Raw genomic sequence first — 53,633 nt, forward strand, 5'->3', positions numbered from 1 at the left:
CCGGGGCGTCGGTGCGGGGGGAACGGGTCAGACGACGCGCGGGTCGGACTCCTGGGTGTCGTCCTCGGGGATGTGGACGTCCTGGACGGTCACGTTGATCTCGGCGACCTCCATGCCGGCGATGTGCTGGATGGCGTCGGCGACGGCGGAGCGCACGTTCTCGGCGACCTTCTGCAGCGGCGCGGGGTACTCGGCGACGATGGTGATGTCGGCGGCGACCTGGCGCTCGCCGACCTCGACCTTGACGCCCTGGCCGCGGTCGTCGTTGCCGATCGCACTGCGGATGGCGCCGATCGCTCGGGCCGCTCCTCCGCCGAGGGCGTGGACGCCCGGGACCTCGCGCGCGGCGATGCCGGCGACCTTGGCGATGACGCCGTCCTCGATCACGGTGCGTCCGGATCCGGTGCTGGTCTGACGGGTGGTGGTCGCGGTGGTCTCGGCCATGGTCTCCTCTTTCGCTCGGGGCCCGATCGCTCGATCAGGCGGGGTATGCAGGTAGGACGCTCCGTCGACGCCGAACGTCACGGTCGGATCCGGCCCGCCCAGGCAACTGCCAGAGAGGCGGGCCGGGCCGGGCCGGTCCTCTCAGGAACGCGGTCGACGCCCGTCGATTCGCCCTCGGCCCGGTGCTGTGGTGGCATGGAGCCGTGACCGACGCGACCGCCCCGCAGGCGCCCCTCCCCGATCGGACGGCCGCGCGCATGCGCCCGCGCGCCCTGCTCGTCCTGGCCCTGATCGGCGCGGTCGGCGGGACCCTGTCGGGCGCGTTCGGCGTCGGCGGCGGGATCGTGATGGTGCCGATGCTGATCGCGTGGGCCGGGATGGACCAGCGCCGCGCCTCCGCCACCTCGCTGCTCGCGATCGCTCCGACCTCGGTCGCCGGAGCGTTCGGCTACGCCCTCGCCGGCCAGGTCGCCTGGGTCCCGGCGGCGGTGATCGCGGCTGCGGCGATGCTCGGGGCGGTGGCCGGATCCTGGCTGCTCGCGCGGCTGCCTCTGGGGGTGCTGCGCTGGATGTTCGTGGCGCTGCTCGTGGCCGCGGCGGTGCGGATGGCCGTGTTCGGCTCGAACGACACCGGCGACGTCGCCGAGGGCTGGGGCGTGTGGCCCGGATTCGCGGGGCTCGGCATCGGGATGGGCGTCGCCTCCGGCCTCTTCGGCATCGGCGGCGGAGCGATCGCCGTGCCGGTCCTGGTCGGGGCCTTCGGGCTCGCGGACCTCCTGGCCAAGGGCACGTCGCTCGCCGCGATGATCCCCACGGCGGTCACCGGCTCGATCGCGAACGCCCGGCGCGGCCTGCTCGACGTGCGCGCGGGCCTCGTGGTCGGGCTCACCGCGACGGCGTTCTCCTTCGCCGGAGTGGCGCTCTCCTTCCTCCTGCCGGCGCGCGTGTCCGGGATCCTCTTCGCGGTCCTCCTCCTGCTCGCGGCGGTGCAGCTCGCCCTCCGCGGGCGGCGCCGCTGAGCCCTGCACGACGCGGACCCCCGCCGTCAACGCCCTGTCCGACCCGTCGCAGACGCTCGTAGCGTCGTCGCGATCGGGCGCGGGCCCGGAGGGGCGGGAGCACGATGGAGCAGCAGCAGCGCGAGCAGCAGGGCCGGCAGCAGCGGCGAGGGGGCGGCGCGAGCCTGCACCGGGACGTCGCACCCGGGGTGCACCGGCTCGAGCACGCCTGGACGAACCTCTACCTGATCGAGGAGGCGGGCCGGTTGACCGTCGTCGACGCAGGTCTCCCGAGGACGTGGCCGCACCTGGTCCGCGCGCTGGAGGTGCTCGGCCGCTCGCTCGGCGACATCGACGCCCTCGTGCTGACCCACGCGCACTTCGACCACCTCGGCGTCGCCCGCAGCCTCGTCCGGCGGGGCGTCCCCGTGCACCTGCACGCGGCCGACCAGCCGCTCGCCGCGCAGCCCTACTCCTACCGCCGCCAGCGCACGCCGTTCGTGTACCCGCTGCTGCACCCCTCCGCGATCCCGGTGCTCGGAGCGATGGCCCGTGCGGGCGCGCTCGCGGTGCCGCCCGTGCACGGGACCCTGCCGCTGACCGCCGGAGCGGTGCTCGACGTGCCCGGATCGCCCCGCGTGCTCGCGACTCCGGGGCACACCGACGGGCACGTCTCGCTGCACCTGCCCGAGCGCGACGCGGTGATCGGCGGAGACGCGCTGGTCACGCTCGACCCCTACTCCGCGCGCACCGGCCCGCACCTGGTCGCGCGCGCCGCCACCGCCGACACGGCGCAGTCCCTCGACTCGCTGCGGGTCCTCGCCGGGACCGGGGCGCGGACACTCCTGCCCGGCCACGGCGCGCCCTGGCGCCTGGGCGTCGCGGCGGCGGCCGAGCTCGCGGCGCGGACGCCGATCGCCTAGGGCGCGCCGCCGCAGGCCGCTCAGAGGCCGGTGGCCTGCCTCCCCGGCCGACCCGGCCCCGCAGCCGTGGCACCATCGGAGGTGATGTCGATCCCCGGTCCCGCATGAGCGCGGTCAGCTACCAGGCCGCGTCGATCCCCCTCCGCCTGGCCAGCGCCGGCATGGTCGTCGCCCTCCCCGTCCTCGCCGTCGAGCGTCTCGGCGACGTCGCGCTCGGCGGCGCCCTGACCGGAGCGGCGCTCTTCCCCGCCGTGATCGCCGCGCCGCTCGTCGGCACGGTGCTCGACCGGGTCCGCCGCCCCCGCCGGCTCCTGGTCGGCGCCGCGCTCACGACCGCCGTCGCCTTCGCGGTCGCCGCCTTCCTCGGCGAGGTGCCGACGCCGCTCATCGTGGTGCTGCTGCTCCTCGCGGGGCTCGCGACGCCCGTCTACATGGGCGGCATGTCGAGCTTCGTCACGAGCGCCATCCCGGAGCCGCGCCGCGCCTACGCGCAGGACTCGCTCTCGTACACGGTCGCCTCGATCAGCGGGCCGGCGATCGTGGGCCTCGCGGTCGGAGTCGGGGGAGCGCGGACCGCGATGCTCGCCATGGCGGTCCTCGCCCTCATCGGCGTCGTCGGGTCGCTCGGCCTGGCGATGGAGGCCCGTCCGGCGCCGACCGTCGGCGTGCTGCGGACGATCGTCGCGGGCGTCACCCACCTCGTGCGGCATCGTCCGATCGCGGTGGTCACCTCGGCGGGCACGCTCAGCCAGGTCGCGGGCGGAGCGGCGGGAGTCGCGGCGATCAGCCTCTCTGTGGAGCGGCTGGGCAGCACCGACGCCGCCGCGTGGATCCTGACCGCCTTCGCCGTGGGCGGCCTGCTCGGCGCCCTCGCCGTGGCCGCCCGCCGCTGGACCCGCCGTCCGCCGGCGTGGACCATGGGCGCCGCCTACATCGCGACCGGCGCCGTCCTCCTGGTCGCCGTTCCCGACCTGGGCGTCGTCGTGGCGATCGCCGCCTTCGCGGTCGCGGGCGTCTTCACGGCCCCCTCGAACGCGGCGATGCTGCTGCTGCGCGACCAGGAGAGCCCGGCCGCCGTCCGCTCGCAGGTGTTCACGATCGGCGCGGGGCTGCGCTCCGCCGCAGCGGCCGTCGGCGCTGTGCTGGCGGGAGCGGCGTCCGGCCTCGGAGCCTCCTGGCTCGTCGCGGGGATCGCCGTGGTCTGGATCGGCTCCGGCCTGCTGCTGCGCCTGTTCCCCGCGCGCGACCGCGACTGACCCCGGCCGCGCGCGGAGCGCTCGGCGGGACCGGCACCTCCGCGCGCGGGGATCGCGATCAGGCCGCGACGCCCGCCAGCGTGCCCGTGCTCGGCCCGTTCGGGTCGGTGATCATGCAGTTGATCGTGCGGTCGCCCGTGCCCCAGCTCTCGGCGGTCGGGTAGTAGTAGCTGAAGTCGTACGCCGAGTCCTGGTAGCCGATCCCGGTGAACGACTCGAACGCCGTGACGCAGTCGGTCTCGGCCTGCTCCGTCGCGACGGACTCGCCCGGGTACTCGTCGGCGTCGGCCATCGTCAGGTTCTGGAACACCTCGTAGACGTGCGGGTCGGTGCAGGGCACGGTCGGCACGTCGGTGACCTCGGTCGCCTCCTCGCTGAGCTCTCCGTTCAGGCAGTCGCCCACGCGCAGCTGGAAGACGTCGGTCGTCCCGCCCTCGGTGATCTCCCCGGTCTCGTCGTCGCGGGTCTCGCCTCCCATCAGGCCGTTCAGGCCCGAGCAGCCGGTCAGGCCGAGGGCGAGGGCCGCGCCGGCGGCCAGGACGAGGGCGGTTCTGCGGCGGTTCATGGCGACTCCCGGGATCTGCGGCACGGAGGTGTTCCTGTGACGGCTCCCAGGCTAGGGGTGCAGGGCATCCGTCCCGAGGGGGCTGCACTCGATCCGGATCTCCACTTTCCGGAGTAGCGGACGCTCAGCCCGGTCCGGTCGAATGGGGTCATGGCTCAGAAGACGGTCGCAGACCAGCTCATCGCTCAGCTCATCGACGCCGGCGTCTCCCGCATCTACGGGATCGTCGGCGACTCGCTGAATCCGATCGTCGACGCGGTGCGCCGCAGCGGCGGATCCGAGAAGGGAGGCATCGACTGGATCCACGTGCGCAACGAGGAGGCGGCCGCCTTCGCCGCCGGCGCGGAGGCGCAGCTCACCGGGCGCCTCGCCGTCTGCGCCGGCAGCTGCGGCCCCGGCAACCTGCACCTCATCAACGGCCTCTACGACGCGCACCGCTCCTCCGCCCCGGTGCTCGCCATCGCGAGCCACATCCCCAGCAACGAGATCGGCTCGTCCTACTTCCAGGAGACGCACCCGGACAGGCTCTTCGTCGAGTGCTCGAACTACCGCGAGCTGATCTCGACCGCCGCCCAGGCTCCGCGGGTCGTGAACGCCGCGATGCGCAGCGCGGTGGCGCTCCGCGGAGTCGCCGTGGTCACCCTCCCCGGCGACATCGCCGAGCTGGAGGCGGTCGACGGCTTCCCCGCGTTCGTGCTGCCGTCGACACCCGTCCTGGTCCCCGCCGACGCCGACGTCCGCGCCCTCGCGGCCGCGATCGACCAGGCGCGGACCGTCGCGATCTTCGCGGGCGCCGGAGTGCAGAACGCGCACGACGAGGTCGTCGCCTTCGCCGAGCTGGTGGGCGCGCCCGTCGGGCACAGCCTGCGCGGCAAGGAGTGGATCCAGTACGACAACCCCTACGACGTCGGCATGACGGGCCTCCTCGGCTACGGAGCGGCGCACGCCGGCATGCACGACGCCGACCTGCTCCTCCTCCTCGGCACCGACTTCCCCTACGAGCAGTTCCTCCCCGACGCCTCGAAGGTCGTGATCGCTCAGGTCGACAGCGACGCCTCGAAGCTCGGGCGCCGCGTCAGCGTCGCGCACCCCGTCCACGGCGACGTGGCGGCGACCCTCACCGCGCTGACCCCGCTCGTGCAGCGGAAGGACCACCGCTTCCTCGACAAGACGCTGAAGAAGCACGAGAAGCTGGTCACCGGAGTCGTCGGGAAGTACACCGAGGTCGGCACGCGCAGCCCGATCCACCCCGAGCTCGTCGCGTCCACGCTCGACGGCCTGCTCTCCGAGGACGCGATCGTCACCGCCGACACCGGCATGGGCAACGTCTGGCAGGCCCGCTACATCACCCCCAACGGGAAGCGGCGCCTGCTCGGCTCGTACATGCACGGCTCGATGGCGAACGCGCTGCCGCAGGCGGTCGGCGCGCAGCTCTCGCACCCGGGGCGCCAGGTCGTCTCGCTGAGCGGCGACGGCGGGCTCTCGATGCTGATGGGCGAGCTGGTCACGGTCGCCGCCTACCGGCTGCCCGTGACGATCGTCGTGTTCAACAACTCCACGCTCGGGCTGGTGAAGGTCGAGATGCTGGTCGACGGCTTCCCGGACTTCGCCGTCGACGTGCCGATGGTCGACTACGCGAAGGTGGCGGAGGCGATAGGAATCCGCGGAATCCGCGTCGAGGACCCGCGAGACGTGGAGGAGGCCCTCCGCTCGGCGCTCGCCGACGGCGGCCCGGTCCTCGTCGACGTGGTGACGGATCCGCTCGCCCTCTCGCTCCCGCCCACGATCACGGGCGCGCAGGTGAAGGGCTTCGCGCTGGCGGTCTCGAAGATCGTGATGAACGGAGGAGCGGGCGAGGCCGTCGCGCTGGCCCGCACCAACATCAAGCACGCCCTCCGATGATCGACGCCCGGGCGCTCGCGAGCGGCACCTGGTTCGTCCGGGGCTCCTCGCTGCCGCTCTGGCGCTCGCGGTCGGGGGTGGCGATCACGTACGCGCCGCTCCCGACCGGCGGGATCGGCGACGTCGTCAGCTGGCGCGGCCGCACGCGCTCGCACTACGTGGTCGGGATCGACACCCCCGACCCGCACGATCCGTCCGGCTTCCGCTGGCGCGGCGTCGAGCCGCTGACCCTCCTCGCCCGCAGCCGCTGGTCGTTCGTGGCCGCCGACGACGAGGCGGGCTGGGCGCTCACCCGCTTCGCCCGGACGCCGTTCACGCCAGCCGGCGTCGACGTGTACGTCCGCGAGCCGCACCCGGCCCGCGGCGTCCTCGCGGCGGCGCTCGCCGCCTGCGCCGCCGACCCGCGCACGTCCGCGCTGCGCCCGCGCCTCTTCGAGGTCGCCCCCTGACTCCTGAGCGCGCGCCCTCCAGTGAGGCGTCACGAACGGCCGCCATCCCGCTCGGATGACGACCGTTCGCGACCCCTCGGCGGTCGTCGATGCGGAGCCCGGTCGGCGAGTGCTCGTCGCAGGCGCTCGACGGAGCGCTCGGGGTGGGGGACGAACTCGGCGCCGACGATGCGGACGACGCGGACCCCGATCGAGGCGAGGTCGTCGTAGCGGCCGAGGTCGCGCGCGAAGCGCCGGTTGCTGGTGCGATGATCGTCGCCCTCGTACTCCCACGCGACCCGCTCCGCGGGGTACCAGCCGTCCGGCCGCCCGACGAAGACCCCGTCGGAGTCGAACAGCGGCTCCTGCAGCACCGGCTCCGGGAGCCCCGCCCGCATGGACGCGAGCCGGAACCGCGACTCCTGCCGCGACTCCGCCCCGTCGCGCACCAGAGCGAGCGCGGCGCGGAGTCGCACCGAGCCCCGACCGCGGAAGGCCGACACGCGCTCCCGCAGGTCGGGCAGCGGCACCCAGGGCCGTCGATCGGCCGGATCGCCGACGACCGGCGTGCGCACCAGCGCGTCGCCCACCGCGACGAGGTCGTCCGGCTCGAGGAGCGCGGAGAGATGGCAGAAGAGCGAGGCCGGATCGGTGAGGGGGAGTCCGCGGCGGAGGACACGGCGGACGTCGGGATCGGCGAGGGCGTGGCCGACGACGTTCCGGTGCCGGGGAGCGCGTCCCGGCCGGCGGACGCTGACGTGCACCGGCTCGTCCGCAGCGGCGGGCGGGAGGTCGAGCGGCCAGAGCCGCGCCGCCGTCACGTGGCTCAGGAGCGCCTCCGGACCGACCAGCGCGAGGAGCGCCTCCGCGCGCAGGCGCAGGTCGGGGTCGGGGTCGGCGGTGCGGACGCCGTGGAAGGGCCGGTGGAGGTCGGAGCTGCGGAGCCGCCCGCGGCTCAGACCGCTCGCGCGAGCGTCAGCGACGGTGAAGGCGCGGCCGCGGAGTCCGATCGGAAGCGGCGAGGGATCGTGCATCCGGCCACTGTCCCGCCTCCCGATCCTCGTGAACCGGTTCTCCACAGGTCGGATCCGCCGCCCACCCCGCTCGACCGCGTCCATGCGTCACGAACGGCCGCCATCCCGCTCGGATGACGACCGTTCGCGACCCCTCGGCGGGCCCCTGAAGCCCGCCGAGCGCGTCACTCGCCGAGCGTGATCGCCTGCGCCTCGACGAGCTCGGGCTCGGGCTCGTGGGCGTCGGCGCGGGCCAGGGTGCGGCGTCCGAGCAGCACGATCAGCGCGGCGACGGCGACCGCTCCGGCCGCGGCGTACATCGGGAAGGCCGGCGAGATCGCGGCGGCCAGGGCGGACGCGGCGGGCGGGGCGATCGCGCCGCCGAGGAAGCGGACGCCGGAGTAGGCGGACGAGGCGACGGAGCGGGGCAGGTCGGTCGCCTCCATCACGCACTCGGTGAGCACCGTGTTGACGACTCCGAGCAGCAGGCCGCCGACGATGATGCAGACGATCAGGCCGACGCGCGACGAGATCACGAAGCCGCCGGCGATCAGGTCGAGCGCGAGCAGCAGCAGCACCGAGCGCAGCACGACGGTGCGCGGGAGGCGCCGGGTGAGCAGCGGAGCGACGAACACGGAGGTGATCGCCACGCCCAGGCCCCAGCCGAAGAACGTGAAGCCGAGGCCCATCTCATCCAGCCCGAGCGGGTAGGGCGTGTAGGCGAGCAGCACGAAGAAGCCGATGTTGTAGAACAGGGCGGCACCCGCCAGCGTGCGGATGGCCGGGACCTTGAGGGCCGCGAAGGGCGCCGAGAGCGGAGTCGGAGCGGGCTTGGGGCCGTCCTCGCGCAGGAGCGTCGCGATGGCGATGAAGCCGACGGCCATCAGCACGGCGGTCCCGAAGAACGGACCGCGCCACGAGACGCTGCCGAGGAGCCCGCCGAGCAGCGGGCCGACGGCGATGCCGATGCCCAGTGCGGCCTCGTAGAGCACGATCGCCGCGGAGGAGCCTCCGCTCGCTGCGCCGACGATGGTCGACAGGGCGGTCGAGATGAACAGGGCGTTGCCGAAGCCCCAGCCCGCGCGGAAGCCGATGACGCCCTCGACGCTGCCCGCCGTGCCGGCGAGCGCGGCGAACACCACGATCAGCACCAGGCCGATCATGAGGGTCTTCTTGGCGCCGATGCGGCTGGAGAGCCAGCTGGTGAAGAACATCACGACGCCGGTGATGACGAGGTAGCTCGTGAAGAGCAGCGAGGTCTCGGTCGGAGTCGCCTGCAGGCTCTCGGCGATGGCCGGGAGGATCGGGTCGACCAGGCCGATCCCCATGAAGGCGATCACCGCGGCGAAGGCGACGGCCCAGACGGCCAGCGGCTGCTTCAGGATCGAGCCCTGGGCGGGCGAGTGGGGGGAGGTGGTCACGGCGTGGAGCCTTTCTCGGGGGAGGAGGGGACGGGGGTGCCGGCGATCCGGGCGACGCGGGCCTCGACGAGGGTCGCGGCGCGCTCGAGGGCGAGGCGGTCGTCCTCGTCGAGGTCCTCGAACAGCGGGGCCAGGGCGGCCTCGAGGCGGAGCCGGTGCTCGGCGAGGGCGTCGAAGCCGGCGGGAGTGCCCTCGATCAGCCAGGCGCGGCCGTCGCCGGCGTCGTGGACGCGGCGGATCCAGCCGGCCTCGTCGAGCCGGGCGATGATGCCGGTCATCGTCGGCTGGGTGACGCGGACCCGCTCGGCGAGCTCGCCGAGGCGGGAGGGGGAGGCGGTGCGCAGCTCGGCGAGCGTCGACCAGACGGCTCCGGACTGCGCGCCGAGCCCGGTCGCGCCGCTCGCCCGGCCCGCGAACCGCGTGAGGGCGGTGGCGGCGGAGGCGAGACGCACGGGGGCACTGGGATCGGGCACGAGAAACAATATAGCACGCCTATGTAGTTCGGTCGAGGGCGCTTCGAGTCCACCCTCCATCGGGCGCACTCACTGACGTTCTCCTCCGCTTCTGTGACAGGATCGTCCGTATTCGCGCGTCCACTCCCGCGATCACCGACGGAAAGAGAAGTCATGTCCCCCAGCGAGCACGACGTCGTCGTGATCGGAGCCGGTGCCACCGGACTCACCGCGGCGCTCCGGCTGCAGCAGCACGGCCTCGACGTCGTCGTCGTCGAGGCGCGCGAGCGGGTGGGCGGTCGGCTCGAGACCCGCGTGGTCGACGGGCAGCTCCTCGAGCTCGGCGGCCAGTGGGTCTCGCCGGACCAGACGGCGCTCCTCGAGACCCTCGACGAGCTCGGCCTCGGCACCTACTCCCGCTACCGCGAGGGCGAGAGCGTCTACATCGGCGCCGACGGCTCCGCCCGCCGCTTCACCGGCGACATCTTCCCGGGGAGCGAGCGCACCGAGTCCGAGATCTCCCGCCTGATCGAGGTGCTCGACCGCCTCGTCGCCGAGACGGATCCGGCGGCGCCGTGGACGCACCCGCTCGCCCGCGACTACGACCGCATCACCTTCGCCGCATGGCTGGAGCAGCAGAGCGACGACGAGGAGGCACGGGCCAACATCGCCCTCTTCCTCGCCGACGCCATGCTCACCAAGCCGGCGCACGCCTTCTCCCTCCTCCAGGCGCTCCTCATGGCCGCGAGCGCGGGGAGCTTCAGCAACCTGGTCGACGCCGACTTCATCCTCGACAAGCGCGTGATCGGCGGCCTCCAGCAGGTCCCGGAGCGGCTCGCCGAGCGCCTCGGCGCCGAGCGCGTCCTGCTCGGGTACCCGGTCCGCTCCGTCCGCCACGGTGACGACGGGGTCGAGGTGCGCGCCGACGGCGCCGTCCTCCGCGCCCGCCGCGCGATCGTCGCCGTGCCGCCGAACCTCGTCGGCCGCATCTCGTTCGACCCGCCGCTCCCGCGCCTGCGGCAGCAGGCCCTGCAGCACCAGTCGCTCGGCCTCGTGATCAAGGTGCACGCCACGTACGCCACGCCCTTCTGGCGCGCCGACGGCCTCTCCGGCACCGCGTTCAGCCCGCACTCGCTCGTCCACGAGGCCTACGACAACTCGAACCACGGGGAGGAGCGCGGCACCCTGGTCGGCTTCGTCTCGGACGAGAAGGCCGACCGCGTGCTCGCGCTCGACGAGGCGGAGCGGAAGGCCGCGATCCTCGACTCGCTCGCCGCCTACTTCGGCCCGGCCGCACTCGATCCGGTCGTCTACTACGAGAGCGACTGGGCGTCCGAGGAGTGGACGCAGGGCGCGTACGCCGCGAGCTTCGACCTGGGCGGGCTGACCCGGTACGGCGCGCTGCAGCTGGAGCCGGTGGGTCCGCTCCGCTTCGGCACGAGCGACCTCGCCGCCGAGGGCTACCAGCACGTCGATGGCGCCGTCCGCGTCGGCAGGCGCCTGGCACAGGAGATCATCGACGAGGACGGCGCGACCGCACCGGCCCCCCAGCGCGAAGGAGCACAGCCCGCATGAGCACCCACTACGCCGTGATCGACCCGGCCACGGGGGAGACCCTCCGCGAGTACCCGACCCTCGGCGATGCCGAGCTGACCGCGGCGATCGGCTCGGCGCAGGACGCCTACTCCTCGTGGTCGCGAACCGTGCCCGTCACGACCCGCGCGGCGCTGATCGCCCGCGTGGCAGAGCTGCACGTCGAGCGCGCCGACGAGCTCGCGGCGATCATCGTCCGCGAGATGGGCAAGCCGCTCGACCAGGCGCAGGGCGAGGTCGGCTTCGCCGCCGACATCTACCGCTACTACGCCGAGAACGGCGAGGCCTTCCTCGCCGACGAGCCGATCGAGCTCGCCGAGGGCACCGGCTCCGCGCTGATCCGCCGCGCCGGGCTGGGCGTGCTGCTGGGCATCATGCCGTGGAACTTCCCCTACTACCAGGTGGCCCGCTTCGCCGGCCCGAACGTGGTCGCGGGCAACACGATCCTGCTCAAGCACGCGCCGCAGTGCCCGGAGTCGGCCGCCGCCATCGCCGACATGTTCCGCACCGCGGCCGAGGAGCTGGGTGCGCCCGCCGGCGTCTACGTGAACCTCTACGCCACGAACGAGCAGACCGCGACCGTCATCGCCGACCCCCGGGTCCAGGGCGTCTCCGTCACCGGCTCCGAGCGGGCCGGCGCGGCCGTCGCGGAGCTCGCGGGCCGCCACCTGAAGAAGGTCGTGCTCGAGCTCGGCGGCTCCGACCCGTTCGTGCTCCTGTCGACCGACGACCTCGACAAGGCGGTCGAGGACGCGGTCGCCGCGCGCCTGGACAACAACGGCCAGTCCTGCAACGCCGCGAAGCGCTTCATCGTGATCGACGAGCTGTACGACGCGTTCGCCGAGAAGTTCACGGAGGCGTTCACCCGCGCCCAGCCGGCCGACCCGTTCGCGGAGGGCACCCTCCTCGGCCCGCTCTCCTCCTCCGCCGCGACGGAGCGCCTCGAGGCGCAGCTGGCGGCCGCGCGCGAGCAGGGGGCCACCGTCCGCGCCAGCGGCGAGGTGACCGGCAACTTCTTCCCGCCCGCCGTGCTCGAGGGCGTCACGCCCGAGATGGACGCCTACCGCGAGGAGTTCTTCGGCCCCGTCGCCGCGCTCTACCGCGTCCGCGACGAGGACGAGGCGATCGCCCTCGCGAACGACACCCCCTACGGCCTCGGCTCCTACCTCTACACGACCGACCAGGAGCAGGCGCTGCGCCTGGCGGACCGGATCGACGCCGGCATGGTCTGGATCAACCTCGTCCTCGGCGACGCGGCCGAGCTGCCCTTCGGCGGCGTGAAGCGCTCGGGCACCGGCCGCGAGATGGGCCGCCCCGCCCTCGAGGAGTTCGTGAACAAGAAGCTCATCCGCATCGCGTGAGACGGGCGCGGGCCGGGCCCCGGAGTCGATCCGGAGCCCGGCCCGCAGCCGCTCGGCCTGCGCCCGCTCACTTCTTCGTCAGCGACGACTCCTTGTGCGCGGCCTTCGCGTCGGTCTTGTCGCTCTGCACGATCCAGTAGGGCTCGTCGTCCGAGGCGTTGAACTTCTGCCCCTCGAACTGGAACTCCTTCGTCTTCTTCTCGACCAGCTCGCCGTGGGTCTCGCCCTGCGAGGTGTTCCAGCTGATCTTGTCGCCCTTCTTCACGAGGCGGCTCCTCTCTCTCGGTCGCGCCGGAGCGCGGTGGTCCCCTCGCGCGGGAGCGCGATGGTGGTGGTGACGTCGACGATCGCCGGAGCGGCGGGCGCCGACGAGAAGCCGAACCGCACGGGCGGCGAGAGCGGGCGCAACGGGCCGAGGTCCTCCTCCGCCAGCACCGCGTGGACGCCCTCGACGCGGCGGATCGCCCGCACGCCGTAGTACTCGCGGCGTCCGTGCCCGGCCGACCCGGCCGTACTGACCCCGCGGACGAGCAGGGAAGCGACCGGCGAGATCGCGGTCAGCCATGCCGGGTGCTCGGCGAGCGGTCGCGGAACGATCCGCAGCAGCCGGCCGAGCGCAGTGAGACCGCCGAGCTCCAGTCGCACCGCGAGCGGTCCGGCCGAGACGGACAGGCCGCCCGCGATCCTCCGCCACGACACCGGCGCGATCCGCACCTCGTCGAACGCGTACGTCGACCCGATGAAGTCCGCGACCTCGCGGGTCGGTGCGATCAGGAGGCGGTGGCCGTCGCCGTCCTCGACCATCGCGTCGGCGAACGGGCCGAAGGGGGTGTCCTCCCAGAGGCCCAGCACGATCCTCGTGCCCGAGGACGTGCCGAACCCCGCGATGCGCCCGCCGAAGCGGAGGAGCCGCGGGGTCCGGCCGGTCATCAGGAGGCCGAGCGCAGCAGCGTGAACGAGCCGTCGCGCACGATCAGCGTGGTGACCTCGCCCTCGACGACCTGCTCCGGGTCGCTCGAGGCGGCCAGCGTCCACTCGGCGCCGGGCGCCTCGGGAACGGTGAACTCGACGCCGTTCTCCGCCGCGTTCAGCAGCAGGGCGAAGCTCGCGCTGCCCTCGTGCTCGAACACGAAGGTGATCGAGCGGGCGTCGGGGTTGTCCCAGTCCTCGTCGGCGAAGCCCTGCGCGTCGGAGCGGAGGATGTCGACCGTGTCGGGGCCGCCGTCGCCGGGGGCGCGGCGGAACCACTTCGGGCGCAGCGCCGGCTCCGCGGCGCGGAGGGCGATCAGCTCCTGGGTGAAGGCGAGCAGCTCGCGGTCCGCGTTCTCCCAGTCGAACCACGAGATCTCGTCGTCCTGGCAGTAGGCGTTGTTGTTGCCGCCCTGGGTGCGGGCGATCTCGTCGCCGCCCAGGATCATCGGCACGCCGGCCGAGAGCAGCAGCGTCGCGAGGAAGTTGCGGCGCATGCGGTCGCGGCGCTCGTTGACCGCCTCGTTCTCGGTCGGGCCCTCGGCGCCGTTGTTGGAGGAGCGGTTGTCGCTCTCGCCGTCGTTGTTGTCCTCGCCGTTGGCCGCGTTGTGCTTGCGCGAGTAGGCGGTGAGGTCGGCGAGGGTGAAGCCGTCGTGCGCGGTGACGAAGTTGATGCTGGAGACCGGCGAGCGGCGGTCGGCCTCGTACACGTCGGGGGAGCCGAGGACGCGCTGCGCGGTCGTGCCGAGCACCGAGTCGGCGCCGTTCCAGAAGTCGCGCACGTCGTCGCGGAACTTCCCGTTCCACTCCGACCAGTCCGCGGGGAAGCCGCCGACCTGGTAGCCGGCGGTGTCCCACGGCTCGGCGATCATCTTGACGGGCGCGAGCACCGGGTCCTGCGCGATCAGGTCGAGGAAGGCGCTGTGCACCTCGGCCTCACCGGTCTGGCGGGTGAGGGTGGTGGCGAGGTCGAAGCGGAAGCCGTCGATGTGCATCTCGGTCACCCAGTAGCGCAGCGAGTCCATGATCAGGCCGAGCGCGGCCGGGTGCGCGACGTTGAGGCTGTTGCCGGTGCCGGTGGTGTCGAAGTAGTTCGCGCGGTCCTCCTCCACCAGTCGATAGTAGGAGCCGTTGTCGATGCCCTTGAACGAGAGGGTGGGGCCCTTGTCGTTGCCCTCGGCGGTGTGGTTGTAGACCACGTCGAGGATGACCTCGAGGCCGGCCTCGTGGAACGCCTTGACCATGGCCTTGAACTCGTCGACCTGCGAGCCGTCGTCCCCGGCGTGCGAGTACTCGTTGTGCGGCGCGAAGAAGCCGAGGGAGTTGTAGCCCCAGTAGTTGCGCAGGCCCTTCTCCTCGAGGTGCGAGTCCTGCACGAACTGGTGCACGGGGAGCAGCTCGACCGAGGTCACGCCCAGGTCGGTGAAGTGCTTGATCGCGGCGGGGTGCGCGAGGCCGCGGTAGGTGCCGCGGATGTCCTCGGGCACGTCGGGGTGCAGCTTCGTGAAGCCCTTCACGTGCACCTCGTAGACGACGGTCTCCTCGAGCGGGATGCGCGGCGCGGTGTCGCCGCTCCAGTCGAAGGAGTCGGGATCGGTGACGACGCAGCGGGGGACCGCGTGCGCGGAGTCGGCGTCGTTGCGGGTGTCGGCGTCCTCGTAGAACTGGCCGAAGACGTCCTCGGACCAGGTGTACGAGCCCTCGATCGCGGTGGCGTGCGGGTCGAGGAGGAGCTTGGCGGCGTTGTGGCGGAGGCCGTTGGCGGGGTCCCAGGGGCCGTCGACGCGCAGTCCGTAGCGGGTGCCGATGCCCATCTCGGGGACGAGGCCGTGGAAGACGTGGCCGGTCCGCTCGGTGAGGGCGACGCGGGTCTCTGCTCCGGACTCGTCGAAGAGGCAGACCTCGACGCTGTCCGCGGTCTCGGAGTAGACGGCGACGTCGGCGCCGGCGTCGCCGCGGAGGGAGACGCCGAGGGGATACGGGAAGGAACGGGGGGATGCGGGCATGCGTCCATCCTGACCGGGCGGCTCCGGGAGCTTCGCGCCCTTGTCGCCGCGCCCGCCTCCCGCTAATCTTCCAGGCCCTCCCTTCGACACGGCGCCCTCCGCGGGCATATAGTCAGCTGGCTTACTAAATCGTCGGAGGAGAGCGTCGTGCGCAACCGCAAGTGGATCGGGCTGGTCGTCATCAGCCTCGGAGTGGCGACGATCATCGTCGACTCGACCATCGTCAACGTCGCCATCCCGTCGATCGTCGCCGATCTCGGGATCACCTCGACCCAGGTGCAGTGGGTGCAGGAGTCGTACACGCTCGTGTTCGCCGCGCTCCTGCTGGTCTTCGGCACCCTCGCCGACCGCTGGGGCCGGCGCCGCATGCTGATCGTCGGCGTCTCGCTCTTCGCGCTCTCCTCCGTCGCGGCGGCCTTCGCTCCGACCGGCGACCTGCTGATCCTCTCCAGGGTCGTGCAGGGCGTCGGAGGAGCGATGGTGCTGCCGACGACCCTCTCGCTGATCAACGCCACCTTCCGCGGGCGCGAGCGCGCCATCGCCTTCGCCGTCTGGGGCTCGACCATCGGCGGCATGACCGCGGTCGGCCCGCTGCTCGGCGGCTGGCTCACCACCGACTTCTCCTGGCGCTGGGCGTTCGGCATCAACATCCCGCTCGGCGTGATCATCGTGGTCGGAGCGCTGCTGTTCGTCGACGAGTCGCGGCAGCCCGACGGGCGGAGGGTCGACCTCGTCGGCGCCGCGCTCTCGATCATCGCCTCCGCCTCCCTGGTGTTCGCCCTCATCGAGGGGCGCACCCTCGGCTGGTGGGGCGTCGACGAGCGCCTGAGCGTCGGCGGCTGGAGCTGGCCGCTCGGTCTCTCGCCGGTCCCGATCGCGTTCGCCGTCGCGGTGCTCGCCGGGGTCGCCTTCGTCCTCTGGGCGCGGGCCCGCGAGCGCGCCGGGCGCTCGGCGATGCTCGCGATCGGGCTCTTCCGCCTCGCCTCGTTCCGCAACGGCAACCTCACCGCGATGATCGTCTCGCTCGGCGAGTTCGGGATCATCCTGGCGCTGCCGATCTGGCTCCAGAGCGTCCTCGGCTACACGGCCGTGCAGACCGGCCTGGTGCTCCTCGCGCTCGCGCTCGGCTCCTTCGTCGCCTCGGGCTTCGCCGGCGCCTTCGGCAACAGGGTCGCGCCGGTGCTGATCGTGCGGGTGGGTCTCGCGGCCGAGATCGTCGGCGTCGCGGGCATCGGCCTGGTCGTCTCCGACTCCACCCCGTGGTGGGCCCTCGTCCCGTTCCTCGCCGTCTACGGCTTCGGCGTCGGCCTCGCGACGGCGCAGCTGACCGGGGTCGTGCTCCGGGACGTGCCCGTCGAGCTCAGCGGGCAGGGCTCGGGCACGCAGTCGACCGCGCGGCAGATCGGCTCGGCGCTGGGCATCGCCGTGCTCGGGACGATCCTCTACACCTCGACCGCGGGGGTCCTCTCGACCTCGCTCGAGCAGCAGGGCCTCCCCGCGGAGCAGGTCGCGAGCACCGTCGACGCGGTGGTCGACTCCTCCGGCGCGGCGATCGCCGGGCTGGCCGCCTCACCGGCCACCGCCGACGCGGCCCGGGCGGCGGGCGAGGCGTTCTCGGACGGCACCCGCTACGCCGCCTTCGCGGCCGCCGGGTTCCTCGCCGTCGGCTTCCTGGCCACGCTCTCGCTCGGCCGACCGGCCGAGGAGGAGGAGCCGGTGGTCAGCTCAGCGGAGCCGAGTCGTCGGCGGTGAAGACGATCTTGCCGATCGTGCGGTCGGCGCCGGTCGCTCGGCGCGACAGCACGTCGACGACGTCGCCCAGCGGATGCACGGCGCCCGGCCGGGGCCGCAGCTCGCCGGAGGTGGCGAGCGAGACCGCGCGCCCGATCCGCTCCGCCGTCGCCACCACGATCATGTTGCGCACCCGCGGGCGGTCGCGGCGGACGAGGCCCGTCGCCTGCGAGACCAGCGCCGGACCGCTCGGCACCAGCGTCGCGATGCGCCCGCCCTCGGCCAGGAGGATCGCCGCGTCGTCGACCGGCAGGTGGCCGGAGACGTCGACGACCACGTCGAAGCGGCCGCCCAGCACCCCGAGGTCGAGCGCGCGGTAGTCGTGCGGCTCGGCGCCGAGCGAGCGGAGCAGGTCGGCGGAGGCGGCCGAGCCGGTGGCCGCGACCGTGCAGCCCGCCCGCAACAGCAGCTGGATCGTCGGATCGCCGATGGCTCCCGAGCCGCCGCTGACGAGGACGCGCTCGCCGGCGCGCACGTGCAGTGCGTCCACCAGGCCCACCGCGGTGCCGCCCGACATCGCGAGCGTGACGGCCTCGACGAAGCCGAGGGAGTCGGGCATCGGGACGAGCGAGCGGCTGCGCGCGATGGACGCGTCGGCGAAGGCGTCGCCGTCGCGGGTCATCCCCACCACGCGGTCGCCGATCGCGACCGAGTGCGACCCCGGGCCGAGCGCCTCGACGGTGCCGGCGATGTCGAGGCCGAACCCGTAGGGACGGGAGCGGCCGACGGCCATGATCCGTGCGGAGCCGGACAGGATCTTCTCGTCGGTCGCATTGATGCTCGCCGCGCGTGTGCGCACCAGGACCTCGCCGCGACCCGGCATGGGCACCGGCGCTTCCCGCCACGAGAGCAGATCGGGCCCGCCGAACCTGTCGTACCCGAGTCGTCGCATGTCGCTCCCGTCGTCCGTGCCAGCCCCCCGAGCCTAGGGCGTGGCCGCTGAGCGGAGGCGTCGCGGGCGCCCGGCGGAACCCCCTCCGGTGCCCGCGGGCCCGGTGCTACCGTGGCGGCCATGAGCGCAGACGACAGCCCCGAGTTCGCAGGCTTCGAGGCCACCCCCTCCACCGATGCGGAGAAGGCCGACGACGTCCGTCCCGCCGACGCCGAGGTCGAGGAGAACACGACGGCCGACGAGAGCCGCGACCCGGACCACGGCTACGACCCGATGAGCGAGAGCGGCTCCGAGAACGCCCCCGAGGACGAGGTCGGCCCCCGCGAGGACGAGGAGGGCCTGCTTCCCCCCGGCAGCACCGCCGAGGGAGCCGGCACCGCGCTCGGCGCCGACGCCGTCGAGGGCGGCGAGCCCCTGGGCGAGAACGCGAGCGCCGGCACCCCCGGCCAGCTCGCCGACGAGCGCTGGCGCACCAACGGCATCAACCCCCTGGGTTGAGCCGTCTTCCGTGGCGGCCGGCTACCGCCGCGGTAACGACCACCGCCGGAGGCGAACCGACGAAACGCGTTCCAGCGTTTCGGCGTAGCCGGACGCGACACGCTCCACCTGCCCGGCCTTTCCTGGGAGCCGACCGCGCCGCGGCGGGCGGGGACCGCCGCGGGAGTGAACACCGCCGTGAGGCGAACCGTCGAAACGCGTTCCAGCGTTTCGGCGTAGCCGGTCGCGACTCGCTCCACCTGCCCGGCCACTCCTGGGAGCCGACCGCGCCGCGGCGGGCGGGGACCGCCGCGCAACAAACACAGCTGGCGTTCCGGTTGCTCGGAGGAGGAGCAGGGGTGGGCGCCGTAGCGTTCCGGGAGCGCGGCACGCCGGTCGCGCGGACGGGGAGTCCCATGTCGTTGTTCCTGAACCGCACTCGTGAGGTCCGATGGACCGAGGACGAGAGGCGGGCGCTGGCCGAGGCGGTGGCGGAGGACCGGGCCGACGCCTGGCGCGGAGTGGGTGCGCTCGATCGCACCGTCGTCGTCTCGACCGAGGACCCGGGCGTCCGCGGCGGCGCGCGCTGGCCCACCGATCACCGTGCGTTCCTGCGCGTCGACCGCGGCGCCTCCGTGGTGCTCGCTACCGACGGGCTGAGCGATCCCTTCGACCGGCTCGCGCATCCCGGCACCGGTCTCGGCCTCGAGCTGTGCCTCGAGACGTCCGCCGTCCGCGGCGTCCCCACCGCCGAGCTCTGGAACCACTGGCACTTCCGCCTGCTGTACGAGGCCGCCCGACGGGCCGCCCTCCAGGGGGTGTGCTGTCGCAGCTCCCTCGACACGGCGCGGCTCGCGAACGTCGCGGCGCCGCCCGCCTGGACCGATGAGCAGGGCACCGTCGGTGTCCTCCTGGGCCTGCGCAGCCCCGGCCTGCCCGAGCGGCTCGACCTGGCGACCGGTCACGCCGACCTGGTCACTCTCACGCCGCTGCGGCCGCAGGAGCACGCCCGGGCGTCGGTCGACGCAGGCGCCCGTGCCGAGATCGCCGAGCGCCTCCGGGCCCTGCCGCACGAGGAGCTCGTGCACACGGCCCGGCCGCTCGTGGTCTGAGGAGCGTCGCGGGTCAGGAGCCCTCGGCCGGCTCCGGCACCACGGTCATCTCGCCGGTGTTGTTCGCGCTCGCGATGAACTGCTCGATCCACAGGCGGTTCAGCGACGGCCGCTTGCTGCCGTGGAACCGGAAGTGCAGCGGAGTCGTCGGGTGCACCCAGACGGAGCTGCGGCCGTAGCCGGACGACTCCGGTTCGCTCCAGGAGAGGCTGAACGACTCGTTCCGCCGCATCTTGGTGAACATCGCGACCTTGAGGTGCGCGAGGAGCCGGTCCTCGAAGTCGATCTCGAGTGATTGCGGTCCGTAGATCAGTCGTCCCATTGTCTCCGCCGTGAAGTGGTGCCGACGCGCCGGAGTCCCGGACGGCGTCGCGGGCTCCGTGAGCTCGGGAGCCGCCACGGAGAGGATACCGATCCTGCGGCCCGGAGGGGGGACACGGGTTTCGCCTCCGCCGGCCGGGGGCGGGATCACCCCGTCAACGACGGACGCCCCGCCGACCGGATCCGGGGATCCTGGTCGACGGGGCGTCGGAAGTCGGAGATTACTCGCCGACGCCGCGGATGTTCGCGGCCTGCGGGCCCTTGCGGCCCTGCTCGACGTCGTACTCGACGTGCTGGTTCTCGACGAGCTCGCGGTAGCCCTGCTTCGCGATGGCGGAGAAGTGCGCGAACACGTCGGCGCCTCCGTCGTCGGGAGCGATGAAGCCGAAGCCCTTTTCGGAGTTGAACCACTTAACGGTGCCAGTAGGCATTTCTTTTCCTTATGTGTTAATGACGCCGACCGAGGCCGGCGTCGTCAGAGTCCGCACGAGTGTGCGGTACCCGCTCGACTCGGCCTCCGCGGGTGAAACACGCGTCTGCCGGAGTCGTCCGGGTCGTCTAGGGGCTGAGCTCGCGCCTCCGGGGGAGGGCGGCTCTGCGGGGGAGAACGTCCCGCGGACCGGTCGAGCCGGTGGAGCGGGGGTCGAACGAGGAACGGCGCGGCTTCCGCGGCGTCCTGTGAAGGGCGTTACCCGCGTGCGAGGCGGGCGTTCGAACCGGACGACCGAGGACGATGCTCTCGGTCGGTGCGGTCTCTATCAGGGGCTGAGTCTCTTCGTCGTCGTGCGACTTCTCAGCCGTGGAATTCGGGCGATCGCCCAGGAGATGTCTCGACTCTACGGGATCACGGCCCCCGAGCGCGACCGCCGGCGTCAGACGGCGCGCCGATCCGCGTGCGCGAGGCGGCCGGAACCGCTGTCCGGGCGGGTCGCGGTGTGCCACGATACGACTCGGATCGCGCCGTTCCCCGCCGCCGATCCCCGCCACAGCCTCCCCGCCACAGCCTCCCCGCCACAGCCTCCCCGCCACCGTCGCCCCGGAACGAGCCCGGAGCCCGTCCTCCCGAGGTCACCGTGCCCCTGCCTCCCCGGCCCGCCGACGCCGCGGTGCTGCTGCGCGAGCAGTGCGAGGTCGGCGTGCTCTGCGCCCGGCGTGCGGGCGGGGTGCTGACCGCCGCCTCCGCGCTGCACCTGCTCGCCCTGACGCCCGCGCAGCTGACCACGGTGCTGCCGAGCCTGGCGCTACTGGTCGTCTCGGCGCTCGTGCAGCTCGCGCCCGGCCGATCGGTCGCGACCGGGACGAGGGCCGTGATCCTGGGATCCGCGCTGGACGTCGCGGCACTCGCCGCCTTCCTCTCGCCGGGCGTCGACGCCTCCCTCCGCGCCGTTCTGGGCGGGATCACGATGCTCGCCTCGATGGCGCTGCCGTGCGCGCTGCTCGCCGTCGGCTCCTGGCGGGGCATGCCGTGGGCCGCGGTCCTCGCGCTGCTCCCGGTCCTCGCCCTCGGCGCGGCGGCGACGGGCGCGTCCGGGCGCGCTCCCTTCGTCCTGATCTCGGTCGTCGTCTGCTGGGCGCTGCTCCTGACCGCCGCGCGGTGGCTCGCGGGCTGCGTCGCGCGTGCGCACGTCGGCACCGCCCGCCTCCGGACCGCCCACGACGCCGAGCGCCGCTCGAGCGAGAGCGAGTCCCGGCACCGCGCCGACGCGCGGCTGATGCACGACACGATCCTGGCGACGCTGACGCTGGTGGCGCACCGGGGGGAGGGCGTGCCCGCTCCCGTGCTGCGCGACCGGGCCGCCGCCGACCTGGCCCTCCTGCGCGGCCTGGAGACGGTGGAGGAGCCGGACCCGGACGGGGCGGCCGGGGTGCCGGAGGCGCTCCTCGCGCTCGGTCGGCGGTCGGCGGCGGTGGGCGTGGAGGTGCGCTGGCACGGCGGTGCGCAGCCGCGGATCCGACCGGAGGTGCTCGACGCCATGGTGCGCGCGACAGGGGAGTGCCTCGAGAACGTGCGGCGCCACTCCGGAGCGGACCTGGCCCACGTGAGCGTGGCGGAGGAGGCGGGCACGCTCCGCGTCGTCGTCTCGGACGAGGGGCGCGGTTTCGACCCGGCCGCGGTGGCGGCCGGACGCCTCGGCCTCGCGGAGTCGGTCGTCGGCCGGATCGAGGCGGTGGGCGGCGCGGTCCGGGTCTTCTCGGCGCCCGGGTCCGGCGCGACCGTGCTGCTGAGCGTGCCGCTGTGAGCGGGTCGCGGCAGGAGGAGGGGACGCTCCTGGAGCTGGTCCGGGCGGCGGACAGGAGCCCGGGCGCGCTGTGGAGCATCCGCGAGCGCCTCACCCGGCCGAACCGCCTGAGCGGGAGCTACCTCGGGCTGGGCTTCCTCACGATGGCGGTGCTGCTCGACATCCGCGGAGTGATCTCGTACCTCTGGTCCCTCGACGCGCGGTCCGCGACCTGGCTGAGCGGACTCTCCTGGCTGCTGGTCGTCGCCGCGAGCGCGGTGGGGGTCTCGATCGCCCTCCGCCGCCACGGCGAGCTGCCGCGCCGGGCCTTCGCGGGCGTCCTCGCTGTGGACGTGGCCGCGCTGCTGCTCGAGTTCGCCGACCACGCCCTGCCGACACCGGCTCCGATGTACTACCCGTCGGTCTGCGTGGGAGTGGGCGCGGGCGTGATCGCGCTGATCACCTTCCAGCCGCTCTCGCGCTCGTTCCTCGCTCTGGCGGTCCTGGTCGGGCTCACGGCGCTCGGCCTCGTCGGCCAGGCGCTCCTCGGCGACGGAGGCGCCGCCCTCGCGGTGAGCAACGTCCTCCTCGCCGTCGCGCCCGCGGCCGTGTGCGTCGTCGTGCTGACCGCGCTCGACCAGTACGTGCGGCGCACGCTCGACCGCAGCCTGGCCGACGGCACCGTCCACGCCGCGGACGACGAGTTCTCGCAGGTGGACGCCCGCATCGAGGAGCTCCTCGAACGGGTCCGGACGCCGGTGCCGCTGGACGAGGAGCTGGGCGAGCGGGCGCGGGTGCTCGGAGACGAGCTCCGCGAGGCGCTCGCCCGCAGCCACGACCGCACCTGGCTGAGGATCGCGGTGGAGGAGTCGGCGCTGCTGTCCTCCGCTGTCGCGATCGACGATCCGAGCGGGGCTGCGGCGCTGCTGGCCCCGCTCGACCGCTCGCGGCTGCTCTCGGTGCTCTGGCTGCTCACCGCCCCCGCGGGGAGGACTCCGCTCGCCGTCCGCCTGGAGCCGGGCCAGGGCGGCGGGGTGGAGCTCGCCCTGGTCGCCGCGGGCATCCGCGCCCGCGACCTCGACCGCTCGGTCTGGGGCATCCTCAGCGAGCTCGGCGAGCACCGCACGACGACCGACCACGGCGCGACGAGGATCCTCGTCGCCCACCGGCCCCGGAGGAGGACGACGACATGAGCGACGAGCCCGCGATCACGCTGGCCATCCTCGACGACCACCCGATCCTGCTGGCGGCGCTGGCGGAGTGGATCCGCCGCTCGGGCACGGACATCCGCGTGGCGGCGACGGCCGGCACCTGGACGGACCTGCTCGCGCACCCGGCCTTCCCGACCGACGTGGTGCTGCTCGACATCGACCTCGGCGACGAGCTCGACCTCGCCATGAAGATCCGGATCATCGCGGCCGCCGGCGCCGCCACGATCATCATCAGCACGCACTCCGAGCCGGGGACGATCAACCGGGCGCTCGAGGCCGGGGCGCACGGCTACGTGGTCAAGAGCGAGCGGACCGAGACGATCCTCGCGGCGATCCGAGCGGCGGCGCGCGACGAGCGCTTCCTGACGGCGCAGACGCGGGAACTGCTCGGGGCCGACCGCCCGGGCACCCTGACGCACCGCGAGCGGGAGATCGTCCGCCTCTTCGTCGACGGGATGCCGCTGAAGCAGGTCGCCACGCTCCTCGGCATCACCCAGGACGCCGCACGGAGCTCGCTGCGCAGCGCCCGGGGCAAGTACCGGGCGGAGGGGCTGGCCGTCGGCACGAAGATCTCGCTCCGCCGGCAGGCGCTGCGCGACGGGATCGTCGAGCGCTAGGCCCGCGCTCGACGGTCCCGGGGGCCTAGACCGTCTCGGCGCGCTTCTGCCGCGCGGGCTCGGCGGGGTCGGAGGGCCCGTTCCAGATCGAGACGATGCCCCAGACGACGGCCGCGATCGGCACGGCCAGCACGGCGCCGACGATGCCGGCGAGGACGGTGCCCACGGTCAGGGCGATCAGGACGATCAGCGGGTGCAGCTTCAGCGAGCGCGCCATCACGACCGGCTGGAGGAAGTTGCCCTCGAGCTGGTTGACCCCGATGACGACCAGGATCACGATCAGCGCGGCGACCGGGCCGTTGGCGACCAGGGCGACGAGAGCGGCGAGGATGCCGGCGGCCGTGGCTCCGACGATCGGGATGAACGCGGTGAGGAAGACGATGACGGCCAGCGGGATCGCCAGCGGCACCTGGATGATCGCCAGCGCGACGCCGATGCCGATCGCGTCGACCGCCGCGACGGTCGCCGTTCCGCGGACGTAGCCGCCCAGCACGTCGACCGTCTTGTGCCCGACGCGCTTGGCGCGCTCGTAGCCCGAGCCGGTGAAGGGGCGCAGGAGGAACTCCCAGATCTTCGGGCCGTCCTTCATGAAGAAGAACAGCACCACGATCATCAGCACGAGGCCGGTGATGAAGTTCGCCGCCGCGGAGACGCCCGCGAGCGCGCCGTTGCCGAACGAGCTGGAGGTGAGGAAGTCGACGACCGACTGGCGGGCGGACTCGATCTGCTCGTCGGTGATCTGGAACGGCAGGTGCTGCACGTAGTCCTGCAGCGAGGTGATGCCGTCGGAGGCGCTGCTGACCAGCTCGTCCCACTGGTTGCGGACCGCGACCGTGATCAGCCAGCCGACCGCGCCGAGGATCGCGAGCAGCCCGATCAGCGCCAGCCAGGTCGCGAGGATCGACGGCACGCCCTTGCGCCGCATCCACGCCAGGACCGGGTGGATCGCCGCGGCGAGGATGAGCGCGATCATCACGGGGATGAGCACCAGCGTGAGCTGCGTCATCGCGAAGACGAGCACCGAGGCCAGCAGGAGGACGATGACCACCTGGAGGCAGCGGGTGGCGAACCGGCCGAGGCCGTCGCTCCAGACCCGCCGCTGCGGATCGGGTGCGCTCGGCTGCGGCGCTGCGGCGCTGGTCGAGGAGTCGTTGCGGTCGAAGAAGCCCATGGAGGGACGGTATCGGCTCGGGCCGACCTGCCGTCCCTCCTTGACACCCCGGCCGCGCCGCGGCGATCCGGGGGTCAGAGACCGGCGGGCTTCTCCGGCGTGCGCAGCCAGGTGTCGAAGAAGTTCGCGAGGTCGGAGCCGGAGACGTTCTCGGCCAGGGCCTGGAAGTCGGCGGTCGTCGCGTTCGAGTAGCGGTTGTCGGAGGCCCAGCGCTTCAGCAGCACGCCGAACGCGTCCGCGCCGATCCGGTCGCGGAGGGCGACGAGGGTCAGGCCGCCGCGGGCGTAGACGGGCGCGTCGAAGAGGCCCCCAGCTCCGGGGTCGGCGACGGCGGTCGACCAGAACGGGTCGTCGGCGGGAGCGGCGGCGACCCGGGCGGCGGACTCGGTGACGCTCGCGCCGCCGGTGTGCTCCTCCCAGAGCCACTCGGCGTAGGTCGCGAAGCCCTCGTTCAGCCAGATGTCGGACCAGGTCTCCGGCGTGACGCTGTCGCCGTACCACTGGTGCGCGGTCTCGTGCGCGACGGTCGACTCGTCCGCGCCGCCGGAGTAGAACGAGCGGCCCTGGGTCTCGAGGGCGTAGCCGATCCGCTCGTCGTCGACCACGGCTCCGGCCGAGCGGAACGGGTACGGGCCGAAGACGGAGGAGAAGTAGTCGATGATCGCGCCCTGCTTCGCGAGCGCCGCCTCGGTGCGGGCGCGGGTGTCGCCGGTGATGTCCCGGTCGATCGCGTCGATGGTCGTCACGCCGCCCTGGGTGGAGCGGACCAGGTCGTAGTCGCCGATGTTCACCATGGCGAGGTAGCTCGCCATCGGGCTGGTCTCGACCCAGCGCGAGGTCGTCCACCCCTTCGACGTGGTGGGGGAGCCGACCGGCAGGCCGTTCGCGACCACCGTCCGGCCCTCCGGGACCGTGATGCTGAAGGTGTAGCGCGCCTTGTCGGCGGGCGAGTCGTTGACGGGGTACCAGGTCGAGGCGCCGTCCGGCTCGCTGGCGACCAGGGCGCCGTCGTCCGTCGACCACCAGCCGAAGGGGGCCCCGGTGCCGTCGACGGGGTTCCCGGTGGTCCCGGCGTAGTCGATGCTCACCAGCGCGGGCAGGCCCTTCCGGAGGGTCCGGGCGGGCGTGACGGTCAGCTCGTCCCCCGACTGCGAGAACCGGGCGACCCCGGCGTTGACGGTGACCTTCGAGACGGTGAGGCCGGTCAGGTCGAAGGAGAGCGAGCGCAGGTCCTTCTGGGGCGCGAGGGTGACCACGGCCCTGCCGCCGAGGGCCCGGGTCGTCGGATCGTACTTCAGGACGAGGCTGTAGGTGAGGGCGTCGAAGCCGCTGCTGCCGAGGCCGGGGAAGTAGGGATCGCCGGCGCTGGTGCCCCCGTCGACGGCGCCCGCGCGGGCGGCGGGGGAGGCGATGGCGGCGGGTGCGAGGAGGAGGGAGGAGGCCACGAGCGCGCTGAGCGCGGCTGACGCACGGAATGTCATGTCCGCACGCTAGCGGGCGGGCGTTTCGTGCGCGTGTCGGCACCGTGCCGAGGAGAAGCCCCGTCGATCGACGGACGGGCGATCACGTTCCTGGCGGGGCGAGTCAGCTGCGGAATCCGTCGCGGTCACGGAGCATCGCACGGTGGAATTACCCATTCGAGCCGCCGGAGCCCCGCGGATCGTTGCGGCGGCGACGGATTCCGCACTACAGTCGCCGTGTTCATGCAGGTGCATGGGGTGCGGTACCCGAAGCCGCACTGCACCGCCCTGCTCGGAGCAGACGCCTCCGCCGGGAGGGATGACGATCCTCTCTCCCGGCGGGAGGCGGACCGGGCGGATCCGCCCGGCCGCCGCCGGCGCTACGCCGGGACGCGCACCGTCAGCCCGCCGGGCTCGATCCAGGTGCGGAACGCCGAGGTCGAGCCGAACGGATCGCCGTCGAGCTCGATCTCCTGCGCGTGCTCGAGGCGGACCGTGAGGTCGCGGCCCTTCACGTACCGCAGGGCCGACACCTCCTTGGTCAGGCCCATCAGCTTCTTTCCGACGACGCCGCTGCGGCGGAGCACGCCGTTCTCCCACACCACCTTGAAGATGATCTGCACCCAGCCGAAGAAGCCCTCGGGGCGCAGCAGGACGATGTCGAACTCGCCGTCGTCGACGGCCGCGTCCGGCAGCAGGAGGATGTTCGCCGGCAGGGCGCCGCAGTTGCCCACGATGATCGTGTGCGCGCGCACCTTGCGGGTCTTCGAGCCGTCGAGGCGGTAGCGGAACTCGAGCTGGTTCTTGTCGAGCAGGGCCTTCCGCAGCGCGTCCACGTAGGCGAGCCAGCCGGCCCGCTTCTTGAGGTCGTCGTCGGTGTTGGCGAGCATCTTCGCGTCGATCCCGAGGCCCGCCATCACGACGTAGGCGTGGCGGTCGCGGCCCGTGGAGGTCTCGATGTCGATCATCCCGACGTCGATCGCCCGGTCCTGTCCGGAGAACGCGACGGTCAGGGAGTTGTCGATGTCGTCGAGCGTGAGGTTCAGGTTGCGGGCGAGCAGGTTGCCGGTGCCGGAGGGCAGCAGCGCGAGCGAGGCGTCGGAGCCGCGGAGGGCCTCCGCCACGACGCGGACCGTCCCGTCGCCTCCGGCCGCGATCACGACGTCGGCGCCCGCGGCGAGGGCCTCCTTCGTCTGACCGGCCCCGGGGTCCTCGACGGAGGTCTCGTACCAGAGCGTCTCCTCCCAGCCGGCGGCCTCCTCGGCGCGCTTCACAGCGGCCTTCACCGACTCCAGGTCGACCTTGACGGGGTTGTAGACGAGCGCGGCACGGCGGCGCTCAGGCATCGTCGCGGCTCTCGTCGAGCTCGTCGCCGTTCTCGTCGACACGGCCCGGTCGCACGGCGGCGTCCTCGCGGATGTCGATGCGGGTGTCGCCGGCCTCGGTGGTGGAGACCTCGATGCGCGGGGCCGCGTCGGCCTCCGTCGCCTTCGGGGCGCTGGTCAGCTGGTCGTGGCGGTCGTCCGCGCTCTGGTCGGTCATGCCTGGACGGTAGCAGCGGGCGATCCGCGCACGCGCGGGCTTGCGTCAGCGGCTGCGTGCCGCCTGAAGACCCCAGAGCACGAGCGGGATCTGGAGCGGGAGGCGCAGCAGCGTGATCACCCGGGTCCGAGGCCGACGGGCGTCCCGCGCCATCTGCACGTTGCCGGGGAGGACGGCGGCCATCAGGGCGGCGGAGGCGAGACCGCCGGCCGCGCGGGTCCGCGGGTGCAGCGTCGCGGCCGCGCAGACCAGCTCCGCCGCTCCCGAGACGAGGACCCATCCGCGCGCCGAGCCGGGCATCCCTCGCGGGACGACCGCGTCGAAGGTCCGCGGGTGCACCAGGTGCACGACTCCCGAGACCGCCATCGCCGACACGAGCACGAGCGGGCCCGCGCCCAGGCGGCTCATCGGCCCTCCGCCCCGCGCTCGAGCGGAGCGACGTGGTCGAGGATCCGGCGCCACTCGCGCACCAGCGCCAGCCGGCCGGCCCCGTCGACCGTCACGGTGCGCGCCCGCGCGAGGCGGCCGCGGTACCAGCGGCCGTCCTCGGCGCTCGCCACCGGGTCCGCGTCGCCGTGGACCAGGAGCGTCTCGGCGGTCACCCGGTCGAGGTCGTCGGCCCAGGAGCCGTCGCGGAGCGCCGCGAGGTCGGTCGCGGCGCCGCTCGAGCCCTGCCGCCAGCCCTCGGCGAGCATCCGCTCCAGCCGGTTGCGCAGTCCGCCGTGGGTGGCGAGCACCGGGTCGTCGGAGTCGATCCCGAGCGCGTCCAGGCCCGGCTGCGTCTGCGGGAGGGCGGCGGCGATCGCGTCGGCGTCCTCTCCGCGGAGGGTCTCGCGCCGCTCCCACGCGCTGGTGGGGTGCACGATCACGCCGGCCTGCGGGGGCGCGGGGGTGCCGACCAGCGCGAGGCGGTCCACGAGGTCGGGGTGCCGGGCCGCGAGCGAGAGCGCGAACGCGCCGCCGGAGCCCCAGCCGACCACGCCGACGCTGCCGAAGCGGGCGCCCTCGACCATGCGGGCGGTGCGCTCGGAGCGGCGCAGGTACTCGGCGAGGTCGTCCGCGCGGTCCTCGACGCGGCCGTGAGCGGCGTCGACCGGGTCCGAGGCGCCGTAGCCGGGGCGGTCGAGGATCAGCAGGTGCAGGCCCCACGGGCCGGTGACAGTGGGGTCGGGGTCGAAGCCGCCGGCTCCGGGAGTGGGGTGGCAGAACACCACCAGCCGGTCGGCGACGGGATCGCCCGCCGCCGAGACGCCCATCCCGCGGCCGGACCGCAGCTCGAAACGGTGGTTCGCCATGTCGCCTCCCGGGTGCGCCGAGGGTCGGCGCGTCGCCCCCAGTCAAGCGGAGACGGCGGCCCGCGCGCTGGGCCTTGTGCCGGAGCGGGAGCAGTCGGACGCGTCCGGAGCGGGCGTGCCCGATGCGGGTGGTGCGACCGTCGTCAACCCCGGTGACGCGCCCTCCGCCGTCCGGTGGACTGGACGGTCCCTCGAGGAAGGACCACCCGTGATCCGCACAGCACTGCCCGCGACCGTCGACGACGTGGAGCTCGACCCGGTCGGCGACGACGGCTGGCGGGTCCGCGCCCGCACCGAGGACCCGCGGGAGCCGGAGGCCGTGCTCGGCTTCATCACGCCGGTCGACGGCGGCTTCGAGGCGCACCGCCTCGGGCTGCCGCAGGAGGACGTGACCTGCCCGTCGCTCGAGGACGCCCTTGCGAGGTACGTCGCCGAGGAGCCGCTGCCCGCGTGGATCCGCACCGCCCGGAGGGAACCGCGCACCGGCTTCCTCGGCGAGCGGGAGGTCGTGGTAGGCACCCCCGAGGTCGAGGGGGCGGGCCTCCTCGTCGTGCACGTCGACGGCGAGCTCGCCGGGCACGTCGTCGCGACCACCCCGATCGCCTTCGTCGCCGAGCGCGGCGACCTCCCGCCCCTCGTCGTCGAGTCGATGGACGGGCTCCTCGCGCTCGTCTCGGGACTGCGCCTGTAGCCCCTGCCCCCCGCGGAGGTCGACTCCCGTGGCAGGCGGCCGGCGGCCGCCCAGCGTGCTGGGAGCGGGCCGGCACCGGCTCCGCTCCGTGCTGCCGCGGATGATCGAGCAGGGGCGGGGCAGCGTGATCACCACCTCCTCCGTCGCCGGTCTCGACGGCGCCCCGGGCCTCAGCCCCTCCGTCGCCTCGACGCACGGGGTCGCCGGGCTCACCAGGAGCGCGGCCCTCGAGGTCGCGGGCGCCGGCGTCCGGGTCGACTCGATCCACCCGTCGCCCGTGAACACGCGGATGATGCGCTCGATCGAGGCGGGAGCCGTCGACGCCGGCGCACTGTCCGTTCACCCGATGTCCACGTGACGCCGCGGAGGAGGGGAGCGAGGATGGGGGCGTGTCCCGTCGCCTCCTCCTCCCCGTCGCCGGCGTCCTCGCCGCGGCCCTCGCCGCCGGCGGGCTGACGCTCCTCGTCTGGACGATCGACGAGACGCCGTTCGCACGGCCCGACGCCGGCTTCGACCGTCTGACGAGCGAGGTCGCCGCGGTGCCCGGAGTCTCCCTCGACGGCGCCGAGCGCTGGGTCGAGGCGCCGGCGTTCGGCCCGCCGACCTCGTGGGTCGGGGTCGCGGTCGAGGAGCCGGCGCTCGCCGACGCCCTCGCGACGGCCTGTGCGACCGAGTACGCGGATCCGGTGCTGTGGTCGTTCCGGGCGACGTCCGCAGGCGGGAACACCCTCTCCTTCGCGGGCGCGGAGGAGCCGACCGCCGCGTGCCCCGCTCCCGCTGTCGACGCGTCGGCCCTGCTCGAGCGGATCGACGGCCTCGGCCGCGGCCTGGAGCTGCACGCGTCGCTCCGCGAGGGGGCCTTCGCCCTCGACTCCTTCGAGGACGTCTCCGGCGGGCTGCCCGCGCTGCTCCCGATCGTCCGGGCGGCGGAGGACCTGCGGGACGCTGCGGGCGCGGAGCGGGGCGCCCCGGTCGAGATCTCCGGTCCCTGGGCCGCGATCACCGTCGGTCCCGGCGAGCAGGAGCGGACCGCCGCGCTGCTCACGACCCTCGTCGAGGAGCACGGCGTCACCGCCTACTGGGCGACCGAGGACGGCCTGCGGATCGTCGCGCCCGACGGCGGGCACGCCGCGATCGAGGCCGCCGTGCGCGACTCCGGGCTGCCGGTGGCCGACCGGTCCCTGCGCTTCGAGGCCGACGAGTCCTGACGCCGGGCGGCCGTGAACGGGTGCGGCCTGGCTCAGACCTCGGTGGCGGGTGCTCGACGGGCTCCCCGGCTCACGACGGGAGGCACCTCCAAGACGGGGACTGCACGCTTCATGAACCGGTCGAAGTCCGGAACAGTGAACGCGGCGTACCCGTGCTCGGGAGTGAACAGGAGCCATATCCCGATCAGCTCCGCGCGGACCGATCCGAGCTGAGTGGACGCGCGCTCCAGAAGCGCCGCGACGTCGCCCGCTTTCTGGGGCTCTGGTCCGAGCTCCGCCATGGCTCGCATGTACGCGGTCTGAAGTGGACTCGCCCGATCGAGTCGCACGCGGAAGAAGGAGCTGTCCAGCTTCGCCTCCTAGGCCTCCCTCGCCAATTCGACGTCCTCCCGGTGGATGCGATCGTTCTCAGCCACCGTCCAGACCTGGTAGCCCCGTTCCTGGATGAAAGAGGGGTATCCGCTCGTGATCTCGACTGCGAGCTCAACAGCGTCGTCGTCGTAGACCGCGCCCTCGGCCGCTGCCGGCTCTCGGAGAGCCGCTACCGCTTCGTCGTGATCGAGCGAGTCGATCCGCGGAAAGGTGAAGAGCCGCTCGGCGTACGATCTCGCATCGCCGACCAGCTCGGCGATCTGCGGAAGACCGGCACCGACGAACGTGACGGGGAGGCTCCGCTGCACGGTCTTGTGGATGGCTTGGATGAGCGCTTCGAGCTGCGGTGAGTCGAGGAACTGGACCTCGTCGATGAGCAGGACGATCCCCTCGCCCTGCTCGGCCGCCGCTTCACCCACGGCGACGAGGACGTCCGTCAGGTCCAGTCCGAGATCCCGATGATCGGCCACTCCTTCTGCCAGCGGTACATCCCATCCGATGGACCACTTGCCGTCCGCTCCGACAGACACCGCGAAGGCGCTCAAGACCGCGGCGGCGTGCCTCCCGCGGTCGGTCCATCTCGCGCGGGGAGACAGGCGGAGGAGTGCCGCCTTGAGCTGGGATGCCAGCACCTGGCGGAACCGGCCCTCGTCGTGCTTGACCGCCTCGAACTCGATCACTTCCCCGTTCTCCTCCTGGGCGATCGTCCGGAAGCTGTTGAGAAGGAATGTCTTTCCGACGCCCCGCAGCCCCGTGATGATCATCGACTGGTTCGTGCGGCCCCGTCACAGGCGCGTCAGCAGGGTGCGGAACGCCTGGGTCTGCTCGTCTCTGCCGATGAGGATCTCCGGTCGCGCTCCCGCGTTCGGCGTGTAGGGATTGTCGACGGCATCCATACGGGCCGGTTCAGGAGTCTTACTGTGCTTTATCCAGATCGAGTGAAGCGCAGTAAAGCCATCGAACGGCGCCCGTCACGCGCGCCAGGCCGCCAGCTCCTCCGCAGCCGCCAGGACGCGGTGGGTCGGCGAGAGGTCGAGGACGCGCGCGCCTGAGCGCCTGCGAGGCCCGGATCCCGCCTCCTGGACCCGCGACCCAGGGAACGCTGGCAGGATGTACGGGACGGTCGGTGCGCGAGAGCGCGCCGCACGGACGGCACCGCCCGCTGAGAGCGGCCCCGCCCGGCCCCGTCCCGCACACCTCCACCCGCTCCCGACAGCGCTCACAGCGCCGGAGCGACACATCACCGCGGCCCGACCGGGCGCGCGGTCGGACCCTGCGCCGCGCGCCCGCGTCCAGCCACTCCCTCCCGGAAGAACCGCATGAGAAACGCCAGAACCGCCAAGCCCGCCCGCCACCACCTCGAGCTCCCCAAGCCCAAGCCCCTCGAGAAGGGCGCCATGCGGATCACTCCGCTCGGCGGCCTCGGCGAGATCGGCCGCAACATGACCGTCTTCGAGCACAAGGGCAAGCTGCTCATCGTCGACTGCGGCGTCCTCTTCCCCGAGGAGAACCAGCCCGGCATCGACGTGATCCTCCCCGACTTCGCCGCGATCCGCTCGCGCCTGAAGGACATCGAGGCCATCGTCCTCACCCACGGCCACGAGGACCACATCGGCGGCGTGCCGTACCTCCTCAAGGAGCGCGGCGACATCCCGATCATCGCCTCGACCTTCACCCTCGCGCTGATCAGCGCGAAGCTGCAGGAGCACCGCATCACGCCGCGCACGCGCCCGGTGAAGGAGGGCGACCGGATCGACGCCGGCGTCTTCGACCTCGAGTTCCTCGCCGTGAACCACTCCATCCCGGACGGGCTCGCCGTCGCGATCCGCACCGAGGCCGGCCTCGTGCTGCACACGGGCGACTTCAAGATGGACCAGTTCCCGCTCGACGGGCGCACCACCGACCTCCCCGGCTTCGCGCGCCTCGGCGACGAGGGCGTCGACCTGTTCCTGGTCGACTCCACGAACGCCGACGTCCCCGGCTTCGCGATCTCGGAGGGCGACCTCGCCCCCGCGATCGACCAGGTGTTCCGCACCGCGCCGCGCCGCATCGTCGTGTCCAGCTTCGCGAGCCACGTGCACCGCATCCAGCAGGTCCTCGACGCCGCGCAGCGCCACGGCCGCAAGGTCGCCTTCGTCGGCCGCTCGATGGTCCGCAACATGGGCATCGCCGCCGACCTGGGCTACCTCAAGATCCCGGCCGGCCTCGTCGTCGACATGAAGGTGCTCGAGAAGCTCCCCGCGACCGAGATCGTGATGATCTGCACCGGTTCGCAGGGCGAGCCGATGGCGGCGCTCTCGCGCATGGCCAACAAGGACCACATCATCGACATCGGCCCCGGCGACACCGTGCTGCTGGCCAGCTCGCTGATCCCCGGCAACGAGAACGCGATCTACCGGATCATCAACGCCTTCACCCGCTGGGGTGCCACCGTCGTGCACAAGGGCAACGCCAAGGTGCACGTCTCGGGCCACGCCAGCGCGGGCGAGCTCGCCTACTGCTACAACATCCTGCGCCCCACCGCGGTGCTCCCCGTGCACGGCGAGTGGCGCCACCTCACCGCGAATGCGGCGATCGCGACGCGCACCGGGATCGACGAGAAGGACGTCTTCGTCATCGAGGACGGCGTCTCGATCGACCTGGTGAAGGGCCGCTCGCGCATCAGCGGGCGCATCCCGGCCGACCAGATCCTGGTCGACGGCACCACGATGGGCGTCGCCACCGAGGACGCGATGAACGACCGCATCGTCCTCGCCGAGGAGGGGGCCATCACGGTCCTCGCCATCGCCGACCTCGACCGCGGCACGCTCGGCGAGCCCGTCGAGTTCTTCACCCGCGGCTTCGTCGAGGAGCCGGGCTGGAAGGCCAATGCGAGCAAGGCGATCGACGACGCCGTCCTGCAGGCCGCGGGCAAGCCGGTCGAGCTCGAGGCCATGGAGGCGCTGATCACGCGCACCCTCGGCCGCTGGCTGACCCGCCGCCACCGCCGGAACCCGGTCATCACCACCATCGTCGTCGAGGAGTAGGCGCCTTCCACGCCGCCCTCCGCCTCCGCTACCCCCTGCCCCGCGAGGCGCGGGCGGAGCAGAGTGGGAGGGTCGGCAGGTCGCCGACGCGAAGGGAGAGCGCCATGAGCACCGACCGCACCACGGGTGAGGACACCGAGAAGACCGAGGACCTCCCCGACGGCACCGGGACGGACACCTCCTCCGGTGGCGGCGACACCGACACCGTCTCCGGCGGCGAGCCGGACGAGCCCGCCGAGTAGGGCCGTGAACGACGAAGGGCGGGACCGCGAGGTCCCGCCCTTCGTCGTTCCGCCGATCAGATCAGCGGGCCGTCGCTCTCGCTCGAGCGGCGGGTGACCTGCTCGCCGCTGGCCGGGTCGACGGCCGAGCGCGTGGTCGAGACGGCCTGGCGGCGGCGCGTCAGCAGGACCAGCCCGAGGATCAGGCCGACCGCTCCGGCCGCCATGAGGATGTAGCCGACCAGCTTCAGGTCGATCCCGGACACCTGCACGTCCACCGCGAAGGCGAGGACCGCGCCGACGACGAGGAGGAAGATCCCTGCTCCGATGCTCATTGCGTGCTCCTTCTGACTGCCGCCGGAGCGCACGCGGGAAGCGCGCAGGGGCACCGGCGATCGCCCCACGGTAGACCCCGGGTCCGGCGGCCCCCAGGCCTTCCGGCGGGAGCCTCCGGGGGTGTAGGGCGGTGCGGGTCAGCGGTCGGAGACGCGGAGCATCACGCGGGTGCGGTCGGCGCGGGTGACCAGGCCCTCGATCAGGAGGAACACGCGGTACTCGAGCCGGTACTTCGCCAGGAACACGCGGCCCAGGCGCTCGACCTCGCCGGGGTCGGCGTCGATCTCCGCGGCGGCCTCGACCGGCACCGCGTAGTCGGAGACGCGGCCGCGGCGGTCGCACGGGACGAGGGTCACCCGCGCGTCGTTGCGGAGGCGCTTCACCTTGCCGCTGCGGCGGGGAGTGGTGACGATCAGCTCGTGGCCGTCGCGGGCGATCCAGACCGGGGTCGAGACGGCGTCCCCGGACTTCCGGAACGTGGTGAGCGAGACGAAGCGCTCGTCGGCGAGGGCGGTGAGGTCCTGGGAGAGGGGCATGTCCGAAGTAGAGCGGCCGGGAGCGGTCACCGCAAGCCTCCGTGGCACCTCGATCCGCCCCCGTAGGGTGGAGTGATGACCGACGCGACGCCTCTGATCGGCCCGACCGAGGCGCCCGATCTGCACGTGATGACCTACAACATCCGCCGGCGGATGCCGCGCCTCACCTCCCGCGCCGTCGACCAGTGGGACCGGCGCCGCCCGCTCGTCCAGCGGGTGCTGGAGCAGGAGCGCCCCTCGATCCTCGCCGTGCAGGAGGCGCTGCCGGACCAGTCGGCCGCCGTGCACGAGGCGCTGGGCTCCTCCTTCGAGGCGATGGGCTTCGGCCGGGACGCGGACCGCGGCGGCGAGCGCGTGATGCTCTTCGTCGACCGCAGCCGCTACGCCGTCCGGCACTGGACCCAGATCGCCCTCTCGGACACCCCGGACGTCGCCGGCTCGCGCAGCTGGGGCAATCGCATCCCGCGCACCGCGGTGATCGCGGAGCTGACCGATCACGCGACCAGCCGCGAGCTCACCGTGATCTCGACCCACTTCGACCACATCTCGCGGCGCTCGCGCCAGCGCTCCGCCGAGCTGATCGCCCGCCGCGTCCTCGAGCTCGGACGCCCCGCGATCGTGATGGGCGACACCAACACCGACGTCGACACCGTCCCCTACCGGACGATCCTCGAGGAGGGCCGCCTCGCGGACGCGTGGGAGACGGCGGAGAAGCACCTCACCCACTCGTGGAGCACCTTCTCGAACTACCGCGCGCCGGCGCCGGGCAAGCGGATCGACTGGCTGCTCGTCAGCGAGGGCGCCTTCGAGGTCGTCTCCGCGGGGATCAACGCCGTCCGCTACGGGGGAGCGGCGCCCTCCGACCACGAGCCGGTCCAGGCCGTGCTGCGCTTCACGAAGCCGTGAGCGGCTCCGCCCTCGTCGAGACCTTCCTCGAGCCCCCGCGCACCCGCGGGGAGTGGACGGCCGACGGCATCCGCGCGATCGGGGCGGCGAGCATCGTGGCGGCCGCGATCGGCTGGGACCTGGTCGACGTGGCGGTGCTCGCGCTCGCGGCGATCGGGCTGGTGCTGCCGCGCTTCCTCGGCATCCGTCCGGCGCTCGACGCCCTCTTCGGGCTCGCGCTGCTCGTGGCCTCCTGGAGCAGCGTCCTCGGCCTCTACGAGGCCTGGCCGCAGTGGGACCTGGTCGTGCACTGCGTGCTCAACGGGCTGATCGCCGCGGTGGCCTACATCATCGCCGCGCGGGCCGGAGTCGTGCCGGCGGTCGCGGGCGATCGCGGGCCGCTGCTCCCGGCGGTCGTGCTCTGCGCCTGCTTCGGGACGACGGCGGGCGTCCTGTGGGAGTGGGGCGAGTGGGCGGGGCACCGCTTCATCGACTCCTCGATCTTCGTCGGCTACGAGGACACGCTCGGCGACCTCGCCGCAGGTGCGCTGGGCTCGATCCTCGCCGGCGCGCTGATGCGCTTCTGGTCCGCGAAGTCCCGGGTGGTCGGACCGGGCGCCTCGCGCGGCGTCGGAGGTGCGGCGTAGCCTGTCCCGCATGTGCGGCCGCTTCGCGATGGACTCCGAGACCGATGAGCTGATCCGCGAGTTCGTCGCCGCGGGCGGGCGCGCCGAGGACTGGGCGCCCGACTACAGCGTCGCTCCCACCGACGTCGCGCCGATCGTCCGCGAGCGGCTCCACGACGGCGAGCGGGAGCGCGAGCTGGAGCTCGCGTCCTGGGGCTTCACCCCGTCCTGGTCGAAGGGCAGGGGGCCCTCGCCGATCAACGCGCGCCTCGAGTCGGTCGCGACGAACGGCCTGTTCCGCGGGGCGTTCGCCAAGCAGCGCGCGATCGTCCCGATGCGCGGGTACTACGAGTGGGAGACCCGCGCCGACGGCAAGCAGCCCTGGTTCCTGCAGGGCGAGGAGCCGATCCTCGCCGCGGCCGGCCTCTACACGGCCCGCAAGGAGGGCGACGACTGGCGCGTCTCCTTCACGATCATCACCCGCGAGGCGCGCGACGCCTCCGGCGAGGTGCACGACCGGATGCCCGTGTTCCTCACGCCCGACGTGCGCGACGCCTGGCTCGACCCGGCTCCGCTCGCCTCCGCCGAGGAGATGCTCGCCACCCTCGACCGGGCGTCCGTCGCGATGGCCTCGACCGTCACGGCCCACCCGGTCGACCGCCGCGTGAACAACTCCCGCACCGTCGACCGCCGCGACCCGGGCCTGCTGACGCCGGTCGCCTGAGGCCGTTCGCTCGGAAGGCGCGGGACGATCCGCGCGATCTGCGGAACCCCCTGGGCGAGGGCGGACGACGGGTGGTGGGTGGACCGGAGAGCACGGGAGGGGCGGAGCCGCGGCCCCGCCCCTCCCGGGCGTCCTACTTCGTGCCGGCGTGACCCGGGAACGGCTTGCCGTTCAGCGAGACCTCGTCGGGGTCGACCTCGACGTCGCCCACGTCGTCCGGGCCGCCCGTGCCGGGCACGGCCTTCACCTCGGCGGAGCCGGAGACCTCGGTGCGGCTCTCCGCCGGATCCGAGTCCTGCTTGGCCTCGGTCTCGCGCTCGCTGCCGGGCGACTCCGAGATGTCCTTCTCGATGGTCTCGCTCTCGGAGGAGGTGGCGGGAGCCGCCCCGTCCGGCTTGCCGATGGTCGAGCCCTGGTCGTCCTGCTCCGTGCGGTCCTGGTCCATGTCGTCGCCTTTCGTCGGGACCTCCGACGCTACGTCGGGGCGCGCGCGGGGGCACCCGCTTGACAGCCCGGCCGGGGGAGGGCGGCGTGCAGGGTCGACGTACTACCCTGGGTCGACGGTCGCACCGGGGGGCGCGGCACACCCGCCGCCGACCGCGAGGAGGACCCGTGGCATCCCACCGGACAGGCGACACCCGCATCGTCGGGACGACGGTCGACGGCCGGTACACGATCGAGGAGCTCATCGGCCGCGGCGGCATGGCCACGGTCTACCGGGCGCGAGACGGCGTCCTCGGCCGCTCCGTCGCGCTGAAGATGTTCGCCCCCGGCATCGACGACGCGCAGGACCTGCAGCGCAAGGCGTCCGAGATCCGGCTGCTCGCGGCCCTCAACCACCCCGCCCTCGTCACCCTCTACGACGCGCACGACGGCGGCGACGACACCAACGGCCAGGCCTACATGGTGATGGAGCTCGCCGAGGGCCCGAGCCTGTCCGAGCGGCTCGCCGAGGGCCCGGTCGCGCCGAACGACGTCGCCTCGATGGCGGGCGACCTCGGCGAGGCCCTGCACACGGTCCACGCGGCCGGAGTCGTGCACCGCGACGTGAAGCCGTCGAACGTGCTGCTCGTCCCGAGCCCGCTGACCAGCCGCGAGTTCCGCCCGAAGCTGGCCGACTTCGGCATCGCCTCCCTCATCGACGCGACGCGGATCACCGCGCCGGGCACCCTCATCGGCACCGCCGCCTACCTCAGCCCCGAGCAGGCGCACGGCGACCCGGTCACCTCGGCGAGCGACATCTACTCCCTCGGCCTGGTGCTCCTGGAGTCGCTGACCGGCCGCCGCCCGTTCACGGGCTCGGCGATCGAGGTCACGCTCGCCCGCCTGCTCCGCGACCCCGAGGTCTCGGAGTCGCTCGGCAGCGGCTGGACCTCGCTCCTGACCTCGATGACGCGGCGCGAGCCCGGCGAGCGTCCCGCCGCGCTGCAGGTGGCGGAGTCGGCACGCCGCCTGATCGATCCGCGGCGCGACTCCCCGCCGGCGGCCATCGTCGTCCCCGACGTCCCCGCCACCCGGGTGATGTCGACGGAGCCGCTCGCCGAGACCGAGCCGATCACACGGGCGGAGGCGCTCGATCCGACCCGCCGGCTCGCGGCCGACGCCTACCCGGCCACGGAGGCGATCGCTCCGACGCAGCGCTTCACCGCGACCGAGCGGATCGCACCGGCACCGAGGATCGCTCCGGCACCGCAGACCGCTCCGGCGCCGCGCACGGCTCCGCTCCGCCCCGCGGCCGCCCCTCCGCAGCGCCGCGGCCCGAGCCCGTGGCTGATCGTGCTGGTGCTCGCGCTGGTCGCGGTCGCCGTCGGGCTCGCGATCATCCTGATCGACGGTCCCCAGTCGCCTCTGCCGCAGGTGGACGGCGAGCTGGGCGACCACCTCCGTCAGCTGCGCGAGAGCATCCGCTCGTGAGGGGCCTCCGACTGCGCGCCGCCGGCGCCGTGCTCGCCTCGGTCCTGCTGCTGAGCGGATGCTCCTCCGCGCCGCAGGGCATCGACGAGGGCACCGCCCAGACCCTCGACGACGCTGTGGTGGCCGTCGCCGAGAAGGCCTCGGCCGACGACTACCAGGGCGCTCTCACCGAGCTCGCCTCGCTGCAATCGGCGCTCGACGCCGCGCTCGCCGAGGGCTCCGTCAGCTCCGACCGCGCAGCGACGGTGCAGGCGCAGGTCGACGTCGTCCGCGGCGACCTCGAGGCCCTGATCGCGGGAGCCCCGGAGCCGGCACCGGCCGAGACGACCGAACCGGCTCCCGAGGAGACGACCCCGATCGAGGAGGAGCCGGAGGACACGCCGGCCCCCGTCGAGACCGAGGACGACCCCGCCCCCTCGCCCGAGGAGTCGGAGCCGGAGGAGACGCCGACCGAGCCGGAGGAGCCCGCGGAGGAGACCCCGGCCGCTCCCGGCGAGGACGCTCCGGGGAACAGCGGCGACGCTCCGGGGAACAGCGGCGACGCACCCGGCAACAGCGGGAACGCTCCCGGCAACGGCAACGGCAACGGCAACGGCAACGGCAACGGCAACGGTAACGCGGGCGGCAACGGCCCGGGCGCTCGCGGTGCGGCGACCGGCGTCGGCGCCCCCGCAGGCAGCGGTGCCGCTCCCGCGACCGCGAAGGGACCCGGCGGCCGCTAGAGCGCTATTCCTGGGTCGAGAGCACGGCGAACGCGGCGTCGAGCTCGACGTCCACGTCCGTGCCGTCCTCGCGGGTGACCTCCACCTCGAAGGCGTGGTCGGCGTCGTCGCTGCGCTCGGCCTCGGTGACGGTCCCGGAGCCGACGGCGCCCAGCGCCGCCTCGCTCGCGCGGGCGAGGTCGTCGCCGGTGAGGTCGTCCGGGTCCACGGCGGCCGCGGTCGGGTCGCCGGCAGGCACGCCGTCGTCGTCGGAGCCGGCCTGGAGGGCGCGGTCGTCGGGGTCGACGGACAGGACGGCGAAGGAGTCGTCGAGGCGCACCTCGTACTCGAGGCCGGCGCGGTCGGTCAGGTCCAGCTCGTAGCCGGTGGCGCCGTCGTCGTCGCGCTCGGCCGAGGTGACGGTCCCGCCGCCGATCTCGGCGAGCGCGGCCTCGCTCGCGCGGTCCAGGTCGCTGCCGGTGAGGGAGTCGGATCCCTCGAAGCCGTCGGTCGCGGCGTAGGCGATGCCCGTCCCGGCTCCGATCAGCACGACCGCTCCGGCGATCCCGGCGATGATCTTCGTCTTCTTCTGCACGATGGCTCCGTCCCGGCGCCGCTCGTCGACGCCTCCAGCACTCTCGCGGTCGGGCGCTGAAGCAGGCCTGAAGCGCCCGCTCAGCGGACGAGCGGCACCCGCACCTCGACCCGGGCGCCGCCCAGCGCCGAGTCGCCGACGACGACCCGTCCGCCGTGGGCCCGCGCGATCCCGGCGACGATCGCCAGGCCGAGGCCCGATCCTCCGGCGTCGCGCGCCCGGCCCTCGTCGAGGCGGACGAAGCGCTCGAGCACCCGCTCGCGCTCCGCCGCCGGGATCCCCGGCCCGTCGTCGTCCACCGCGAGCACCGCCTCCGCTCCGTCGATCCGGGTCGAGAGCGCCAGCTGCGAGGAGCGGTGCCGCACCGCGTTGTCGACCAGGTTCCGCAGCGCCCGCGAGAGCAGGGCCTCGTCGGCCACCGCCTGCACGGGCGAGATCCCGCTCGCGTCGACCCGGGCTCCGGAGTCGCGCAGGCGCCGCACCTCGCCGAGGGCGAGGTCGTCGAGGTCCACGGGAGCCGCCGCCACGGCCAGGCGCGCCTCGTCCGCCCGGGCGAGCAGCAGCAGGCCCTCGATCAGCCCGCCGAGCCGCACCGACTCCTCCGCGACCGTCCTCGCCAGCCGGGCGGAGTCGAGCCGGTCCGGGTGCGCGAGCGCCACCTCCGCGGTCTGACGCAGCGCCGCGACGGGGGAGCGCAGCTCGTGCGAGGCGTCCGAGACGAAGCGCCGCTGCCGCTCCTGCCCGCTCTGCAGCCGATCGAGCATCCGGTTGAGGGTGTGCGCCAGCCGGTCGACCTCGTCGCCGGAGCCGGGAGCGGCGATCCGGCGGTCCAGGGCGGAGGAGGTGACCGCCTCGGCCTCCTCGCGCATCCGCTCCACGGGGCGCAGCGCCCGGCCGACGACGACGGCGCACACCACCGCCACCAGCGCGATCAGCAGCGGGACGGCGACCGCGAGCAGCCCGATCGTCGTGGACACCGCCTCCTCGCGGCCCTCGTCGGGCACGCCGACCACGACGAGGGAGTCGTCGTCGAGCTCGCGGGCGGCGACCACCACCGCCCCCTCGTCGTCCACGTCGACCGTGACCGGGTCGTCGCTCTCGGCCAGCGCGAGCGGAGGGAGGTCCTCCGCGTCCTCGCCCGCGGCGGCGACCCGCCCGTCGACCACGAGCTGGACCAGTCCCTCCGAGCCGCGGACGGCCTCCGGGCCGCCCTGCTCGACCAGCGCCGCGACCCGCTCCGCCTCGGCGTCGGCGGCGGAGGCGGCGCTCGAGGCGAGCACGGAGGAGAGGACCAGGACGAAGAGCACGCTCCCGAGGAGCGCGGCGGCGGCCACCACGGCGGTCGCGGCCGCGGTGATGCGGGTCCGCAGGCTCCGGCGGCTCACCCGGCCACCAGCGTGTAGCCCGCCCCGCGCCGGGTGCGGAGGGTGTCGCGACCGAAGGGCCGGTCGATCTTGTTGCGCAGGGTGCGGACGTAGACCTCGACGATGTTCGGGTCGCCGTCGTAGTCGAAGTCCCAGACGGCTCCGAGGACGTCGCGTTTCGAGACGACCTCGCCCGCCCGCGAGACGAAGTACTCGAGGACGCTGAACTCCCGCGCGGTCAGCGGCACGGCGACTCCGCCCCGCTCGACGCTCCGGGACGCCGGATCCAGCACGAGATCGCCGACGACGCGCACCGTGGGCCGCTCGGCGGCTCCGCGGCGGATGAGGGCGCGCAGCCGCGCGACGAGCACCGGGAACGAGAACGGCTTGGTGAGGTAGTCGTCGGCGCCGGTGTCGAGGGCCTCGACCTGGTCGAGGTCGCCGTCCTTCGCGGTGAGCATCAGGATCGGGGTCCAGTCCTCGGCGGCGCGCAGCCGCTCGCAGACGCGGAAGCCACTGACGTCCGGGAGCATCAGGTCGAGGACGATGGCAGCGTAGTCGGCCTCCTGCGCGTACCAGAGGGCGTCGGTGCCGGTGGTCGCGGTGTCCACGGCGAAGCCCTCGGCCTCCAGGCCCGTCTCGAGGGCGCGGAGCAGGTTGATCTCGTCGTCGACGACCAGGATGCGGATGGCGGCCTCCCCGGGCTCGGCGCGCGGGGCCCCGCGCGAGCCCAGGCTAGCCGCGGCCCCGCTGAAGCCCGCCTGAAGGGCCGGCGGACCACCTCCCCGCCGAGGCGCCGGCTCCCCGCCGGGACACCGGCCGGAGCGCGGTGTCCCGGCGGGACGCGCGGCGCCCGGGCGCGGGTCACTCGTCGCGGTCGGTGTACTCGCCCTCGCCCTCGGCGGAGGTGCCCGCGGCGCTGGTGTCGACGTAGCTGCCCTTGTCGGCGGTGCTCTGCTCGTTGACCGAGGTGTCGACGTAGCTGCCCTCGGCCTCGCCGGCGGTGTGCGAGACGCCCTCCGTCGAGGTGTACTCGCCGCCCTCGGTGTCCTCGGTGCTCGTGCCCTCGGCGACGTGACGGCCGTGGCCGGCGGTGTGCTCGTCGTGACCCTCGTGGTGGTCGTGGGGCTCGTGACCCTCGTGGTGCTCGTTGTCGTGGTCGTGGTGGGCCATGGCGGCCTCCTCGCTTCGTCGCGTCGGTGCGCGGTCGGATCCGCCGCGCTCGCTCCGAGACTTCTGCATCGGGGGCGGGGGTGCAAGACGTGGCGGCTGCACATCCGTGCCGCGCAACTCCTACCGGCGCCGGATCCGTCCGCCTAGCCTCCGAGGATGAGCAGACCCCTTCGCACCCGCTGGAGCGTCATCGGCCAGCTCGGCCCTGCCTTCGACGACGGCGGTCCGATGCTGCTGGTCGAGGCCCGATCGGCGTTCGGGCGCCGCCCGATGCACCGCGCCAAGGCGCAGCTGCTGCTGTCGGCGCTCCGCCACCGCGCCCGCGAGCTCGGGGACCGCGCCGAGTACGTCCGCTCCGAGACCTTCGGCGAGGCCCTCGCCGGGCGCGACGACCTCGAGGTGATCGACCCGCCGACCCGCGGCGGCCGCCGCCTCGCCCGCAGGCTCGGCATGAGCGTCCTGCCCAGCCGCGGCTTCATCACGGCCGAGGAGGACTTCCGCGAGTGGGCGCTCTCCCGCTCGGGCAAGCGCCTGCTGCTGGAGGACTTCTACCGGTGGAGCCGCGAGCGCACCGGCGTGCTGATGCGCGGGGACCAGCCCGAGGGCGGCCGCTGGAACTACGACCACGACAACCGCCAGCCTCCGCCCAAGGGCGCCTCCCGGCTCGGCCTGCCCGACCCGTGGTGGCCGGAGGAGGACGACATCGACGAGGAGGTGCGCGCCGACCTCGCGCGCTGGGAGGCCGAGGGGGCGATCCGCCTGGTCGGCGCCGACGGTCCGCGCCGCTTCGCCGCGACGCCCGCCGAGGCAGAGGCGGCGCTCGCCGACTTCGTGTCGTCGCGGCTGGGCGACTTCGGGACCTACGAGGACGCGATGCTCTCGGGCGACTGGACGATGGCGCACTCGCTGCTCAGCGCCCCGATGAACCTCGGCGTGCTCGATCCGCGGACGGTCGTCGAGGCGGCCGAGGCGGAGTACGCCGCCGGGGGCGCGCCGATCGCGGCGACGGAGGGGTTCATCCGCCAGATCCTCGGCTGGCGCGACTACGTCTGGAACCTGTTCTGGCACCTCGGGCCGGAGTACCGGAACCGCAGCCGCGCGCTCGGCGCCTCGACGCCGCTGCCCGCCGAGCTGCTCGCGCTCGACCCGAGCGGCATCGAGGCGAACTGCCTGCACGAGACTCTCGACGACGTGCACCGGCACGGCTGGGCGCACCACATCCAGCGCCTGATGGTGCTCGGCAACTGGGGACTGCAGCGGGGGTGGGATCCGGCGGAGCTCAACGACTGGTTCGTGGACGTCTTCGTCGACGGCACGGAGTGGGTGATGCCGGCGAACGTGATCGGGATGTCCCAGCACGCCGACGGCGGCGTCGTCGCGACGAAGCCGTACGCCTCGGGCGGCGCCTACATCAACCGGATGTCCGACTACTGCGGCGGCTGCCGCTTCGACCCGAAGGTGCGCCTGGGCGAGAACGCCTGCCCGGTGACCGCCGGGTACTGGGCCTTCCTCGACCGGGCCGAGCCGGTCCTCCGCGGCAACCACCGGATGGCCCAGCCCCTCGCGGGCCTGCGCCGCCTCGCGGACCGCGAAGCGGTGGTCGACCAGGAGCGCCTGCGCGAGACGTACTGACGCGGGGCCGGCGGCGCGCCCGCCGCTACTCCGCGCGCACGAAGCGCGACACGGTGACCGCGACCGTCACCGCGGTCGTCCCCTCCACCGCCGCGAGCCGCGCGTCCAGCGCCTCGGGATCCACGTGGTGGGCACTCGGCCCCATCAGCACCTCGGCGCGCAGCTCGTCGACGCTCATCAGCACCGTCGTGTCGAGCTCGATGCGCTCCTCGAGCGCGAACCCCGCCAGCTGCTCGTCGAGCCGCTCCGCCTTGCCGGCGTCGATGCCGAGCATCCCGAACCGCTCGCGGATTTCGTGCAGGTGCCTCTCGCGCGGAGTGACGACGACGGCGACGCCGCCCGGACGGAGCACCCGCCGCATCTCCGGGGCGTTCCGCGGCGCGAAGACGGTGAGCAGCGCGTCGGCGGAGGCGTCGGCCAGCGGGAGGGGCTGCCAGAGGTCGGCGGTCGCGATCGCCGCCCGGGGGTGCGCGCGGGCGGCGCGGCGGGCGGCCGGGGCCGAGAGGTCCAGGCCCAGCCCGTCCGCCGCCGGATGCGCCTCGAGCACGGCCGCGAGGTACGCCCCGGTGCCGCAGCCGAGGTCGACCACGAGCCGCGCGTCGGCGGGGACGGCCGCGGCGACCGCGTCCTGGATCACCCGGTAGTGGCCGGAGCCGAGGAGGTCGGCACGGGCCTGCACCATCGCCGCGGTGTCGCCCGAGGTCGCGTGCCTCCCGCGCAGCAGCGAGGCGTAGCCCTGACGCGCGAGGTCGGCGCTGTGCCCGAGGGGGCAGCGGAGCGAGGAGGGGCGGGGGAGCGCGTCGGGGGCGAGCGCGCCGCCGCAGACCGGGCAGGCGAGGGCGGGCAGCACCGTCGATCCGGGTCGGGCGGCCGGATCGAACGCGCTCACTCCGCGCCGGGCGCGCGCGCCCGCATGGCGGTGACCGCCGCGTTCAGCGTCGCGATGGTCGGCACCGCGAACAGCGCCCCGGCGAGCCCGGCCACCTCGAGCCCGGTCGCGACTCCGAGCACCACGGCGAGCGGATGCACTTTCACGGCGGTCCCGAGGATGAGCGGCTGCAGCACGTGCCCCTCGAGCAGGTGCACCAGGATCACGACGCCGACCATCACCAGCGCGGCGACGGGCCCGCTGAACAGCAGAGCGACCAGTGCGGCGAGCGCACCGGTCACGATCGCGCCGAGGATCGGGACGAACGAGCCGAGGAACACCACGATCGCGATCGGCACGACGAGCGGCAGCTGCAGCGCGAGCGCGCCGATGCCGATGCCGACGGCGTTGATCCCGGCGACGCCGAGCTGCGCGATCACGAACTGGCTGAGGGTCCGCCAGCCGGCGGCGCCGCCGCGCTCCATCGCCGGCCGGGCGCGGCGGGGGAGGAGGCGGAGGAACCAGTGCCAGATCCGGCGGCCGTCGAGGAGCAGGAAGATCAGCGAGAACAGGGTGAGGAGGGTTCCGGCGAAGACCTCGGCCAGCTGGGAGCCGACGGCGAGGGCCCCGGATGCGATCGTCGACGCCTGCGCGTCGGCCCAGTCGACCGCGCGCTGCGCCCAGTCCGAGAGCTGGACGTCCGAGAACGACAGCGGCGGGCTCCGCAGCCACGCCTCGACGCCGTCGACCGCGTCGAGAGCGCGCTGCCCCACTCCGCTGAAGCCGGAGCGCGACTGCACGATCACCAGCCCGACGAGGCCGGTCAGCAGGAGGAGCATCAGGACGATCGAGACCAGGACCGCGAGCGGGCGGGGGAGCCGCAGGCGCTCGAGCCGGTTCCGCAGCGGGGTGAGGAGCGCGGTGAGCAGCAGCGCGATCAGCACCGGCACGACGATCACGGGCAGCAGCGAGACGAGGCGCACGAGGAGGTAGAGGAGCCCGGCGACGGCGAGGAAGCGCCACGACCAGGCGGCGGCGATCCGCATCCCGGTCGAGACGTCGCCCGAGGCGTCGTCCGGCGAGTCCGAGGGGGCCGGAGCCGTGACCGCAGCCGGGGGAGCGGCGGCCGCAGGCGGACTCGCCGCCGTGCCGTGCCGCTCGTCGCGCGCTCGCCGTCCCCGCATGACCCCTCCGATCCTCTCGCAGTGTACGGCGGAGCGGCCGTCCGGGACCGGGAGGGAGCCCGGGGGCGCCCCGCCTGGAGGGATCCGGGCGCCGGATGTGCCGGCAGCGGCTCGTCCGGAGGGCGGAACGCGCCGGATCGCGCCGTCTCCGCCCCGTTCCCCGTCTCGGCCGCGGGAGGCCGGTCCGCGCCGGTAGCGTTGTGCGGGTCGATGCCGAGCGAGGAGGGCGACGGATGCTGGAGGCGGTTCTCGCGATCGCCGCGTGGTGCGCGGGCGCGGTGCTCGTCGTCAGCGGCGCCCTGAAGCTCGGCCGCACGGAGCGGTTCCGGGCGAGCCTCGAGGCGCTCGGGGTCCCCCTCCTCCTCCGGCGCCGCGGCTGGTTCGCGGCCGCCTTCCCCGTCGTCGAGATCGCGCTGGGCGCCGCGGTGGTGCTGGCGCCCGCTCCGGCGCACCGTGCCGCCCTCGTGCCGGTGGCGCTCCTCGACGCCGTGTTCCTCGTCGTCGCCGTCCGCGCGGTCCGCGCGACGGAGGACGTCGACTGCGAGTGCTTCGGCGGGCTGGGCTCGGCACGGATGACCGGACGCACCGTCGCGAGGAACGCGGTGCTGCTCGCGCTCGCGGTCGCCGGGGCCCTCGGCGGGCTCGCTCCGGCCGCGCTGCTCGGCGGCGGCGGTGCCTCGGCGGCGGCGTCCGGGCTCGCCGCCGCTCTCGCCGCGGTCTCGCTCGTGCTGGTGCGCGACCGCCGTGCGGCGTCGACGGCCGCTCGCGTCCGGGCGGCCGCCCGCCTGTCCGCAGCCGACAGGGAGTCCGCGCCGGGGCGCGCGCCCGAGGGCGACCTCTCGGCCGCCGACCTCGCGTTCGTCACGGTGGCCGGCGAGCTCCTGACGCTCGAGGAGCTGTCCCGCCCGGCGACGCACCTCGTCTTCTTCTCGCCCTCGTGCGCCGCCTGCCACGAGCTCGTCGAGCGCTTCCGCTGGTGGCCCCACGGCCTGCGCCCGGGCGAGGAGCTGCTGCCCGTCCTCCTCGGCAGCCGCGAGGACTTCGCGGTGCACGCCGTCTACGGGCCGCTCGTCGACCACGCCCTCTACGATCCGGAGGGCCGCGTCGCCGCCGCCCTCGGCCGAGCGGGGACGCCGGGCCACGTGCTGCTCACGCCCGAGCGTCCGCTCGGCGACGGCTGGACCTCGGGAGCCGCGTCGATCGAGGCACGCGTGCTCCGGCCCGGATTCCTCACCGAGCTGCAGGCGGCCGGCCCGGACCCGGCTCCGGCGGCCGGCGGCGCGGTACCGGCGGGGTGACGACGGCCGGCGGGCGGAGCGGTGCCGCCGGGCTGTCGACGACCGACCGACGGCGGCCGGGCTCAGCGGCGCTCGAACTCGCCGGACATCGAGCCGTGCACGGGGTGGGCGGGATCGTCACCCACGGCGCGGGCGGGATCGTCGATCTCCACGGCGCGGGACGGGGGCTCCTCGTCGCTCGCGTCGAGGCCGAAGCCGTCCTCGAGCAGCTCCTGGGCGATGCGGCTCGACAGGCCGCTCCTCTCGCCCGGTCCGGGGTCGCTCTCCGGGTCGACGGGGGCGGCGAACGCCTGCTCGAGTCCGGACGCCGGCATCCCGGCGTCGTCGATCGAGTCGGCTCGTCCGTCGGAGGGTCCTCGTGCAGGTCTCGGCATGCGCCCGAGCGTAGAGGACGGGCCCCCGGAGGTCGACGCTCCGTCGCGCACTGCCGGGCCGCCCGCGCGCCGGGTCAGTCGTGCAGCGACCAGGAGTGAGGAGCGACCTGGACGCCGCCGACGGTCGCCGTCTCGTCGCCGATGTTCAGCGCGAGCCGCGCGGTGCGTCCCTCCGGGCCCTCCGCCACGAGCATCACGGCGGTGTTGGAGAGGTCGACCGTGCGGGTGCTCGCGCCGACCAGCCACGGGTTCCGTCGGCGGAACGCGACGACCTCCTGGTGGGCCCGGTAGGCCTCCCCGCCCGGCCACTCGGCGGGATCGGCCGGGAACTCCGGGCGGATCGCGTCGTCGCCGCCGATCCGCTCCTCCTTGACGCCGCGCAGGCCCCGCTCGTCGCCGGAGTAGATGCTCGGCACGCCGGCGACGAAGCCGAGGATCGCCGTGGCGTGGCCGTGGTGGCGCTCGTCGCTGACGGCGCTGGCGATCCGGGTCACGTCGTGGTTGCCGACGAAGGTCAGGGGCGGGAACTCGCGGACGAAGTCGTCGTGGCGCTTCAGGGACCAGGCCAGCTCGAAGAGGTTCGCCTCCTCGAGGGAGTTGCGGACGGCCTTCCAGAGCTCGTACTGCGTGACCGAGTCGAGCCCCGACTCCCGCACGTAGCCGGTGTAGTCGCCGTGGATGACCTCGCCGACGAACCACGCGTCGGGGAAGCGCTGCCGCACCGGGTCGATCGCCGCGCGCCAGGCCGCCGGCGCGACCGCGTACGCCGCGTCGAGCCGCCAGCCGTCGATGCCCCGCTCGAGCCAGTGCGCGAGCACGGAGGACACGTGCTCCGCGACCTCGGGGTTCCCGTTGTCGAGCTCGACCAGAGCGTCGTGCCCCTCGAACACGTCGACGCGGAGGCCGTCGACCTCCTGCGACCGCTCGCTGCGGGAGAAGCGCGCCGCCCCGGGGGAGCCCTCGCCGGCCGCGACCGCGGCACGCCACCAGGGGTGCTCCCGTCCCACGTGGTTGAAGACCCCGTCGAGCAGCACCCGGATCCCGCGCTCGCGGCACGCGGCGATCAGCGCGTCGAGGTCTGCCTCGTCGCCGAGGCGGGGATCGACCCGGAAGTGGTCGACCGTGTCGTAGCCGTGGGTGGAGGAGGCGAAGACCGGCCCGAGCAGCAGCCCGTTGCAGCCCAGCGCCAGCAGGTCGTCGAGCCAGGGGAGCAGGGCGCGGAGGCGGTGCTGCGGCTCGTCGTCCGGACCCGGACCCTCCGAGGCGCTCGCCTCGGCGCCCGTGAAGCCGAGCGGGTAGACGTGCCACCAGATCGCCGTCGAGATCCAACCGTCCGTCTGAGCCATCGTGGCCGTCCTCCCGGCCCGCTCGGGCGCGGGCCGCCGTCACTGTAGCGAGGCGGGCTGGACCGGAGCCGCGCCCGCTCACGGACCGGGCCGCAGGGCGGTGATCCAGGCCAGCACGGCCAGGCCCGCCCGCACGGAGGCGGGAGCCGTGACGGAGCAGACGAGCAGCGCGAGAGCCGCGCAGGCGAGCCCGGCCACCGCGCTCCTCCGCTCGCCCGCCCACCGCAGCGCCCGCACGGACGCGATCACCGCGGCGACCGCCACGGCGACGGCGGGGAGGGCCCAGAGCGGATGCACGGAGGACGCGAGCGCGAGCAGGCCCAGCGCGAGCGCGGCGAGACCGGGCTCGTACGGCCGGTGGGCGGGAGGGTGCCGCCGGGGCGGCCGAGGGAGGGCCGCGTCGGCTGGAGCGGGTGGAGGGAGGAGTGCCGTCGTCGTCATGAGCCGATCCTCGTCAGGCCGCGGGCCGCGCGGAGAGGCGATCGGCGGATCGGTGGACGAGGGGCGCCGAGCGCCTCCTGTGGAGGGACCGACCGGCGCGATCGGCGTCGTTCCGGGCGTCTCGAGGCCGGAATCGCCGGAGATCCGGGGCGGGGCTGGTAGGTTACCGACGGTCCGACCGGTTGAGGACGTCCGTCCCCGGCCGAGGACGATCCATCGAAACCAGCTGTTCCGACAGCGAGAACGTCCTGGGAGGACACTCCATGGCTGACAAGTCGCTCAACCGCACCGAGCTCGTCGCGAAGATCGCCGCCGACTCCGGCCAGAGCCAGGCCGCCGTCAACGGCGTCCTCGACTCGCTCTTCACCACCCTCGCCGACTCCGTGTCGAACGACGTGAAGGTCACCATCCCCGGCTGGATCGCCGTCGAGCGCACCTCCCGCGCCGCACGCACCGGCCGCAACCCGCAGACCGGCGAGACCATCCAGATCGCCGCCGGCCACTCGGTCAAGGTCTCCGCGGGCACCAAGCTCAAGGCCGCCGCGAAGTAGTCGCGCCCTCCGACACGGCCCCGGCACTGCGCCGGGGCCGTCGTCGTCCGCGGACGCGCCCGCCGATCGTCCGCGGACGCGCCCGCCGATCGTCCGCCGACGCGGCTGCCGATCAGCCGCGGAACGTAGGCTGGACCGGTGAATCGAACCGTCCGGATCGTCGGCCCTGCGCTCGTGCTCGTCGCCGCAGCGCTCGTCGCCCTCCTCTCGGCCCTGGCCTTCGGAGGGGGAGCCGCGGCTCCGCTGCTGAACGATCCCGGCCCCGTGGTCCGCTACGGCCTCCCGATCGCCAAGCTGGCTGTCAATCTGGGCGCCGCGGGCATGATCGGCTCGCTCGTGCTGACGCTGTTCGCGCTGAGCCCCCGCGCCGCCGCCGCCCGCGACGCACGGTCCTCGTCCCGATCTTCGACCGCTCACGCCTCCTCTCGCGGCGGCCAGTCCTCGCGCGGCGGCCAGTCCTCCTCCCGCGCCGGATCGACGCGCACCGCGGTCGCCCCCGCGCGCCCCGCGACCGCCGAGGCCGCGCCCGAGCCGCGCACCGAGTTCTCGATCGCCCTCGACGTCGCCGCCGCCAGCGCCGCCTTCTTCGCGGCGGCCAGCGCGGTGACCGGGTTCCTCACCTTCCTCAACGTCACGCAGACGCCCCTGAGCCTCGACCGCGACTTCGGCACCAAGCTCAGCTACTTCATCGGCAGCATCCAGGTCGGCCAGGCCTGGCTCATCACGACGCTGCTCGCGGCCGTCGTCACCGTCCTCTGCTTCGCCGTCCGCAACCAGACCGCGCTCGTCTTCGTCACGGGCCTGGCCCTGCTCACGCTGCTGCCGATGGCGCAGCAGGGGCACGCGGCGGGAGCGAGCGGGCACGACGCCGCCGTCACGGCGCTGGGCCTGCACCTCGTCTTCGCGGCGATCTGGCTGGGCGGCCTCATCACCGTCATCGCCCTGCGGCCCCTGCTCGGCGGCTCCCGCCTGCTGCCCGTGATCGAGCGCTACTCCAGCCTCGCGCTCGTGAGCTTCGTCGTGGTCGCGGCGTCCGGCTACGTCAGCGCCGAGCTCCGGCTCGCCACTCTCGACAACCTGCTCACCGGCTACGGGATCCTCGTGCTGGTCAAGGTCGCGGCGCTGGTCGCGCTGGGCCTGTTCGGCGTTCTGCAGCGCCGCTACCTCATCGAGCGGATGCGGAAGGCCGGCGGCGTCGGCGGCCGCAGCTTCTGGTGGCTCGTCGGCGCCGAGATCGCCTTCATGGGGATCGCGTCCGGAGTCGCCGCGGCGCTCGCGCGCACCGCGACCCCGGTCGACCAGATCGCCGCGAGCCAGCTCACGGATCCGACCCCGGCCCAGCTGCTGACGGGCGAGCCCCTGCCGCCGCCCGCGAGCGCGATGAACTTCCTCACGCTCTGGAACATCGACCTGGTCTGGCTCCTGGTCTGCTCCTTCGCCATCGCGTTCTACGTCGCCGGAGTGGTGCGCCTGCACCGCCGCGGCGACCGCTGGCCCCTGCACCGCACGATCCTCTGGATCGCGGGCATGCTCCTCCTGGCCTACATCACGAACGGCGGGGTGAACGCGTACGAGAAGTACCTGTTCAGCGCCCACATGCTCTCGCACATGGTCCTCACCATGGCGGTGCCGCTGCTGCTCGTCCCGGCGGCACCGGTCACGCTCATCGCCCGCGCCGCCGCCCGCCGCACCGACGGCTCCCGCGGCGCCCGCGAGTGGGTGCTGCTCGCCGTGCACTCGCGCTTCGCCACCGCGATCTCGCACCCGATCGTCGCCGCGCTGCTGTTCGTCGGGTCGCTCTGGGGCTTCTACTACTCCCCGCTGTTCCGCTGGGCCACCACGGACCACATCGGCCACGAGTGGATGATCGTCCACTTCCTGATCACCGGCTACCTCTTCGTCAGCGTCCTGATCGGAGTGGACCCGAGCGTGCACCGCGTGCCCTACGCGATGCGCCTGCTGCTGCTGCTGGGCACCATGGCGTTCCACGCCTTCTTCGGCCTCGCACTGATGACGGGGGAGGGGCTGCTCCTCGCCGACTGGTACGGAGCGATGGGCTGGGGCACCTCCGCGCTCGCCGATCAGCAGGCGGCCGGCGGCATCGCGTGGAGCATCGGCGAGATCCCCA

57 protein-coding genes and 1 pseudogene (1 of these 58 running past the window's edge) are annotated in these 53,633 nt (G+C 73.8%); 27 read left to right on the top strand and 31 right to left on the bottom strand.

The features are described 5' to 3' along the window. Positions 1-27: 27 nt before the first annotated feature. The gene (locus tag C5C95_RS01415) at positions 28-444 is read right to left on the bottom strand and encodes an Asp23/Gls24 family envelope stress response protein (protein ID WP_104323646.1); all 417 of its coding nucleotides are present in this window, start codon (positions 442-444) and stop codon (positions 28-30) included. Positions 445-647: 203 nt separating this feature from the next. Here C5C95_RS01415 and C5C95_RS01420 point away from each other — a divergent pair, with 203 nt between their 5' ends. The 3 genes from C5C95_RS01420 to C5C95_RS01430 all read left to right on the top strand — a co-directional run bounded on the left by C5C95_RS01420 (position 648) and on the right by C5C95_RS01430 (position 3,621). Next, positions 648-1,463: a sulfite exporter TauE/SafE family protein gene (locus C5C95_RS01420; RefSeq protein WP_104233037.1), complete on the top strand. Its 816-nt coding sequence runs from the start codon at positions 648-650 to the stop codon at positions 1,461-1,463. Between the two features lie 104 nt (positions 1,464-1,567). Beyond that, positions 1,568-2,365, top strand: coding sequence for an MBL fold metallo-hydrolase (locus C5C95_RS01425; RefSeq protein WP_104225146.1), 798 nt, complete (start codon positions 1,568-1,570; stop codon positions 2,363-2,365). 104 nt (positions 2,366-2,469) lie between these two features. Continuing rightward, positions 2,470-3,621, top strand: a complete 1,152-nt coding sequence (locus tag C5C95_RS01430) for an MFS transporter (protein ID WP_104226087.1) — start codon at positions 2,470-2,472, stop codon at positions 3,619-3,621. A 58-nt stretch (positions 3,622-3,679) separates the two neighbouring features. On the opposite strand, the gene C5C95_RS01435 is transcribed toward C5C95_RS01430, so the two are convergent. Continuing rightward, a complete protein-coding gene (locus tag C5C95_RS01435) occupies positions 3,680-4,186 on the bottom strand; it encodes a septum formation family protein (RefSeq protein WP_104226088.1) in 507 nt (168 codons plus the stop codon). Positions 4,187-4,336: 150 nt separating this feature from the next. Between C5C95_RS01435 and C5C95_RS01440 the strand changes: the two genes are divergently transcribed. Together C5C95_RS01440 and C5C95_RS01445 are read left to right on the top strand one after the other, a co-directional pair. Then, positions 4,337-6,088 (top strand): pyruvate dehydrogenase, encoded by a 1,752-nt coding sequence (locus C5C95_RS01440; protein ID WP_104226089.1) that lies wholly within the window; start codon positions 4,337-4,339, stop codon positions 6,086-6,088. Next, the gene (locus C5C95_RS01445) at positions 6,085-6,537 is read left to right on the top strand and encodes a hypothetical protein (protein WP_104226090.1); all 453 of its coding nucleotides are present in this window, start codon (positions 6,085-6,087) and stop codon (positions 6,535-6,537) included. Before C5C95_RS01440 ends, C5C95_RS01445 begins: the two co-directional genes overlap by 4 nt. A 29-nt stretch (positions 6,538-6,566) precedes the next feature. Here C5C95_RS01445 and C5C95_RS01450 read toward each other — a convergent pair whose 3' ends face one another. The 3 genes from C5C95_RS01450 to C5C95_RS01460 all read right to left on the bottom strand — a co-directional run bounded on the left by C5C95_RS01450 (position 6,567) and on the right by C5C95_RS01460 (position 9,423). Beyond that, on the bottom strand, positions 6,567-7,550 hold the full coding sequence (locus C5C95_RS01450; RefSeq protein WP_104323647.1) for a hypothetical protein: 984 nt from the start codon (positions 7,548-7,550) through the stop codon (positions 6,567-6,569). Positions 7,551-7,714: 164 nt separating this feature from the next. After that, entirely contained in the window at positions 7,715-8,950 is a 1,236-nt protein-coding gene (locus tag C5C95_RS01455; RefSeq protein WP_104323648.1) for an MFS transporter, read from the bottom strand. Then, positions 8,947-9,423 (bottom strand): MarR family winged helix-turn-helix transcriptional regulator, encoded by a 477-nt coding sequence (locus tag C5C95_RS01460; protein ID WP_146084654.1) that lies wholly within the window; start codon positions 9,421-9,423, stop codon positions 8,947-8,949. The genes C5C95_RS01455 and C5C95_RS01460 overlap by 4 nt, the downstream gene beginning before the upstream one ends. A 153-nt stretch (positions 9,424-9,576) precedes the next feature. Between C5C95_RS01460 and C5C95_RS01465 the strand changes: the two genes are divergently transcribed. Then, the gene (locus tag C5C95_RS01465) at positions 9,577-10,977 is read left to right on the top strand and encodes an NAD(P)/FAD-dependent oxidoreductase (RefSeq protein ID WP_104323649.1); all 1,401 of its coding nucleotides are present in this window, start codon (positions 9,577-9,579) and stop codon (positions 10,975-10,977) included. After that, positions 10,974-12,356 carry an NAD-dependent succinate-semialdehyde dehydrogenase gene (locus C5C95_RS01470; RefSeq protein WP_104269731.1) on the top strand — a complete coding sequence of 461 codons (1,383 nt, stop codon included), beginning with the start codon at positions 10,974-10,976 and terminating at the stop codon, positions 12,354-12,356. The genes C5C95_RS01465 and C5C95_RS01470 overlap by 4 nt, the downstream gene beginning before the upstream one ends. Before the next feature lie 67 nt (positions 12,357-12,423). Here C5C95_RS01470 and C5C95_RS01475 read toward each other — a convergent pair whose 3' ends face one another. The 3 genes from C5C95_RS01475 to glgX are packed head-to-tail and all read right to left on the bottom strand — an operon-like array spanning position 12,424 to position 15,331. Then, positions 12,424-12,621: a DUF2945 domain-containing protein gene (locus C5C95_RS01475; protein WP_056866275.1), complete on the bottom strand. Its 198-nt coding sequence runs from the start codon at positions 12,619-12,621 to the stop codon at positions 12,424-12,426. Continuing rightward, positions 12,618-13,286, bottom strand: a complete 669-nt coding sequence (locus tag C5C95_RS01480; protein WP_104308328.1) for a hypothetical protein — start codon at positions 13,284-13,286, stop codon at positions 12,618-12,620. The genes C5C95_RS01475 and C5C95_RS01480 overlap by 4 nt, the downstream gene beginning before the upstream one ends. Further along, positions 13,286-15,331: a glycogen debranching protein GlgX gene (gene glgX / locus C5C95_RS01485; protein WP_104308329.1), complete on the bottom strand. Its 2,046-nt coding sequence runs from the start codon at positions 15,329-15,331 to the stop codon at positions 13,286-13,288. Before glgX ends, C5C95_RS01480 begins: the two co-directional genes overlap by 1 nt. Before the next feature lie 147 nt (positions 15,332-15,478). Between glgX and C5C95_RS01490 the strand changes: the two genes are divergently transcribed. Further along, the gene (locus tag C5C95_RS01490; protein ID WP_104323650.1) at positions 15,479-17,083 is read left to right on the top strand and encodes a DHA2 family efflux MFS transporter permease subunit; all 1,605 of its coding nucleotides are present in this window, start codon (positions 15,479-15,481) and stop codon (positions 17,081-17,083) included. On the opposite strand, the gene C5C95_RS01495 is transcribed toward C5C95_RS01490, so the two are convergent. After that, positions 17,052-18,014: an NADP-dependent oxidoreductase gene (locus C5C95_RS01495; protein ID WP_104323651.1), complete on the bottom strand. Its 963-nt coding sequence runs from the start codon at positions 18,012-18,014 to the stop codon at positions 17,052-17,054. The genes C5C95_RS01490 and C5C95_RS01495 overlap by 32 nt on opposite strands. Before the next feature lie 120 nt (positions 18,015-18,134). On the opposite strand from C5C95_RS01495, the gene C5C95_RS01500 reads away from it, so the two are divergent. Together C5C95_RS01500 and C5C95_RS01505 are read left to right on the top strand one after the other, a co-directional pair. Further along, a complete protein-coding gene (locus tag C5C95_RS01500; RefSeq protein WP_104314845.1) occupies positions 18,135-18,512 on the top strand; it encodes a hypothetical protein in 378 nt (125 codons plus the stop codon). 395 nt (positions 18,513-18,907) lie between these two features. Beyond that, a complete protein-coding gene (locus C5C95_RS01505) occupies positions 18,908-19,603 on the top strand; it encodes a hypothetical protein (protein ID WP_104238971.1) in 696 nt (231 codons plus the stop codon). 13 nt (positions 19,604-19,616) lie between these two features. On the opposite strand, the gene C5C95_RS01510 is transcribed toward C5C95_RS01505, so the two are convergent. Both C5C95_RS01510 and C5C95_RS01515 read right to left on the bottom strand, forming a co-directional pair. Further along, entirely contained in the window at positions 19,617-19,925 is a 309-nt protein-coding gene (locus C5C95_RS01510; RefSeq protein WP_104226101.1) for a hypothetical protein, read from the bottom strand. A 220-nt stretch (positions 19,926-20,145) separates the two neighbouring features. Further along, entirely contained in the window at positions 20,146-20,355 is a 210-nt protein-coding gene (locus tag C5C95_RS01515) for a cold-shock protein (protein WP_055786246.1), read from the bottom strand. Positions 20,356-20,997: 642 nt separating this feature from the next. Here C5C95_RS01515 and C5C95_RS01520 point away from each other — a divergent pair. Genes C5C95_RS01520 through C5C95_RS01530 form a run of 3 tightly spaced genes read left to right on the top strand, consistent with a single transcriptional unit; the run spans position 20,998 to position 23,971 of the window. Next, positions 20,998-22,164 carry a sensor histidine kinase gene (locus tag C5C95_RS01520; protein ID WP_104323652.1) on the top strand — a complete coding sequence of 389 codons (1,167 nt, stop codon included), beginning with the start codon at positions 20,998-21,000 and terminating at the stop codon, positions 22,162-22,164. Next, a complete protein-coding gene (locus tag C5C95_RS01525) occupies positions 22,161-23,336 on the top strand; it encodes a hypothetical protein (protein ID WP_104323653.1) in 1,176 nt (391 codons plus the stop codon). Before C5C95_RS01520 ends, C5C95_RS01525 begins: the two co-directional genes overlap by 4 nt. Next, positions 23,333-23,971, top strand: coding sequence for a response regulator (locus C5C95_RS01530; RefSeq protein ID WP_104287829.1), 639 nt, complete (start codon positions 23,333-23,335; stop codon positions 23,969-23,971). The genes C5C95_RS01525 and C5C95_RS01530 overlap by 4 nt, the downstream gene beginning before the upstream one ends. Positions 23,972-23,996: 25 nt before the next feature. Here the strand turns inward: C5C95_RS01530 and C5C95_RS01535 are convergent, their stop codons facing one another. The 6 genes from C5C95_RS01535 to C5C95_RS01560 form a co-directional block, all read right to left on the bottom strand. Continuing rightward, complete coding sequence (locus C5C95_RS01535; RefSeq protein WP_104226105.1) at positions 23,997-25,142, bottom strand: AI-2E family transporter; 1,146 nt, start codon at positions 25,140-25,142, stop codon at positions 23,997-23,999. Positions 25,143-25,216: 74 nt separating this feature from the next. Beyond that, positions 25,217-26,623 (bottom strand): M1 family metallopeptidase, encoded by a 1,407-nt coding sequence (locus tag C5C95_RS01540; RefSeq protein ID WP_104323654.1) that lies wholly within the window; start codon positions 26,621-26,623, stop codon positions 25,217-25,219. A gap of 359 nt (positions 26,624-26,982) precedes the next feature. After that, a complete protein-coding gene (locus C5C95_RS01545) occupies positions 26,983-27,948 on the bottom strand; it encodes a diacylglycerol kinase family protein (RefSeq protein WP_104222931.1) in 966 nt (321 codons plus the stop codon). Next, positions 27,941-28,144 carry a multidrug transporter gene (locus C5C95_RS01550; protein WP_104222930.1) on the bottom strand — a complete coding sequence of 68 codons (204 nt, stop codon included), beginning with the start codon at positions 28,142-28,144 and terminating at the stop codon, positions 27,941-27,943. The genes C5C95_RS01545 and C5C95_RS01550 overlap by 8 nt, the downstream gene beginning before the upstream one ends. A gap of 45 nt (positions 28,145-28,189) precedes the next feature. Next, on the bottom strand, positions 28,190-28,552 hold the full coding sequence (locus C5C95_RS01555; RefSeq protein WP_104222929.1) for a hypothetical protein: 363 nt from the start codon (positions 28,550-28,552) through the stop codon (positions 28,190-28,192). Continuing rightward, positions 28,549-29,439 carry an alpha/beta fold hydrolase gene (locus tag C5C95_RS01560; RefSeq protein ID WP_104246947.1) on the bottom strand — a complete coding sequence of 297 codons (891 nt, stop codon included), beginning with the start codon at positions 29,437-29,439 and terminating at the stop codon, positions 28,549-28,551. Before C5C95_RS01560 ends, C5C95_RS01555 begins: the two co-directional genes overlap by 4 nt. Positions 29,440-29,647: 208 nt before the next feature. Between C5C95_RS01560 and C5C95_RS01565 the strand changes: the two genes are divergently transcribed. The 3 genes from C5C95_RS01565 to C5C95_RS01575 are packed head-to-tail and all read left to right on the top strand — an operon-like array spanning position 29,648 to position 31,338. Next, positions 29,648-30,130 carry a hypothetical protein gene (locus tag C5C95_RS01565; RefSeq protein WP_104323655.1) on the top strand — a complete coding sequence of 161 codons (483 nt, stop codon included), beginning with the start codon at positions 29,648-29,650 and terminating at the stop codon, positions 30,128-30,130. 28 nt (positions 30,131-30,158) lie between these two features. Further along, entirely contained in the window at positions 30,159-30,488 is a 330-nt protein-coding gene (locus C5C95_RS01570; protein WP_219814736.1) for an SDR family NAD(P)-dependent oxidoreductase, read from the top strand. 31 nt (positions 30,489-30,519) lie between these two features. Then, the gene (locus C5C95_RS01575; RefSeq protein WP_104323656.1) at positions 30,520-31,338 is read left to right on the top strand and encodes a hypothetical protein; all 819 of its coding nucleotides are present in this window, start codon (positions 30,520-30,522) and stop codon (positions 31,336-31,338) included. 32 nt (positions 31,339-31,370) lie between these two features. On the opposite strand, the gene C5C95_RS17755 is transcribed toward C5C95_RS01575, so the two are convergent. Next, positions 31,371-31,619 carry a hypothetical protein gene (locus C5C95_RS17755; protein ID WP_258068640.1) on the bottom strand — a complete coding sequence of 83 codons (249 nt, stop codon included), beginning with the start codon at positions 31,617-31,619 and terminating at the stop codon, positions 31,371-31,373. 78 nt (positions 31,620-31,697) lie between these two features. Then, positions 31,698-32,480 (bottom strand): annotated as a pseudogene (locus C5C95_RS17760) (ATP-binding protein); the annotation flags it as partial. A gap of 549 nt (positions 32,481-33,029) precedes the next feature. On the opposite strand from C5C95_RS17760, the gene C5C95_RS01585 reads away from it, so the two are divergent. Together C5C95_RS01585 and C5C95_RS17270 are read left to right on the top strand one after the other, a co-directional pair. Beyond that, positions 33,030-34,736 (top strand): ribonuclease J, encoded by a 1,707-nt coding sequence (locus C5C95_RS01585; protein WP_104222925.1) that lies wholly within the window; start codon positions 33,030-33,032, stop codon positions 34,734-34,736. A gap of 104 nt (positions 34,737-34,840) precedes the next feature. After that, entirely contained in the window at positions 34,841-34,978 is a 138-nt protein-coding gene (locus tag C5C95_RS17270) for a hypothetical protein (protein WP_159940924.1), read from the top strand. A gap of 56 nt (positions 34,979-35,034) precedes the next feature. Here the strand turns inward: C5C95_RS17270 and C5C95_RS01590 are convergent, their stop codons facing one another. Further along, positions 35,035-35,292, bottom strand: a complete 258-nt coding sequence (locus C5C95_RS01590) for a DUF6458 family protein (RefSeq protein WP_104222924.1) — start codon at positions 35,290-35,292, stop codon at positions 35,035-35,037. A 138-nt stretch (positions 35,293-35,430) separates the two neighbouring features. Then, positions 35,431-35,829 (bottom strand): PPOX class F420-dependent oxidoreductase, encoded by a 399-nt coding sequence (locus C5C95_RS01595; protein WP_104246944.1) that lies wholly within the window; start codon positions 35,827-35,829, stop codon positions 35,431-35,433. Positions 35,830-35,904: 75 nt separating this feature from the next. Here C5C95_RS01595 and C5C95_RS01600 point away from each other — a divergent pair, with 75 nt between their 5' ends. Genes C5C95_RS01600 through C5C95_RS01610 form a run of 3 tightly spaced genes read left to right on the top strand, consistent with a single transcriptional unit; the run spans position 35,905 to position 38,064 of the window. Continuing rightward, complete coding sequence (locus C5C95_RS01600) at positions 35,905-36,735, top strand: endonuclease/exonuclease/phosphatase family protein (RefSeq protein ID WP_104226113.1); 831 nt, start codon at positions 35,905-35,907, stop codon at positions 36,733-36,735. After that, entirely contained in the window at positions 36,732-37,361 is a 630-nt protein-coding gene (locus C5C95_RS01605; RefSeq protein ID WP_104246943.1) for a hypothetical protein, read from the top strand. The genes C5C95_RS01600 and C5C95_RS01605 overlap by 4 nt, the downstream gene beginning before the upstream one ends. Positions 37,362-37,371: 10 nt before the next feature. After that, entirely contained in the window at positions 37,372-38,064 is a 693-nt protein-coding gene (locus C5C95_RS01610; protein WP_104226115.1) for an SOS response-associated peptidase, read from the top strand. A gap of 133 nt (positions 38,065-38,197) precedes the next feature. Here C5C95_RS01610 and C5C95_RS01615 read toward each other — a convergent pair whose 3' ends face one another. Further along, positions 38,198-38,509, bottom strand: coding sequence for a hypothetical protein (locus C5C95_RS01615; protein WP_104222919.1), 312 nt, complete (start codon positions 38,507-38,509; stop codon positions 38,198-38,200). A 167-nt stretch (positions 38,510-38,676) separates the two neighbouring features. Here C5C95_RS01615 and C5C95_RS01620 point away from each other — a divergent pair, with 167 nt between their 5' ends. Continuing rightward, positions 38,677-39,978 (top strand): serine/threonine-protein kinase, encoded by a 1,302-nt coding sequence (locus tag C5C95_RS01620; RefSeq protein ID WP_104323657.1) that lies wholly within the window; start codon positions 38,677-38,679, stop codon positions 39,976-39,978. Beyond that, a complete protein-coding gene (locus tag C5C95_RS17275; RefSeq protein WP_181125512.1) occupies positions 39,975-40,700 on the top strand; it encodes a hypothetical protein in 726 nt (241 codons plus the stop codon). Before C5C95_RS01620 ends, C5C95_RS17275 begins: the two co-directional genes overlap by 4 nt. Before the next feature lie 4 nt (positions 40,701-40,704). Here C5C95_RS17275 and C5C95_RS01630 read toward each other — a convergent pair whose 3' ends face one another. The 4 genes from C5C95_RS01630 to C5C95_RS17280 form a co-directional block, all read right to left on the bottom strand. After that, positions 40,705-41,274 (bottom strand): PepSY domain-containing protein, encoded by a 570-nt coding sequence (locus C5C95_RS01630; RefSeq protein ID WP_104323658.1) that lies wholly within the window; start codon positions 41,272-41,274, stop codon positions 40,705-40,707. Positions 41,275-41,354: 80 nt separating this feature from the next. Continuing rightward, positions 41,355-42,659, bottom strand: coding sequence for a cell wall metabolism sensor histidine kinase WalK (locus tag C5C95_RS01635; protein ID WP_258064109.1), 1,305 nt, complete (start codon positions 42,657-42,659; stop codon positions 41,355-41,357). Next, positions 42,656-43,327 carry a response regulator transcription factor gene (locus C5C95_RS01640; RefSeq protein ID WP_104222956.1) on the bottom strand — a complete coding sequence of 224 codons (672 nt, stop codon included), beginning with the start codon at positions 43,325-43,327 and terminating at the stop codon, positions 42,656-42,658. The genes C5C95_RS01635 and C5C95_RS01640 overlap by 4 nt, the downstream gene beginning before the upstream one ends. Before the next feature lie 175 nt (positions 43,328-43,502). After that, positions 43,503-43,811 carry a hypothetical protein gene (locus C5C95_RS17280; protein WP_181125522.1) on the bottom strand — a complete coding sequence of 103 codons (309 nt, stop codon included), beginning with the start codon at positions 43,809-43,811 and terminating at the stop codon, positions 43,503-43,505. A gap of 156 nt (positions 43,812-43,967) precedes the next feature. Here C5C95_RS17280 and C5C95_RS01645 point away from each other — a divergent pair, with 156 nt between their 5' ends. After that, on the top strand, positions 43,968-45,443 hold the full coding sequence (locus C5C95_RS01645; protein WP_104323659.1) for a cryptochrome/photolyase family protein: 1,476 nt from the start codon (positions 43,968-43,970) through the stop codon (positions 45,441-45,443). A 25-nt stretch (positions 45,444-45,468) separates the two neighbouring features. On the opposite strand, the gene C5C95_RS01650 is transcribed toward C5C95_RS01645, so the two are convergent. Both C5C95_RS01650 and C5C95_RS01655 read right to left on the bottom strand, forming a co-directional pair. Next, a complete protein-coding gene (locus C5C95_RS01650; RefSeq protein WP_104323660.1) occupies positions 45,469-46,332 on the bottom strand; it encodes a methyltransferase domain-containing protein in 864 nt (287 codons plus the stop codon). Then, positions 46,329-47,495: an AI-2E family transporter gene (locus C5C95_RS01655; protein WP_104226121.1), complete on the bottom strand. Its 1,167-nt coding sequence runs from the start codon at positions 47,493-47,495 to the stop codon at positions 46,329-46,331. Before C5C95_RS01655 ends, C5C95_RS01650 begins: the two co-directional genes overlap by 4 nt. A 233-nt stretch (positions 47,496-47,728) precedes the next feature. Between C5C95_RS01655 and C5C95_RS01660 the strand changes: the two genes are divergently transcribed. Next, positions 47,729-48,793 carry a MauE/DoxX family redox-associated membrane protein gene (locus tag C5C95_RS01660; RefSeq protein ID WP_104323661.1) on the top strand — a complete coding sequence of 355 codons (1,065 nt, stop codon included), beginning with the start codon at positions 47,729-47,731 and terminating at the stop codon, positions 48,791-48,793. A gap of 62 nt (positions 48,794-48,855) precedes the next feature. Here the strand turns inward: C5C95_RS01660 and C5C95_RS17765 are convergent, their stop codons facing one another. The 3 genes from C5C95_RS17765 to C5C95_RS01675 form a co-directional block, all read right to left on the bottom strand. Continuing rightward, positions 48,856-49,167: a hypothetical protein gene (locus C5C95_RS17765; RefSeq protein WP_146084422.1), complete on the bottom strand. Its 312-nt coding sequence runs from the start codon at positions 49,165-49,167 to the stop codon at positions 48,856-48,858. 74 nt (positions 49,168-49,241) lie between these two features. After that, positions 49,242-50,513: an alpha-amylase family glycosyl hydrolase gene (locus tag C5C95_RS01670; RefSeq protein ID WP_104323662.1), complete on the bottom strand. Its 1,272-nt coding sequence runs from the start codon at positions 50,511-50,513 to the stop codon at positions 49,242-49,244. 78 nt (positions 50,514-50,591) lie between these two features. Beyond that, positions 50,592-50,954, bottom strand: a complete 363-nt coding sequence (locus C5C95_RS01675; protein WP_104323663.1) for a hypothetical protein — start codon at positions 50,952-50,954, stop codon at positions 50,592-50,594. Positions 50,955-51,217: 263 nt separating this feature from the next. Here C5C95_RS01675 and C5C95_RS01680 point away from each other — a divergent pair, with 263 nt between their 5' ends. Together C5C95_RS01680 and C5C95_RS01685 are read left to right on the top strand one after the other, a co-directional pair. Beyond that, positions 51,218-51,505 carry an HU family DNA-binding protein gene (locus tag C5C95_RS01680; protein ID WP_056037903.1) on the top strand — a complete coding sequence of 96 codons (288 nt, stop codon included), beginning with the start codon at positions 51,218-51,220 and terminating at the stop codon, positions 51,503-51,505. Positions 51,506-51,643: 138 nt separating this feature from the next. After that, positions 51,644-53,633, top strand: the 5' portion of a protein-coding gene (locus tag C5C95_RS01685; protein WP_258072607.1) for a bifunctional copper resistance protein CopD/cytochrome c oxidase assembly protein. The gene runs 149 nt beyond the window's last position; only the first 1,990 of its 2,139 coding nucleotides appear in the window; the start codon lies at positions 51,644-51,646; its stop codon lies off the right edge, out of view.

The organism is Rathayibacter sp. AY1B7 (assembly GCF_002932735.1).
GTDB lineage: Bacteria > Actinomycetota > Actinomycetes > Actinomycetales > Microbacteriaceae > Rathayibacter.

Excerpts from the sequence above, each read along its gene's own strand:
- C5C95_RS17280 (WP_181125522.1), bottom strand. The coding sequence starts at position 43,811 with ATGGCCCACCACGACCACGACAACGAGCACCACGAGGGTCACGAGCCC.
- C5C95_RS01535 (WP_104226105.1), bottom strand. The coding sequence starts at position 25,142 with ATGGGCTTCTTCGACCGCAACGACTCCTCGACCAGCGCCGCAGCGCCG.
- C5C95_RS01430 (WP_104226087.1), top strand. The coding sequence starts at position 2,470 with ATGAGCGCGGTCAGCTACCAGGCCGCGTCGATCCCCCTCCGCCTGGCC.
- C5C95_RS01545 (WP_104222931.1), bottom strand. The coding sequence starts at position 27,948 with ATGCCTGAGCGCCGCCGTGCCGCGCTCGTCTACAACCCCGTCAAGGTC.
- C5C95_RS01480 (WP_104308328.1), bottom strand. The coding sequence starts at position 13,286 with ATGACCGGCCGGACCCCGCGGCTCCTCCGCTTCGGCGGGCGCATCGCG.
- C5C95_RS01415 (WP_104323646.1), bottom strand. The coding sequence starts at position 444 with ATGGCCGAGACCACCGCGACCACCACCCGTCAGACCAGCACCGGATCC.
- C5C95_RS01495 (WP_104323651.1), bottom strand. The coding sequence starts at position 18,014 with ATGCGACGACTCGGGTACGACAGGTTCGGCGGGCCCGATCTGCTCTCG.
- C5C95_RS01655 (WP_104226121.1), bottom strand. The coding sequence starts at position 47,495 with ATGCGGGGACGGCGAGCGCGCGACGAGCGGCACGGCACGGCGGCGAGT.
- C5C95_RS01670 (WP_104323662.1), bottom strand. The coding sequence starts at position 50,513 with ATGGCTCAGACGGACGGTTGGATCTCGACGGCGATCTGGTGGCACGTC.
- C5C95_RS01505 (WP_104238971.1), top strand. The coding sequence starts at position 18,908 with ATGTCGTTGTTCCTGAACCGCACTCGTGAGGTCCGATGGACCGAGGAC.
- C5C95_RS01675 (WP_104323663.1), bottom strand. The coding sequence starts at position 50,954 with ATGACGACGACGGCACTCCTCCCTCCACCCGCTCCAGCCGACGCGGCC.
- C5C95_RS01590 (WP_104222924.1), bottom strand. The coding sequence starts at position 35,292 with ATGAGCATCGGAGCAGGGATCTTCCTCCTCGTCGTCGGCGCGGTCCTC.
- C5C95_RS01515 (WP_055786246.1), bottom strand. The coding sequence starts at position 20,355 with ATGCCTACTGGCACCGTTAAGTGGTTCAACTCCGAAAAGGGCTTCGGC.
- C5C95_RS01560 (WP_104246947.1), bottom strand. The coding sequence starts at position 29,439 with ATGGCGAACCACCGTTTCGAGCTGCGGTCCGGCCGCGGGATGGGCGTC.
- C5C95_RS01660 (WP_104323661.1), top strand. The coding sequence starts at position 47,729 with ATGCTGGAGGCGGTTCTCGCGATCGCCGCGTGGTGCGCGGGCGCGGTG.
- C5C95_RS01555 (WP_104222929.1), bottom strand. The coding sequence starts at position 28,552 with ATGAGCCGCCTGGGCGCGGGCCCGCTCGTGCTCGTGTCGGCGATGGCG.
- C5C95_RS01465 (WP_104323649.1), top strand. The coding sequence starts at position 9,577 with ATGTCCCCCAGCGAGCACGACGTCGTCGTGATCGGAGCCGGTGCCACC.
- C5C95_RS01600 (WP_104226113.1), top strand. The coding sequence starts at position 35,905 with ATGACCGACGCGACGCCTCTGATCGGCCCGACCGAGGCGCCCGATCTG.
- C5C95_RS01680 (WP_056037903.1), top strand. The coding sequence starts at position 51,218 with ATGGCTGACAAGTCGCTCAACCGCACCGAGCTCGTCGCGAAGATCGCC.
- C5C95_RS01595 (WP_104246944.1), bottom strand. The coding sequence starts at position 35,829 with ATGCCCCTCTCCCAGGACCTCACCGCCCTCGCCGACGAGCGCTTCGTC.
- C5C95_RS01445 (WP_104226090.1), top strand. The coding sequence starts at position 6,085 with ATGATCGACGCCCGGGCGCTCGCGAGCGGCACCTGGTTCGTCCGGGGC.
- C5C95_RS01540 (WP_104323654.1), bottom strand. The coding sequence starts at position 26,623 with ATGACATTCCGTGCGTCAGCCGCGCTCAGCGCGCTCGTGGCCTCCTCC.
- C5C95_RS01510 (WP_104226101.1), bottom strand. The coding sequence starts at position 19,925 with ATGGGACGACTGATCTACGGACCGCAATCACTCGAGATCGACTTCGAG.
- C5C95_RS17765 (WP_146084422.1), bottom strand. The coding sequence starts at position 49,167 with ATGCCGAGACCTGCACGAGGACCCTCCGACGGACGAGCCGACTCGATC.
- C5C95_RS01450 (WP_104323647.1), bottom strand. The coding sequence starts at position 7,550 with ATGCACGATCCCTCGCCGCTTCCGATCGGACTCCGCGGCCGCGCCTTC.
- C5C95_RS01425 (WP_104225146.1), top strand. The coding sequence starts at position 1,568 with ATGGAGCAGCAGCAGCGCGAGCAGCAGGGCCGGCAGCAGCGGCGAGGG.
- C5C95_RS01435 (WP_104226088.1), bottom strand. The coding sequence starts at position 4,186 with ATGAACCGCCGCAGAACCGCCCTCGTCCTGGCCGCCGGCGCGGCCCTC.
- C5C95_RS01530 (WP_104287829.1), top strand. The coding sequence starts at position 23,333 with ATGAGCGACGAGCCCGCGATCACGCTGGCCATCCTCGACGACCACCCG.
- C5C95_RS01500 (WP_104314845.1), top strand. The coding sequence starts at position 18,135 with ATGAGCGCAGACGACAGCCCCGAGTTCGCAGGCTTCGAGGCCACCCCC.
- C5C95_RS01470 (WP_104269731.1), top strand. The coding sequence starts at position 10,974 with ATGAGCACCCACTACGCCGTGATCGACCCGGCCACGGGGGAGACCCTC.
- C5C95_RS17755 (WP_258068640.1), bottom strand. The coding sequence starts at position 31,619 with ATGGCGGAGCTCGGACCAGAGCCCCAGAAAGCGGGCGACGTCGCGGCG.
- C5C95_RS17270 (WP_159940924.1), top strand. The coding sequence starts at position 34,841 with ATGAGCACCGACCGCACCACGGGTGAGGACACCGAGAAGACCGAGGAC.
- C5C95_RS01440 (WP_104226089.1), top strand. The coding sequence starts at position 4,337 with ATGGCTCAGAAGACGGTCGCAGACCAGCTCATCGCTCAGCTCATCGAC.
- C5C95_RS01610 (WP_104226115.1), top strand. The coding sequence starts at position 37,372 with ATGTGCGGCCGCTTCGCGATGGACTCCGAGACCGATGAGCTGATCCGC.
- C5C95_RS01550 (WP_104222930.1), bottom strand. The coding sequence starts at position 28,144 with ATGACCGACCAGAGCGCGGACGACCGCCACGACCAGCTGACCAGCGCC.
- C5C95_RS01645 (WP_104323659.1), top strand. The coding sequence starts at position 43,968 with ATGAGCAGACCCCTTCGCACCCGCTGGAGCGTCATCGGCCAGCTCGGC.
- C5C95_RS01615 (WP_104222919.1), bottom strand. The coding sequence starts at position 38,509 with ATGGACCAGGACCGCACGGAGCAGGACGACCAGGGCTCGACCATCGGC.
- glgX (WP_104308329.1), bottom strand. The coding sequence starts at position 15,331 with ATGCCCGCATCCCCCCGTTCCTTCCCGTATCCCCTCGGCGTCTCCCTC.
- C5C95_RS01585 (WP_104222925.1), top strand. The coding sequence starts at position 33,030 with ATGAGAAACGCCAGAACCGCCAAGCCCGCCCGCCACCACCTCGAGCTC.